The 48,670-nt window shown below is 39.5% G+C and carries 46 protein-coding genes (1 of these 46 running past the window's edge); 35 read left to right on the forward strand and 11 right to left on the reverse strand.

All coding sequences use genetic code 11. The features are described from left to right. Together MWU84_RS15765 and MWU84_RS15770 are read left to right on the forward strand one after the other, a co-directional pair. Positions 1 to 353, forward strand: partial view of a helix-turn-helix domain-containing protein gene (locus MWU84_RS15765; RefSeq protein WP_142189033.1) — the 3' portion only. It extends 142 nt beyond the left edge of the window; 353 of the gene's 495 nt are visible here — the last part of the coding sequence; the start codon falls outside the window, past its left edge; it ends in the stop codon at positions 351 to 353. Continuing rightward, positions 334 to 579: a YgjV family protein gene (locus MWU84_RS15770; RefSeq protein WP_246903243.1), complete on the forward strand. Its 246-nt coding sequence runs from the start codon at positions 334 to 336 to the stop codon at positions 577 to 579. The genes MWU84_RS15765 and MWU84_RS15770 overlap by 20 nt, the downstream gene beginning before the upstream one ends. A gap of 55 nt (positions 580 to 634) precedes the next feature. Here the strand turns inward: MWU84_RS15770 and kbl are convergent, their stop codons facing one another. Further along, positions 635 to 1,822 (reverse strand): glycine C-acetyltransferase, encoded by a 1,188-nt coding sequence (gene kbl / locus MWU84_RS15775; RefSeq protein WP_246903246.1) that lies wholly within the window; start codon positions 1,820 to 1,822, stop codon positions 635 to 637. Between the two features lie 71 nt (positions 1,823 to 1,893). After that, positions 1,894 to 2,844 carry an NAD-dependent epimerase/dehydratase family protein gene (locus MWU84_RS15780; RefSeq protein ID WP_246903249.1) on the reverse strand — a complete coding sequence of 317 codons (951 nt, stop codon included), beginning with the start codon at positions 2,842 to 2,844 and terminating at the stop codon, positions 1,894 to 1,896. A gap of 181 nt (positions 2,845 to 3,025) precedes the next feature. Here MWU84_RS15780 and MWU84_RS15785 point away from each other — a divergent pair, with 181 nt between their 5' ends. Beyond that, positions 3,026 to 3,487: an Lrp/AsnC family transcriptional regulator gene (locus tag MWU84_RS15785; RefSeq protein ID WP_246903253.1), complete on the forward strand. Its 462-nt coding sequence runs from the start codon at positions 3,026 to 3,028 to the stop codon at positions 3,485 to 3,487. A 95-nt stretch (positions 3,488 to 3,582) separates the two neighbouring features. Next, positions 3,583 to 4,587, forward strand: a complete 1,005-nt coding sequence (locus tag MWU84_RS15790) for an NAD(P)-dependent oxidoreductase (RefSeq protein WP_246903265.1) — start codon at positions 3,583 to 3,585, stop codon at positions 4,585 to 4,587. An 80-nt stretch (positions 4,588 to 4,667) separates the two neighbouring features. On the opposite strand, the gene MWU84_RS15795 is transcribed toward MWU84_RS15790, so the two are convergent. The 3 genes from MWU84_RS15795 to MWU84_RS15805 are packed head-to-tail and all read right to left on the reverse strand — an operon-like array spanning position 4,668 to position 8,826. Beyond that, positions 4,668 to 4,961, reverse strand: a complete 294-nt coding sequence (locus MWU84_RS15795; RefSeq protein WP_246903267.1) for a Dabb family protein — start codon at positions 4,959 to 4,961, stop codon at positions 4,668 to 4,670. A gap of 40 nt (positions 4,962 to 5,001) precedes the next feature. After that, positions 5,002 to 6,612: a hypothetical protein gene (locus MWU84_RS15800; protein ID WP_246903270.1), complete on the reverse strand. Its 1,611-nt coding sequence runs from the start codon at positions 6,610 to 6,612 to the stop codon at positions 5,002 to 5,004. Positions 6,613 to 6,642: 30 nt separating this feature from the next. Continuing rightward, positions 6,643 to 8,826, reverse strand: a complete 2,184-nt coding sequence (locus MWU84_RS15805; protein WP_246903272.1) for an acetylxylan esterase — start codon at positions 8,824 to 8,826, stop codon at positions 6,643 to 6,645. Between the two features lie 214 nt (positions 8,827 to 9,040). Between MWU84_RS15805 and MWU84_RS15810 the strand changes: the two genes are divergently transcribed. From MWU84_RS15810 to MWU84_RS15830, 5 genes are all read left to right on the forward strand, one after another. After that, positions 9,041 to 9,967, forward strand: coding sequence for a hypothetical protein (locus MWU84_RS15810; protein WP_246903274.1), 927 nt, complete (start codon positions 9,041 to 9,043; stop codon positions 9,965 to 9,967). A gap of 4 nt (positions 9,968 to 9,971) precedes the next feature. Further along, positions 9,972 to 12,023 carry an alginate lyase family protein gene (locus tag MWU84_RS15815; RefSeq protein WP_246903278.1) on the forward strand — a complete coding sequence of 684 codons (2,052 nt, stop codon included), beginning with the start codon at positions 9,972 to 9,974 and terminating at the stop codon, positions 12,021 to 12,023. Positions 12,024 to 12,161: 138 nt separating this feature from the next. Next, positions 12,162 to 13,133: an acyl-CoA thioester hydrolase/BAAT C-terminal domain-containing protein gene (locus MWU84_RS15820; protein WP_246903282.1), complete on the forward strand. Its 972-nt coding sequence runs from the start codon at positions 12,162 to 12,164 to the stop codon at positions 13,131 to 13,133. Between the two features lie 198 nt (positions 13,134 to 13,331). Further along, positions 13,332 to 13,772, forward strand: a complete 441-nt coding sequence (locus tag MWU84_RS15825) for a cbb3-type cytochrome c oxidase subunit I (RefSeq protein ID WP_246903293.1) — start codon at positions 13,332 to 13,334, stop codon at positions 13,770 to 13,772. Positions 13,773 to 13,986: 214 nt separating this feature from the next. Further along, positions 13,987 to 15,420 carry an amidohydrolase family protein gene (locus MWU84_RS15830; RefSeq protein WP_246903295.1) on the forward strand — a complete coding sequence of 478 codons (1,434 nt, stop codon included), beginning with the start codon at positions 13,987 to 13,989 and terminating at the stop codon, positions 15,418 to 15,420. A 330-nt stretch (positions 15,421 to 15,750) separates the two neighbouring features. On the opposite strand, the gene MWU84_RS15835 is transcribed toward MWU84_RS15830, so the two are convergent. Both MWU84_RS15835 and MWU84_RS15840 read right to left on the reverse strand, forming a co-directional pair. Beyond that, positions 15,751 to 16,020: a hypothetical protein gene (locus MWU84_RS15835; RefSeq protein ID WP_246903297.1), complete on the reverse strand. Its 270-nt coding sequence runs from the start codon at positions 16,018 to 16,020 to the stop codon at positions 15,751 to 15,753. A gap of 9 nt (positions 16,021 to 16,029) precedes the next feature. Further along, the gene (locus MWU84_RS15840; protein ID WP_246903299.1) at positions 16,030 to 16,497 is read right to left on the reverse strand and encodes a hypothetical protein; all 468 of its coding nucleotides are present in this window, start codon (positions 16,495 to 16,497) and stop codon (positions 16,030 to 16,032) included. 547 nt (positions 16,498 to 17,044) lie between these two features. Here MWU84_RS15840 and yiaK point away from each other — a divergent pair. From yiaK to MWU84_RS15885, 9 genes are all read left to right on the forward strand, one after another. Continuing rightward, positions 17,045 to 18,052, forward strand: coding sequence for a 3-dehydro-L-gulonate 2-dehydrogenase (yiaK, locus tag MWU84_RS15845; RefSeq protein WP_246903302.1), 1,008 nt, complete (start codon positions 17,045 to 17,047; stop codon positions 18,050 to 18,052). A gap of 29 nt (positions 18,053 to 18,081) precedes the next feature. Next, a complete protein-coding gene (locus MWU84_RS15850; protein ID WP_246903304.1) occupies positions 18,082 to 18,789 on the forward strand; it encodes a class I SAM-dependent methyltransferase in 708 nt (235 codons plus the stop codon). A gap of 158 nt (positions 18,790 to 18,947) precedes the next feature. Further along, positions 18,948 to 20,000, forward strand: a complete 1,053-nt coding sequence (locus MWU84_RS15855) for a hypothetical protein (protein WP_246903307.1) — start codon at positions 18,948 to 18,950, stop codon at positions 19,998 to 20,000. Between the two features lie 527 nt (positions 20,001 to 20,527). Next, entirely contained in the window at positions 20,528 to 20,989 is a 462-nt protein-coding gene (locus MWU84_RS15860) for a (2Fe-2S)-binding protein (protein WP_246903403.1), read from the forward strand. Between the two features lies 1 nt (position 20,990). Continuing rightward, the gene (locus tag MWU84_RS15865; RefSeq protein ID WP_246903310.1) at positions 20,991 to 23,252 is read left to right on the forward strand and encodes a molybdopterin cofactor-binding domain-containing protein; all 2,262 of its coding nucleotides are present in this window, start codon (positions 20,991 to 20,993) and stop codon (positions 23,250 to 23,252) included. A gap of 306 nt (positions 23,253 to 23,558) precedes the next feature. Then, positions 23,559 to 25,187, forward strand: a complete 1,629-nt coding sequence (locus MWU84_RS15870) for a long-chain fatty acid--CoA ligase (RefSeq protein ID WP_246903311.1) — start codon at positions 23,559 to 23,561, stop codon at positions 25,185 to 25,187. Positions 25,188 to 25,436: 249 nt separating this feature from the next. Beyond that, the gene (locus MWU84_RS15875; RefSeq protein WP_246903314.1) at positions 25,437 to 25,928 is read left to right on the forward strand and encodes an RNA polymerase sigma factor; all 492 of its coding nucleotides are present in this window, start codon (positions 25,437 to 25,439) and stop codon (positions 25,926 to 25,928) included. Further along, complete coding sequence (locus tag MWU84_RS15880) at positions 25,912 to 26,568, forward strand: hypothetical protein (protein WP_246903316.1); 657 nt, start codon at positions 25,912 to 25,914, stop codon at positions 26,566 to 26,568. The genes MWU84_RS15875 and MWU84_RS15880 overlap by 17 nt, the downstream gene beginning before the upstream one ends. 109 nt (positions 26,569 to 26,677) lie before the next feature. Beyond that, positions 26,678 to 27,130: a hypothetical protein gene (locus tag MWU84_RS15885; protein WP_246903319.1), complete on the forward strand. Its 453-nt coding sequence runs from the start codon at positions 26,678 to 26,680 to the stop codon at positions 27,128 to 27,130. Between the two features lie 305 nt (positions 27,131 to 27,435). On the opposite strand, the gene MWU84_RS15890 is transcribed toward MWU84_RS15885, so the two are convergent. Next, positions 27,436 to 27,813, reverse strand: a complete 378-nt coding sequence (locus MWU84_RS15890; RefSeq protein WP_246903322.1) for a cupin domain-containing protein — start codon at positions 27,811 to 27,813, stop codon at positions 27,436 to 27,438. 311 nt (positions 27,814 to 28,124) lie between these two features. Between MWU84_RS15890 and MWU84_RS15895 the strand changes: the two genes are divergently transcribed. From MWU84_RS15895 to MWU84_RS15950, 12 genes are all read left to right on the forward strand, one after another. Then, positions 28,125 to 28,490 (forward strand): DUF2200 domain-containing protein, encoded by a 366-nt coding sequence (locus MWU84_RS15895; RefSeq protein ID WP_246903337.1) that lies wholly within the window; start codon positions 28,125 to 28,127, stop codon positions 28,488 to 28,490. Positions 28,491 to 28,677: 187 nt separating this feature from the next. Then, positions 28,678 to 29,757, forward strand: coding sequence for a nucleoside hydrolase-like domain-containing protein (locus MWU84_RS15900; protein WP_246903339.1), 1,080 nt, complete (start codon positions 28,678 to 28,680; stop codon positions 29,755 to 29,757). Between the two features lie 341 nt (positions 29,758 to 30,098). Beyond that, positions 30,099 to 30,500, forward strand: coding sequence for a nuclear transport factor 2 family protein (locus tag MWU84_RS15905; RefSeq protein WP_246903341.1), 402 nt, complete (start codon positions 30,099 to 30,101; stop codon positions 30,498 to 30,500). 148 nt (positions 30,501 to 30,648) lie between these two features. Continuing rightward, on the forward strand, positions 30,649 to 31,056 hold the full coding sequence (locus MWU84_RS15910; RefSeq protein WP_246903343.1) for a nuclear transport factor 2 family protein: 408 nt from the start codon (positions 30,649 to 30,651) through the stop codon (positions 31,054 to 31,056). A 161-nt stretch (positions 31,057 to 31,217) separates the two neighbouring features. Continuing rightward, positions 31,218 to 32,249 carry a serine hydrolase domain-containing protein gene (locus tag MWU84_RS15915; protein ID WP_246903345.1) on the forward strand — a complete coding sequence of 344 codons (1,032 nt, stop codon included), beginning with the start codon at positions 31,218 to 31,220 and terminating at the stop codon, positions 32,247 to 32,249. A 442-nt stretch (positions 32,250 to 32,691) separates the two neighbouring features. Then, positions 32,692 to 33,351 (forward strand): SDR family NAD(P)-dependent oxidoreductase, encoded by a 660-nt coding sequence (locus MWU84_RS15920; protein ID WP_246903351.1) that lies wholly within the window; start codon positions 32,692 to 32,694, stop codon positions 33,349 to 33,351. Positions 33,352 to 33,435: 84 nt separating this feature from the next. Next, positions 33,436 to 34,683 carry a VCBS repeat-containing protein gene (locus MWU84_RS15925; protein WP_246903353.1) on the forward strand — a complete coding sequence of 416 codons (1,248 nt, stop codon included), beginning with the start codon at positions 33,436 to 33,438 and terminating at the stop codon, positions 34,681 to 34,683. A 53-nt stretch (positions 34,684 to 34,736) separates the two neighbouring features. Beyond that, the gene (locus MWU84_RS15930; RefSeq protein WP_246903355.1) at positions 34,737 to 35,567 is read left to right on the forward strand and encodes a hypothetical protein; all 831 of its coding nucleotides are present in this window, start codon (positions 34,737 to 34,739) and stop codon (positions 35,565 to 35,567) included. A 94-nt stretch (positions 35,568 to 35,661) separates the two neighbouring features. Further along, a complete protein-coding gene (locus tag MWU84_RS15935; RefSeq protein WP_246903357.1) occupies positions 35,662 to 37,149 on the forward strand; it encodes a serine hydrolase domain-containing protein in 1,488 nt (495 codons plus the stop codon). 104 nt (positions 37,150 to 37,253) lie between these two features. Continuing rightward, the gene (locus MWU84_RS15940) at positions 37,254 to 37,718 is read left to right on the forward strand and encodes a DUF4019 domain-containing protein (RefSeq protein WP_246903359.1); all 465 of its coding nucleotides are present in this window, start codon (positions 37,254 to 37,256) and stop codon (positions 37,716 to 37,718) included. Between the two features lie 291 nt (positions 37,719 to 38,009). Then, complete coding sequence (locus tag MWU84_RS15945; protein WP_246903361.1) at positions 38,010 to 38,339, forward strand: hypothetical protein; 330 nt, start codon at positions 38,010 to 38,012, stop codon at positions 38,337 to 38,339. Then, positions 38,336 to 39,940, forward strand: a complete 1,605-nt coding sequence (locus tag MWU84_RS15950) for a sulfatase (protein ID WP_246903363.1) — start codon at positions 38,336 to 38,338, stop codon at positions 39,938 to 39,940. The genes MWU84_RS15945 and MWU84_RS15950 overlap by 4 nt, the downstream gene beginning before the upstream one ends. A 287-nt stretch (positions 39,941 to 40,227) precedes the next feature. On the opposite strand, the gene MWU84_RS15955 is transcribed toward MWU84_RS15950, so the two are convergent. From MWU84_RS15955 to MWU84_RS15965, 3 genes are all read right to left on the reverse strand, one after another. Continuing rightward, positions 40,228 to 41,040 carry a nickel-binding protein gene (locus MWU84_RS15955; RefSeq protein ID WP_246903366.1) on the reverse strand — a complete coding sequence of 271 codons (813 nt, stop codon included), beginning with the start codon at positions 41,038 to 41,040 and terminating at the stop codon, positions 40,228 to 40,230. A 498-nt stretch (positions 41,041 to 41,538) separates the two neighbouring features. Next, positions 41,539 to 42,420 (reverse strand): lipid A-modifier LpxR family protein, encoded by an 882-nt coding sequence (locus MWU84_RS15960; RefSeq protein WP_246903369.1) that lies wholly within the window; start codon positions 42,418 to 42,420, stop codon positions 41,539 to 41,541. A gap of 365 nt (positions 42,421 to 42,785) precedes the next feature. Continuing rightward, positions 42,786 to 44,300, reverse strand: a complete 1,515-nt coding sequence (locus MWU84_RS15965) for a Gfo/Idh/MocA family oxidoreductase (RefSeq protein WP_246903372.1) — start codon at positions 44,298 to 44,300, stop codon at positions 42,786 to 42,788. Between the two features lie 157 nt (positions 44,301 to 44,457). On the opposite strand from MWU84_RS15965, the gene MWU84_RS15970 reads away from it, so the two are divergent. From MWU84_RS15970 to MWU84_RS15990, 5 genes are all read left to right on the forward strand, one after another. Next, the gene (locus MWU84_RS15970; protein ID WP_246903375.1) at positions 44,458 to 44,808 is read left to right on the forward strand and encodes a ribose-5-phosphate isomerase; all 351 of its coding nucleotides are present in this window, start codon (positions 44,458 to 44,460) and stop codon (positions 44,806 to 44,808) included. 54 nt (positions 44,809 to 44,862) lie between these two features. After that, positions 44,863 to 45,651 carry a polysaccharide deacetylase family protein gene (locus MWU84_RS15975; protein WP_246903378.1) on the forward strand — a complete coding sequence of 263 codons (789 nt, stop codon included), beginning with the start codon at positions 44,863 to 44,865 and terminating at the stop codon, positions 45,649 to 45,651. A gap of 270 nt (positions 45,652 to 45,921) precedes the next feature. Beyond that, on the forward strand, positions 45,922 to 46,746 hold the full coding sequence (locus MWU84_RS15980) for a mechanosensitive ion channel domain-containing protein (protein WP_246903395.1): 825 nt from the start codon (positions 45,922 to 45,924) through the stop codon (positions 46,744 to 46,746). Between the two features lie 350 nt (positions 46,747 to 47,096). Beyond that, on the forward strand, positions 47,097 to 47,783 hold the full coding sequence (locus MWU84_RS15985) for a hypothetical protein (protein ID WP_246903398.1): 687 nt from the start codon (positions 47,097 to 47,099) through the stop codon (positions 47,781 to 47,783). Positions 47,784 to 48,232: 449 nt separating this feature from the next. Further along, on the forward strand, positions 48,233 to 48,397 hold the full coding sequence (locus tag MWU84_RS15990; protein WP_246903401.1) for a hypothetical protein: 165 nt from the start codon (positions 48,233 to 48,235) through the stop codon (positions 48,395 to 48,397). Positions 48,398 to 48,670: the final 273 nt, after the last annotated feature.

The raw sequence follows: 48,670 nt of genomic DNA on the forward strand, positions 1-48,670 counted from the left end.
TTCTCTTACAGGAAAATGAGGCTATGACTATTACCGAAATATCGGAAAAATTACAATTCTCACATCCTGCCGTTGTAAAAATCATAAACAAGATGAAAAAAAATGGGCATGTGGAGACCAAGACCGATGACCAGGACAAAAGAAGACAAATTTTAACCTTGACAGAAAAGGCCCATAGGCAATTACCCCTTTTCGAAAAATATTGGACCGCAGGAAGACAGACCGTAATGGACCTACTGGAAGACAGTCCAAACTTTTTGGAGGAATTCTTAAAAATTGAAGAAAAAGTGAATCAAAGCGATTACAAGGAAAGAACCTTAAAAAATTTAAAAAATGACAAACTTAGCAATTGAGAGCATTGGCTATATCGCCATCCTTACCGGTTTCTTTGCCATCACCAAAAAGGATATGGGCAAATTCCGCCTTTGGCATTTAATTTCCAGTTTCTTTTACATTATTTATGGCGCTGTGTTAAATTCCGTACCCCTTGTCATTGCCGGAATTGTTTTCTGTGTTATACATGTTTATCATTTACTTAAAATTTACGATTCCAACAAGGGGCCAAAACTTAAGACCTAATGGCATTGGTATACAGAATTTCCATAGGGTTCCAATGCCATTTCCTAAGACGGTCTTAAATTACTTTTAGCGCCTTCCCTACTTTGGTAAAGGCCTCCACTGCCTTTTCCAGATGATGCTGTTCATGTGCTGCGGACAACTGCACCCTAATTCGGGCCTTTCCTTTCGGAACAACCGGATAGAAAAAACCGATCACATAAATGCCCTCTTCCAACAATTTGGCGGCAAACTCTTGGGCCAAGGGAGCTTCATAGAGCATTACGGGAACAATAGGGTGATCTCCCGCAACAATATCGAAACCGGCTGCGGTCATGGCAGACCGGAAATATTTAGTATTAGCCTCCAGTTTATCCCTAAGCGCTGTTGAGGAAGAAAGCAGGTCCAATACTTTTATGGAAGCCCCAACAATTGATGGTGCTAAGGTGTTGGAAAACAAATACGGCCTGGAACGTTGTCTTAGCATATCCACAATTTCCTTTCTAGCTGCAGTAAATCCACCAGAGGCTCCACCAAGGGCCTTGCCATAGGTTCCGGTAATGATATCGATTCTACCCATTACATTTCTATATTCATGGGAACCACGGCCGGTAGCTCCTAAAAAACCAGTGGAGTGACATTCGTCTATCATGACCATGGCCTCATATTTATCCGCCAAATCGCAGATTTTATCCAATTGTGCAATGGTTCCGTCCATTGAAAAGGAACCGTCGGTCACGATCAATATTCTTCTGGAGCCCTTGGCCGCTTTCAATTGCTCCTCCAAGTCATTCATGGAATTATGCTCATACCTAAAACGTTTCGCCTTGCACAGCCTTATCCCATCTATAATGGAAGCATGATTGAGCGCATCGGAAATAATGGCGTCTTCCGCCCCAAGAATAGGCTCAAATAACCCACCATTAGCATCAAATGCGGCGGCGTAAAGGATACAGTCCTCCATTCCCAAAAACTCAGCGGTCTTGCGTTCCAATTCTTTATGGATGTCCTGTGTACCGCAAATAAAACGAACGGACGACAGTCCGTAGCCGTGCGTATCAATAGCCTCCTTACCAGCCTTGATCACCTCTGGATGTGCCGAAAGTCCCAAGTAGTTGTTGGCACAAAAATTCAGCACCTCTTTGGTGTTGGTGGTTTGTATCTCCGCCCCTTGGGGTGTCGTAATTATTCTTTCCTCCTTATAAAGTCCCTCGACCTTAATAGCTTCCAGCTCTTGCTGCAATTCTTTTTTTACTGTTGTATACATGTTTATTATTTCTTTTTAAGTGCCTATTTCAGGTATAGGCCTTGAGTTTTGTTCAAATAGCCGTGAAGGGTCTATTCATGTGGTATGTACTGTGCTTTAAGCTTTTCTATCATGGTTCGCGCAGTCATTTCCAGGTCGTACTTGGGTTGCCAGCCCCAATCAACCTTAGCCTCAACATCATTAATTGATTTAGGCCATCGGGCCGCAATATCCTGTCTGAAATCCGGTTCATATTTTACCTTAAATTCTGGATAGTACTTATAGATTTCCTTCACAATATCCTCTGGGGAAAAACTACTTCCGGCAAGATTATAAGCCGTTCTAATTCTAATATCTTTTTTGGGTGCCTCCATCAGTTCCAAGGTAGCTCTAATTACATCATCCATAAAAATCATTGGGAGGGTGGTATCTGCATTTAGGAAACAAACAAACTCCTCTTCCAATACTGCCTTATGGAAAATATCCACCGCGTAATCCGTTGTACCACCTCCGGGCAAAGATTGGTAACCTATTATCCCGGGATAGCGAATGGATCTTACGTCCAAGCCATATCTTAAAAAGTAATATTGTGCCCAGTTTTCACCCGCAGCCTTGCTCATCCCGTAAACGGTTGCAGGATTTAGATAAGCATTGTTTGGTGTATTGACCCATGGGGCATCTTCCCCAAAAACGGCAATGGAACTCGGAAAAAACACCTTATCCAACCCATTGATTCTGGATACTTCCAAAACATTGAACAACATATTCATATTAAGCTCCCAGGTTCCCAACGGATTTGCTTCCCCCTTAGCGGATAAAATAGCAGCCAAATGGTAAATCTGCGTTATACCGTGACTGGAAACCACATCTTGGATTTTATTCATATTAGTGGCATCCAATAACTCAAATACCCCATTAAAGCTATTTACCTTTTGAATGTCGGAAGCAATCACGTTCTCATCCCCATACCTATGTTGTAGCGCCTTTACAAGTACAGACCCCAATTGTCCATTGGCTCCGATCACTAGAACTTTTGCATTCATAATTTTTCTTTTTAATCTAATCAATAAAAGCGTTAATTACTGTCTAAATTACAAATAACAAGTCAATAATGTAAATGGATACAATATTTAAGTAATTATCGCTTATATTTACTTTATTTAAAGTAATATTTATTTTTTAACACTTAAATAAATCGATTTTAAAGTAATTTTTTAGTCCCATATGGAGCAACTTGATCAAACAGATATAACCATTCTCAGAATTTTACAAAAAGATTCGAAAAAAACAGCCAAGGAAATTGCGGCCATCCTTAACCTAACCCCCTCCCCTGTTTATGAAAGAGTCCGTAGGTTGGAAAAACAAGGTGTCATTAAAAAGTATGTGGCCATTCTGGATAAAAAACAAATAGATAGATCCATTACAGTCATTTGTCAAGTTTCCATGCGATATCATAATGAAGCCTTTATTGAAAAATTTGAGGCACAGGTACAACAATTGGATGAGGTGCAGGAATGTTACCATTTGGCGGGACAGGTGGATTTTATCTTAAAAATCCATACCAAAAGTCTTGAAGAATACCACGACTTTGTAAAGACCAAACTCTCCAAGATTGAAAATATTGGAGTATTGAACAGTACGTTCGTCCTGAAAGAAATAAAACAATCCTCGGAATACTATATTTAAATGCTCTGTTCTTTTCTGCTATATTTGTTTTATAAGATGCCTTATCATTATTAGGTATCCATTAAAATAACCAACTATTGCCGATTATTTGAAATATGAAAATAGTAAGAACCGATATGGAGCTAGAAACTCCAATTGTAGACAAAACACTTCGGGAAAAAGGACATGACCTGGTTTTACTCCCAGACGGGGTATCAGAAGAAGTATTAATAAAAGAATTAGAGGATTGCGATATCCTATTAATGTGCTATACCCCCATTACCAAGCCAATTATAGCATCGGCAAAGAAGCTCAAGGCAATTGTAAAATATGGAGTTGGAATAGACGCCATTGATATTCCGGCCGCTAACCAGCAGGGTATCGTAGTGGTCAATATTCCAGAATATGCCGAGGAGACCGTGGCGGAAGGTGCTTTTGCCATGCTGATATCTTTGGCCAAAAAGTTGCCTGCACTACAAAAACAAATGAAAAGCAATGCTTGGGTATGGCCAAGTAGGGAGTGGCTGGGACTGGATTTTGCCGAAAAAACCCTGGGAATTATCGGTTGCGGTAAAATAGGAAGTAGCATGGCTAGGATGGCGGGACTTGGGTTTAGGGCAAAAGTTATTGGTTACGACCCCAGCAAGACCAAAGAGGACTTGGCAAAAAGGGGAATTCAGAAATATGATGACCTTACAGAAATGCTCAAGGAGTGCGATTTTATTTCAATACATGCCGTTTTGAACAAAGAAACCAAACACCTTATAGGCGCCAAGGAATTTGCGGTGATGAAAGAGAACGCAATAATTATTAATTCTGCTAGAGGTGCCTTAATAGATGAAATGGCGCTTTTGGATGCCTTGGAGAAAAAGCAAATTGCCGGTGCCGGCCTTGATGTCTATAGTTTGGAGCCACTAAACAATACGGACCATCCATTAAAGAATCTTTATGAAATGGACAATGTGATCCTTATGCCCCACTTAACATTCTACACCGAAGAAGCCATGCATAGGCTTGAAGCGGAGACCTTGGAGAGAATTACAGAGGTAATGGAAAATAGGCCTGTCACAATTAAATCCAAGGACCCGCGACTTCAAAATCAGCCCCAGGTAAAGCTATAAATTAATATGCCTGTGTGGAACCATTTTGGATACTGGCATATTCCATACAACTGTGCTGTAGTTTTCAATAAATGGTAACATCAGACAATTGGTTCATAGTCTATTTCCAGAAATTTTTCAACGCTCTTTGCCCAATAGGTTTTCACGAACCTGGTGTGGTCCGGATGTACATTATAAACCTCATAAGCCGCCATGTTGTTAAATTCCATTGACAAACCATAATCAAAATCGTTCTTCTTCCCTATTTGTCTCAAGGATTGAAAATTGTGGACTCCAGGTATAGATTTCAATTTAGCCGCTGCGGAAAGAAACTCTTTTTCTTCAGGCGAGCCTTTGGGGTATTTTAACTTGAGTACTACTGTATGCTGGATCATAAACTGGTATTTGGATTTATACATTGCTCAATACAAGCAACTAATATACTACCATCCTTTTATTGTCCTCTATTTCAATATCAATGCCATCTATCAGCTGGTTGCCTGGATATTTAGTAAGTTCGTATTGGTCATAATCCTGCAATGTATATTCCCTATCCTTATCTGCCGTAAACCACTCAGGAAATTGGTTGATCCTGGCCCAATCCATAGGCAATTTCATATTCGTCTTATGTCTAGGCTTATCAAAATAAAGTTTTCCTTTCCAGGGCTTTTCTGATTTTATGGAGATCAATAAAGAATCCCCTTTTTGCTCCGCTCCAAGTAATAGGTCATCTCTCCAAGGCTTTACATACAAACCCTTACTTTTCCATAAATTATACATAATGGTGGTCCGGGCAAAGTTGCCATCGCCATGCCAGCCCTCTATTATGCCACTTTCCTGTTGCATTGCCCACATCACATTTATTTCACTGTCCATCCATTTGGCAACGGTGGGATCTGGAATCCGATTGTACATATTAAGGGCGCCTTCAATGGCATCCGCGTACCCATCGGCACTCCCCTTTTCCCAATCAAAATTGGTGTATTTGTTTAAATTGGAATATATCTTCAATATGGCTTCCTTGTATTTGGGATCCTTATCCAACATATAAACAGCGTAAAATCCGTTGAGGGTATAGCCCCAATTATCGGCAGGGCGTTCCTGTACAATTTCTCCTGTTTGAGGATTTATGGCGTCATAGAATAATCCGTCTCCATTTCTACCAACTTCCAAAATCCTGTCCATCATCTCATGTAATGGCTTTTTGTAGGCTGTCCTTTTAAGTGGCCTGGCAAAGTTTGTGGAAACATACAATTCACATAAGCCCGATATTAACTCACAACCATGATCCCGCAACCTAAGGTATTCCAAATTCTTTGTTGGATGGTGATCACCCAATAGATAATAATCCCCAATCGTTATAGCCCAGTCCAAGAACTTTTCATCACCGGTCATCCAGTAAATTCGGGAAAGGATCTGTAACAATTCACCATTCACTTCTTCCCGCGTAGCATTGGAACCATCCTTAGATATCCCATCGGCAACATTTACCTCCTTCTTCAAATCGTAAAGCATCTCCAACATTCTATCCGACCAAGAACTTTGCCCCAACCATTCTGTAAGGGGCAGCAAGCCATCCTTGATATATTCCGAAGTCCCAAAAATAATTTCAGCCATATTCAATTTTTCATTTTGAAAATCCTTTTTAGAAAAGGAATAGGTATCGGGAAGGGTGTTAACTCTAGAAGTGAGTTTTTTTTCAGCATGTAACATATCCAACATTGTCCCATCAAATAAATCCTGATCTGTGAAAAAAGAAGTGAGTACCATAAAAGGATAATTATCTGCAGCGGCATCTTTTGCGTTCCATATGTCCGTGTCAGCTTCAAGATTTCTAGGAATTAATCCAGATTCGGGATCAGCCATCTCCAACCAGCCATGAACAAATTTCCCACTCCTAATAAATCCCTCATTGGCTAAAATGGCATTTTCATGTGCTTTGTCCAATAGAAGGCTATCCGCTTCAGACATCATTTTGGCCGGATGTGCATCTTTACAGCCTACTATACTTAAAATTCCCGTTACAAGAAATAAATAGATTCTCATGATACTATTGATTAATTTATGGGTATACCGCTAGAGGTTGGATATGAATTTATCCAAGGAATCCATTGCTCCCGCCCCAGAATCATTTTTTTCAATAGAAAAGTTGTTGGCCTTGTTCATGGAACTATAATGTTCCCTTACAAAATCATACGACTGCAAGTACCCAGACCCCATAGCTTCTTCCTCCGACTCTTGTACCAACATTAATGCCCCTGGCGCAAAGGCTGCAGACAGATCCGGAAGATCGTAATGTGGCAAGGCACCGGCCACGGTAAAAGGTATCAAGACAGGGTCATAGTCCTTCTTGAAAACGATGGATTCAAATGATGGCAAAGGATCCAAAAACAGCATGCCTTTAAAGTCTACCCCTAAGGCCGAAGCGTGCAACAAACTGGAATTAAAGCCCCCTTTGGATATGCCAATAATTTCATTGTTATTCAATTCCATTTCTTCCTTGCAAAATAGAAGGAGAGTTTCTATAGCCTCCACATGTAGGGATACGGTACTTTTTCCGTTCAAAATACCTGCAAACCATTGATTGTAAGAGGTATTTTCAAAATAGGCATCCCCTTTTAAATAGCCTGGGCCCAATTCCCCGAATCCCGGCAAATCCGGTACAATTACGGTTACCCCTTTTTTAACGAGGTGGATTGGAACGGTATAGGCTTCATCCGATTTCTTATCCGCTATATTATCCAGATAAAGGGCGGATAGCTTGGTGGTTTGTTTGGGCACAAAGGCCACAAACGGAATAATGTTATCCCCAGGCTGTTCTATCACATACTTATTAAGGTAATAGGCTTCAAATTCCGTCTGTCCGGAAAAAATCAATTTACCTTTCTTGGCACCTTGGGTATAACCCGATATTTGATACACTTTTTGTTTTAGGTCCACTAAATGGTGGTCCAACTTTGTTCTTTCCCTGTTCAGTTCCTCCATATTCCTATCCGTCAAAGCCTTGTTTGCATCGAACAAAAATTTGCTACCGACCGATGTTGCAAGCTGACCCGTTTCCGTAACATATAATTCTTCCACCGGAAAAATAGTTACCTCCCCATCCTTGGAGTTTCCCGGATTATCCAAGTGCTTTTGAAAAAAAGCATACATGGCTTCCCTATTCTTTATGGTGGATTGATGTCCGGCATTGTCCTCTACCATCAAAAGATTTTCCAACTTATCGAAGGCCTTGTAGGCCAATTTAGCTTCCTCATAGGTGTCCCTCGCCCCTTGAATACTAAAAATATCGCGTGTTGTAGTGATCATCAAAGTTGGTTTGGGTGCCCTCACTTCCAAAAGATCGGCATGGTCCAAACCAAGTTGAATACCTTTTGGAAAGTTCTGCTCCGCATCCTGAGGCCCTCCTGATTTTAATTGATATTCCAAGGTGGTGATATAGCATTCCGGGGCAGCGGCTTTGATTCTATCATCAAAGGCGGCGATGTGGGAAGATTGGGTCCCCCCACCAGATCTGCCCGTAATCCCAATACGCTCTGGATCCACTTCCTTACGTGTAAGCAAATAATCCACTGCCCTTATGCCGTCCCATATCATATATTTGGCAGTGGAGGCTCCATTTATAAAAAGCTGGGCCCCCGGATAGGAATGTTCGCGTGTAGGACTAAAACGCGATTTCCCTTCCTTTTCATCAAAATATTGCAATCTTTCCCCTTGCCCATAGGGGTCAAATGCAAAAACGGCAAAGCCTTTTTTTACCAGGTTCAAAATCACATGTTGATAGACATCACTTCTAAATCCCAAATCGCTGTGGCCACTGCAATAAATAATAGTGGGCAGGTCCCTTTTTTTTCCTTGTGGAATAAAAAACGCGGCCGTAACCTTTAGACCGGGCAAGGATTCAAAATATAGCTTTTCAACACTATAACCTTCCTTTTTAATTCGTTTGGTGACAACCGGATTTAAATTGGTCTTTGGAGGAAAAGGCCCTATGGACTCCAGTAGTTTGTCCTTTACCAATTTCTGCCGTTCGGTCCAATCTGCCTGGGTATGCAGCATTGATATGGATTCCTTTCTTTTTTCGATACTTTCAAAAGAAAGTTCAGCTTGCTGTTTGTAAAGTAAATTTTCGGCATCGGAATAATACTTCCAAAAATCCAAGACGGAATAATTGGTTTGGGACCAACCAAGGCAGGGAGATAATAAAAACATTAGAATTATTCCAAGGTTAAGGACTTGATGTCTAAATCTTTTGAACATAATTGGCTTTTTGAATAAAAAATTAAAAAAATCAGCTCCAAGATAGATATTTAATCGTTTAAACTATAAAAAATGCCCATATTTACAATTCAAAGCAGCAGGGTAATAGCCACTTCTGTTGAAAAAAAATATGCATATCTTGGTTTTAGTTTTGCTTATGGTGATTGTAAACTGTACTAGCCAAAAAGTTTATAATAATTAAATTGATTTTGCCTTGGGAACACCGCATGTATTTTTAAGGATTTTTTTAATGGCCCAGCTGCTGATGCATCCTGTGCTTAGCTTGGGTCAGCAAGTTGAAAATGTACCCCTAGCTTTTGACGCCCTAGGTTCAGAGCCCGAAGTGATTTTAATCAACAATAAAATTAAAGTCCCACACCGCCATGGGCATTTTCAGGGGGTGCAACTCATCAATAAAAACGGGACCGAAAAACTTCTTGTTTCCGGGAGTTCCAGATCCAAGGCCTACGTTTTACAGATAGACCTGACAACCCTCAATTCAGAAACCCTAATAACCTTAATGAAAGATCCGTACCGCCATGCCGGAGGAATTCAGGTTAGCGAACCTTATTTGATTGTTGGTATGGAAGATAACATTATAAAAACTACTTCCACAGTAGGTCTATACAATTATCAAAAAAATTCGTTGGCCGATGCCCAGCCTGGCATCACCATAAACCGGGAAGGTGAGGCCAAGCGTTTTACTGCTGGAGCAACGGGCTTGTTGGCCATGGAAGAAGGGTTTTTAGCTGTAGTGGCCAATTGGGACTCTCGTAATTGGGACTTCTACCATGTGGAACCGGAAAATGGGAAACAGGAATTACTTTTTAGTTTTAAGGCTCCCCAAGGTTGGGGGAGTTATCAATCCATCAATCTTATCAAGGATTCATCCGCCATATATGCCATTGGGTTTTATAAAAAAGATATGGTTGCGACTGCCGATCTGATACTTGTTAGCAAGCTAGGGTCTTTTGATCCTATTATGGAAAAAATCAGTTCCAAAACCTTTAACTGTAAGAATGGGGTCGATTTTAATTCGGCCGTGGGCCTGCAAGTAGACCAAAAAGGAAAGCTTCACATTTGGGGAACCCAAGCCGATCCCGCCAAAGTAATTGCCATAAACAAATTTAGTCAGCCATAAGCCCATGTTTAAAATTATCAATACCCTTTTGCTATTTGCCTTTGTATTATGCATCCATAAAAATGCAACTGCGCAGCAGGATTGGCAGGATATAAATACCGTTGAAGAGGTATGCACCAATTACACCGAGACCATTGAAAACATGCTGGATCAATTTAATTTAGACTATCCCGGATTGGAGAAAGTGAAAGGGGAATATATAAACGGCAATTTGGTAAATGCCTGTCATGAGCTATTGGAGTATTACAAAAACGGTAATACAGCATCGGACTTACGTAAAACGCTACCAAAAAAAACGGACCAAACCAAATCAGAGACAGATACCATTTTAAACAATGTTTTTGTGATACAGAATGTTAGGGGAAAAGTCCCCTACCTTACCAATGGCCATCGCGACTGGTATTATAAAGGTCCCAATAATGACAAGGAGTGGGCTTGGCTATCCAATAGGCATAGTCAGTTAAATAGGGTGTTCAATACCTATTTGGAAACCGGAAACCCAAAATATGCCCAATACATAGACCTATTTTTAAAAGATTTTATAATCATGGGTAACCCCTATCCTGCGATAAAAAGTAGCACTTCTGTATGGCGAGGGTTGGAGGTTGCGGCCCGAGCCAAGATATGGTCCAAAATATTTTATGGCTTATTGGAGAGCGAATATATTTCTCCGGCCAGCCAACTATTGTTACTTAGTAGCCTGCCCGACCATGCCCATTATAACCGCAATTTTCACAGCAGCAATAATTGGCTCACTATGGAAATTTCTGCTTTGGCCACCGTGGCCGCCTATTTTCCTGAATACAAGAATTCTGAAGAATGGTTGGACTATGCCATAGAAACCATGACCCAAAGTATGAAGGATCAGGTGTATTCAGACGGGGTACAAACCGAGCTAAGTTCTCATTACCATAACGTCTCCTTGCACAATTTTGAACTTTTCCAGGAAATCTGTGATAGGGCCAACAGGAAGTTGCCCGATTTTTACAACCGAACTATTGAGGCAATGTACGGCTACATTGCCCATATGGTGAGACCTAGTGGTTTTAGGGTGATGAACAATGACGGGGACAGGGGAAGTGACCAAAACCTTATATTGAAGGGAGCCAAAAAATTTGGTCATGAGGATTGGAAATACATTGTCACCAACGGACAAACAGGTAGACGGCCCGAAGACGGCCCCTCCTATTTTTATCCTTGGGCAGGGCATTTTGTTTCCCGAAGCGACTTCGATAGGGATGCCCATTGGTCTTTTTTTGATATGGGACCCTGGGGAAGTGGCCACCAACATAATGATAAGCTACACCTTTCCGTTTCCGCTTATGGCCAGGATTTCCTGGTAGACTCAGGAAGATTTGCCTATACGGGGGAGGTTGCGGAGAAATTCCGCCCCTATGCCAAAAGCAGTGCCGCCCACAACCTTCTACTCATCGACGGAAAGGGGCAGCAAAATGGACCAAGACTGGCGGACAAACCATTGGGCGAAGACCATTTTAAAATAGCCACAAATTTTGATTATGCCTCCAGTTCCTTTGACCAGTATATAGATGTGGAAGGAACTGCAAAACATACCCGGGTGGTTTTCTATGTACGCGGGCAATTTTGGGTGGTTGTGGACAATATAGAAACGGACAAGCCACGGAGAATTGATGCCCTCTGGCATTGGCACCCGGAAAACAAAGTGGTAAAGGACAGATACAAGGTGAAAACCCTTAATGAAAGGGGGAATTTGACGCTTGTTCCGGTTAGCCGTCAAAACTTCGATATCCAACTTATCAAAGGGCAGGAAACCCCAGAAATACAAGCTTGGTATAGTCCAGAGTACAATTTGTACGAACCCAATACCACCAGCTCCTATAGCTGTGAAATAAAAGGGAATACCACTTTGGTATGGTTGCTAATGCCATCGGAAAAGGAAAACCCCAGTATAAAAGCAAAGATAAAATCGAAAAACAAAGAGGGGATTACGCTTAGTGTATCGGCCAAAGAGAAGAAATGGCTGCTGAACATTCCTTTTTACGGAAGTGCCAATGCCGCAATGGAAAAATCACAGTAGTTTGGTTTGGTAAAAATCCGGGCCCAAGGCCCATCAATTTTCATAAGAGGCTAAGCTCAGAAGGATTTTAAAGATTTGTTATATTGTCGTTTAAAGAGATATACAATCTAATATTGTTGTTAAGAACATACCCGAAAAATGGGCATAAGCAGAAAATATATTATTGGGATTGTAATTACGATACTCTTAGTCATCGGATATTTTATAGCGGACAGTATACTATTCAGTGGTGTAAAGGCGAGAACTATAAATGAAAATGGTATTCAGGCAAATTATTTTGTAAAAACCAATACCAAGAGAAGCACATCAATAGTTTTGATAGGTGGAGGGCAATGGGGAGATTACTGGGGGCAACAGTTTGCGAACAGAGGATATAGTGGTTTATCATTACCGTATACCCAAAGGGAAGGGTTACCCAAATTACCTGAGGAAATTAACTTAGAATACTTTGAAAAAGCTTTGGCATGGTTAAAAAAACAGCCAGAAGTTGATCCAAATAAAATAGTTGTGATGGGAGCATCAAGAAATGCGGAATTGGCATTATTACTTGCTTCCGTATTCCCAAGATCTATTAGCGGAGTTGTTGCCTACGCACCCAGCGCTGTCTCTTGGTCCAATACAGTTTTACCATACAATTCCAAGGAATTGAAATCGAGCTGGAAATACAAAGGGCTTGATATTCCATACGTGCCCATGGACAAAATCTCTGGAAACCAATTGAATGGCATTAACATGCTGGAATATTGGAATAAGGGTTTGCAAAAAGCAGATTTCATAGGGCAAGCGGCTATTAAAGTAGAAAAGATCAATGGACCTATTCTACTTTTTTCCGGAAAAGATGATCAGGTTTGGCCATCATCAATAATGGCCGATATGATAGAAAAAAGATTGGAAACCAATACGTTTGAACACTCTTTTCAAAATATAAAATATGATAACGCTGGACACTTAATTTCTAGCAACCCCGATGATAATACGAGTTACAGGACTGGAACAATTAATATTAGTGGAAAAGATTATGAATATGAATATGGCGGAAATAATGATGGGGATTTTAAAGCTAAACGAGACGCCAAATTGAAATTGATGGAATTTTTAGAAAAAATATAAATAAGGCGCAAATACGAGCAAAATAGCTTCAACATATTGGATAATGGCCTTCCGGAAGCTTCCTTGATATTTGCTTCTAACGACAAATTTACTCCATAACCAGGTATAATTGCAAGTTTACCTCTTAGTGTTGTCTTATAAAAAACCCTGGCACCTAATCGCACAATATTCTAAAAGAAATCGCTAACCTAAAATAAAATGAACTCCATAATTGATAAACCTCATTTGATTTTTTTACCTACCATTCCAATCATCTTGCTTATTGGATTTTTGAGCGGGGATTCAATATTGGATTTTAATATTGCGGACACCTATTACGTAATTGCAAGCAATGATTTATCTATATTTCTTGCTATGCTTTTTGCAATAATGGGCTTGGGTTATTGGATTATAAAAAGAGTTAATGGAACCTTATCAGTAAGGCTTAATTGGTTTCATATAGGATTAACTTTTGGTGGAACTATAATTGCGCTTATTTTATCCCAATTTTACAGGGAAAATATAATGGAATTTGAATTTAATAATGGTCTTACTTTGATCATTTCATTAGTAATCCTGATTACCATTTTAGGTCAGATAATTTTCCCGATCAATATTATCTGCGGTATACTAAATAAGAAAAATAAATCCACTAAATAGCATTGACAATAACTAAGTCCTGCCCTTTTTAAAGGATAAAATTCATTACTTTTAATATGGCCCGATTTCGATGATGTAAAGACGCACGATGCCCAAAAACATAGTAAGCCGGATTTTCTGCGTTCCGGTAGTAAGTTTTAGCCTGTATTTGCTAAATTAGTTACCCAAACATCGAAACTAATCTAAAACCATCACATTTGAGACCATTGGATAAATGAAACTATTAAAACGCTTTTTTAAAATTGTCCTAGGGATTGTTGCAATGGTGGCTATCGCGGTCATCATCGTATTGGTAATGGATACATTGGGCACCAATTATTTGAAAGACGGGAATGGGGCGGTTTCCAATAATTCCACATACCTTATCACCAATGCAAATATTATCCCTTTGCATCGAGATACTGTCCTGGTGAATAAAATGGTGTATATCCAGAATGGTATAATTAAAAAAATCTCCGAAAACCTCGATATCAAAAATATAGAGGTTGTTGATGCAAAAGGTAAATATCTACTGCCTGGACTTATAGATATGCATGTACATGTATGGGACAGATACGAGCTTGGACTGTACCTTTCCAATGGCGTTACTGCAGTCAGAAACGTGTGGGGCACGCCAATGCATTTAAGAATCAAGTCAGAGGTAAATAGTGATAAAATTATTTCGCCCCATTTTTTTACGACAGGGCCAAAACTCACAGGCCCAGAGTTTATAGGTGATGATAATTTAAATCTAACACAGCCCAAGGAAGCTGCAGAAAAGGTGGTTTCATATCAGCATAGAGGTTATGATTTTATTAAAACCTATTATGGCTTGGACAAAGAATTATTTGATGCCGTTATTGAGCAGGCGGCAATTTCCAAAATCGATATCGTTGCACATCCTTCACAAAAAGTACCCTTTTCGTATCACTTAAATCCACAGATAAAATCTATTGAACATGCTGAAGAAATTGTGCAGCAACCTTTACAATTCAATTTGGACACCGTTCAACTACGACCTATAATCGATTCAATTTCGAATTCCAAGCACAGCAGTTTTTGCCCCACCATCACCGTATTCAATAATATCTATCAGATGTTGTTGAACGATTCTATTTTGGATTCTGAATCCTTGTTCTATATGAACCCGCTTATCAAAAAAGTGGACAGCAAAAATCAATTTGACCGCTGGCACAATGCCAAGCAGGAAGATTTGAGCGTAGTGGACAGAATAAAAAATCAACATGATTTTCATTTAAAGATCATTGCCCAACTCCACAAGGCCGGTGTGCCGATTATCTGTGGAACAGATGCCGGAATAGGAGTTACCATACCTGGCTTCTCAATTCATAAGGAACTGGCATTTTATAAGGAGGCTGGACTTTCCAATTACGAGGTTTTGAAAACAGCTACGGTAAATGCTGCCCAAACACATTCCATTATGAACCAACTGGGAAGCATTGAAACGGGGAAGGTTGCTAATTTGTTGCTCTTGGATAGTAACCCTTTATTGGAACTATCAACGTTGGAAAATCCTTCATCTGTTTTTGTAAAGGGAAGGAAAATAAATAGAAATACACTCCAAAAGTTTAAAGAAATGGCTAGGAAAAGGAAGAACTTAATGGCCTCAGGGCTTAGATACTTGGAATACTTACTCATTGAAAAATAGGCCAAAGCTAATAATACACATGAAATAAAAGTAGCACACGGGATGTTATCCCTACTATAATCAACCTCAAAACAAATGATAAATACCATACAAATTACCTCCCAACACATGCAGGGTGTACTCTAGAAACTGTTCTTAAAATATAAGTTCACCCAGGAAAAGGCCCAATTGCTGGCCCAAACCTATACCGAGAGTACCTTAATGCAATTTACTTAGGCTTGAAGTATTAATCCTGACCCAGGTAACCTCAATGCAACAAATTTGAATTATTGTTTATATTGCATCCCATTCTAAGTAATGTATAATACCTAACCTTGATTTCAAAGGGTTTTAATGGAATTTAATCGGTTCTGTTGATGTAATTTTCTTTTCATTTTTCAAACTCTTATTACCCTTTACAGTAATCTTTAAAGAGCCAAATTCAATATTAATATATAAGAATAGTGTATAAATGAACAATGCTATTCCAAACATTTCCATAGCCTCTTCTATGGTCATCAATATTATATATGCCCAATTTTCCTCGCCTCCAATAAAAGCAATCTTGGCAGTTATCATTTCTACACCAACACTACCCATTATAAAAATGGCTCCTGCCAATATCATATACTACCTCACCCTAGACTGAAGTGCCATTACAAACCTAAAATAAGTAGTACCTAGTAACAAAATCAGAATACCATAAGGAATTACCCAACCAAAATATAAAAATCCGGTAGTTTTGAACGATTTTTGAACCATTCCGGATAAATGTTCATGTATTACGCAAATTTCGTCAATACTTAGAAACATAAATACTAGGCCAAGACCAAACCAGGATAAATATTTTTCCTGAAGATCCTTCTTTTTCAAGGCAATTAAAATTAGTATTAAACCTGAAAGCGATAGGGCACATGCAGAATAAAAAGTAGGAACGGCCATTTCATTATCCAAATAAAATAGCTTAACAAAAAAGTCAACAAATTTATTATCCACATTAAGTTGGAGTCCTTTACCAAGGGTACTTAATACAATTAAGGTTGCTATGATAATACTCAAAAATCTTAGAACATATTTGGGGGATAACTTCTTCTTCATAAGTTTTTATTATAATTCACTAATAATTTAATCGTAAATTTAGCGGTCTTCATGACTGCTTTGACAAACTTTATGGAAGCCTTTAAACCCATAGGTATTTCAAAATTTCTCCCAACTTCCTCTTCAGTTTAAGTCTATTGCAGATTGAAAAAGCATGCTACAAAACTCAAATGTAAATCAAATGTTAATCAAATGTTAATCAAATGTTAATCAAATGTTAATCAAATGTAAACATTGTACAAAAAAATATGTAATAGTTCGGATTAAGGGTTTGTTTTTTGGTTGAAATTAATGGATCAGGTGCCCAATCAATGCATTCAACTTATAACATGCCCTTTATAAATTTGTTAAATTGAACTTTTATTTAAAAGGAGTGGTTTATTGAATGAAGTTAATATGGGCATTGACCATCTCAATGGTATGCGATAACCATACTTAAAAGAATATGTACATTTATTAAGGAATTGTACCAAGATGAATTAGATTCGTATTAATCTCGATAACAAAAGCGAAGAAACTAGTAATCACCCTTTAATTGAAAAAAACCATGCAAATTACCTCACAACAAATGCAGGATGTACTCTACAAACTGTTCTTAAAATATAAGTTCACCCAGGAAAAGGCCCAATTATTGGCCCAAACCTATACCGAGAGTACCTTGGCCGGGGTAAATTCCCATGGCATAAACCGTGTGCCCCTATTTTTGGAATATGTGGAAAACGGTAGCGTTAAAATTAATGCAGAAGCAGAAAAAGTAGAATCCTTTGGCAGTATAGAACGTTGGGACGGGAATTATGGTCCGGGCATCATCAATGCTACCAAGTGCGCCAAGCGCGCCGTAGAACTGGCCAAAACACACGGAATGGGCCTAGTTGCATTGCGCAACACCAATCACTGGATGCGCGGCGGCACCTACGGACAACTGGCTGCGGATGCCGGTTGCATTTCCATTCTATTTACCAACACTCAACCCAATATGCCACCTTGGGGCGGTAAGGACAGTCGAATTGGCAACAACCCGTTCATTGTATCCATACCAAGGAAAGGAGGAAATGTAGTATTGGATATGGCCATTTCCCAGTTCGCTTTTGGGAAGATCAACGACTATAAACTTAGGGGCAAAAAACTTCCCTTTCCAGGGGGCTGGGATGCCAATGACGAACTTTCCAACGATCCAGAGAAAATTACGGTAAAGGAACGTGGTCTCCCCATTGGGTATTGGAAAGGTTCCGCCCTGTCCATAATTTTGGATATGTTGGCCACCCTTTTGTCCGCGGGCAATTCTACCTATAAGGTAGGACAGAAAGATTTTGAAACCGGGATTTCCCAGATATACCTCTGCATTTACCAAGAAGTATTTCACGACAAGGCACTGCAGGAAAAACTGTTAAACGAAATTATCGACTATACCCATGACGTGGAACCCATGCAGGCCGGAAATAAGATATATTTTCCCGGGGAAAGGAGTGCCCTTACCAGGGAAAAAAATTTAAAGAACGGGATGCCCGTTAGCGAAAGTGTTTGGGAGAAGATAATGACCCTGTCCGAATCATAACAAATTAAGAAAAAATATACTTTACACGAATGAAAAAATCCAGCGTAGCGGAAATCAGGGAACGGTTCGACAAGGATGTGGAGCGCTTCTCCAATTTGGATACTGGGCAACTTACTACTATAGACGCCAAAATTTCCTTGGAATTGATTACCGAAGCGGCCAGAAGAATTGTACCAAAGGCAGACCAGTTGCTGGATATTGGATGTGGTGCGGGAAACTATTCCTTAAAAATGCTCTCCAAGCTCCCCAACCTGGAATGTACCTTGGTAGACCTTAGCGGTCCTATGTTGGATAAGGCCAACGAAAGGGTGTCCGAACAGACTAATAAAAATGTACATTTGGTAAAAGGGGATATTAGGGAGGTACCCTTAAAACAAAACCATTTCGATATCATTTTGGCAGGGGCTGTACTACATCATTTAAGGGATGATCATGATTGGGAATCAACTTTTAAAAAAATATATGAAATATTAAAGCCAGGAGGTTGCTTTATGATTTCCGACCTGATTACACAGGACACCGAAATACTCAATTCCTATACCTGGGAAAGATATGGGGACTATTTAGAGGAATTGGGAGGAAAGGACTATAGAACAAAGGTGTTGGACTATGTGGACAAAGAGGATTCCCCCAGATCTATGAACTATCAACTGGACCTAATGAAAAAGATAGGTTTCAGTAAGGTGGAGATATTGCACAAGAATATGTGTTTTGGAGCTTTTGGGGGTATAAAATAGTGGAGCAAAAACGATGATCATTTTTTGGATCATCCTATACTCCCATTCTACTTAAGCTCTGAATTTTTTTTAGAAAATTGAAAATTAATTTTAAAGAATTGGTGGGGATGACAACAAATCTAAAATACTGTTTTAAGTGCTTTTTATTTTTTTGGTCGATGGGACTAATTTCCTGTGGCTCAACTACTACAAAAACCGTTGAAATTAGGGGTGTTTATGGAAATCCTAAACCTCTATGGGACAAAGGGTATAAACTCAACGACCTTGGAGTAAATGCCATATTTGTTCACAGTGGATCCATTAATGCGGATATGATCATTCGTGCAAGGGCCGAAGGAGCCCGGGTTTATGCCGAATTCGCCACTTTGAACGGAAAAGGTTATGTGGATACCCATCCAGAAGCCTGGGCCATAAATGAAAAAGGAGAAAGAGTTGAGGCCGCCACTTGGTTTATGGGGGTTTGCCCTACCGAACCCGGTTTTAGAAAATATCGTTTTGACCAGCTGCGCGACTTACTTCTGGAATATAATCTAGATGGGGTCTGGATGGACTATGTGCACTGGCACGCCCAATTTGAGGATCCAGAGCCTATTTTGCCAGAAACTTGCTTTTGCAGGCATTGTCTAAATAGCTTTTCAAAAGATTGCAACATCCGTTTGCCGGATGCCACCACTCCTGAAAAGGCAGAATATATCCTTAACAACCACGATTCAGCCTGGCGAAAATGGCGTTGCGGAGTTATTTATGATTGGACTGCCAATATGAAGAGTATTATGGCCGAAATTAAACCCAATGCTCTACTTGGCCTTTATCATTGTCCGTGGAACGACGAAGAATTTAATGGCGCCAGGGAACGTATACTGGGATTGGATTATGATCTTTTAAAGAAAACCGTAGATGTATTTTCTCCCATGGTATACCACCAAAGAATGGGAAGAGCCCCCAATTGGGTACGGGAGAACATAGAATGGTTTAGCAAAAAGATTGGAGCTGAAGAAAATGTCTATCCTAAAATATGGCCCATCGTTCAGGCGTATAATGAGCCGGGTATTGTTACCAAGGAAGCATTTGAAAATGTATTGCGTGGAGGACTAGCCGGGAAATCTACCGGAGTAATGATGTTTACCACCAATGCCATAGCAGAGGATGAAGATAAAACAGAGGTGATGAAAAAGGTGTATAATGAAGTCCAGGGAAAAACTCCTGAATAAACAATGCATTAGGCAAACACTGCCCCTTTACTGGCACGAGTAAGATGCCCGTCTGCCGATAGGCAGGTTCAATCTCTGGTTATGACTTTAAACATTGGAAACCTTGAACCCAATCCGCCCACTGCAAACTGCCACTACCAACTCAATAAAAACCTTGAACTTTTAATTACCAATCACGTGTTGTCTTCTCGAGAAAAGTCGAGAGGTATAGGACAATAATAACTTCTATTTTGGTCTCGACTGCTCGACCGGACAACCTTATTCAGTCAAGGTCAAATTGTCTATGCCTGAATTTAGAACCTCTAACTTTCACCCCTTGTGTACCATAATAGGCCAACGAGAGCAAGATGACTGTGTACCGAATAAATTATGCATTAAGGTCTGAGCAATTGATTTATTTATTAACTTAATGCTCAATATGGGGCAGGACTATTCTTAATCAAAAATTTAGTACAACACAAAAGCCTTATTAGGCCTATCCAATTACATGTCGCCATATGGTTATTAATCAAATAATGATATTGCCCATGGAAAAATTCACCTTAAACATCAATGACCAGAAGCTCTCTATTGAATGCGCTCCCGACACTCCTTTGTTATGGGCGCTACGTGATCAATTGGGCCTGACCGGGACCAAATACGGTTGCGGAATAGCCGTATGTGGATCCTGTACAGTACATCTGGACGGTACGGCTGTGAGGTCCTGCAGCTTGCCAATTTCCGCCATCAACGAAAGAGCTATTACCACTATTGAAGGTGTCGGCAAAGATGAACTCCACCCCGTACAAAAAGCGTGGATCGCCGAGAACGTTCCCCAATGTGGTTTTTGCCAAAGTGGGCAAATCATGTCTGCTATAGCTCTATTGGAGCAAAACCAAAATCCGTCCGACGCGGACATCGACCAAGCCATGTCTGGCAATATTTGCCGCTGTGGCACCTACGTCCGAATTAGAAGTGCTATTAAGAATGCTGCTAAAAACAACGTGTAATATGAAACCGAACACTTCCAATAATAAACTGTTTAAAGTAAGTAGAAGAGATTTCGTGAAAATCGGGGCCATGGGTAGCACTGGTTTGATCCTTGGCATTCCTTTGGCGTGCAAGCAAAACAAAAATACCTTTTTAACCGGACGGGAAGATGCAGTTTTTGCCCCTAACGTATATATTTCGATTTTAGGAACCGGGGAAGTACAACTTATAGCCCACCGCTCGGAAATGGGTACGGGTATTAGAACCAGCCTACCTCTGGTCATGGCTGATGAAATGGAGGCTGATTGGACCAAAGTGAGCATAATACAAGCCATTGGGGATGCAAAATATGGCGACCAAAATACAGATGGTTCCTATAGCGTTCGAATGTTCTATCATCCGTTAAGGGTAGCCGGTGCTACGGTAAAATTAATGCTGATGCAAGCAGCGGCCCAAGAATGGCAGGTGGATATTTCAGAATGCAAGGCGTTTAATCATGAAATAGTTCATAGTTCAGGTAAGAGTTTTGGCTATGGCTATCTGACCGAAAAAGCAGCAGCCCTGCCCATTCCTGAGGAAAGTGAAGTTACCTTAAAAGACTCAAAAGATTTTAAATTTATTTCCAAGGAAACGGTCATCTATGACTTGGAGGACATCGTGACCGGGAAAGCCGTCTATGGACTGGATAAGCAGATCCCGGATCTCAAGGTAGCCGTCATAAAAAGGAATCCTGAGGCCGGGGCGGGATTAAAATCGTTTAATAGCGATAATGCCACTGAAATTGATGGTGTCTCCAAGGTTTACAAAATGGAGGCCACTGCCTTTCCAATGGGTTTTAATGCGCCCTTGGGCGGAATTGTAGTGGTTGCCAACAACACATGGACCGCATTAAAGGCAAGGGATGCAGTGGAAGTGGTTTGGAAAAAGGGCATCAATGCCGGCTATGACTCCAACGTCTTTATGGAACAGATGCAACGCTCCGTTCAGAAAAAAGGGCATGTTAAAAGACAAGAGGGTTCGGCAACCAAAGCTTTAAGAGAGGCTGCGAAGGTCATAGAATCGGATTTTATGGTCCCGCATTTGGCGCATTCCCCAATGGAGACCCCATGCGCGGTGGCTCGCTACAATGCTGATGGCACTTGCGAAATATGGGCTCCGGTACAATCGCCGCAATGGGTACAACAGGCAGTTGCAGCGGCCTTGGGCATCGAGGAACCCAAAGTAATCGTAAACGTTACCCTATTGGGCAGCGCCTTTGGCCGTAAATCCAAACCCGATTTTGTTGTGGAAGCAGCCTTGATCTCCAAAGAAATTAACGCTCCCATAAAATTGTTATGGACTAGGGAAGATGACATACAGCACGATTTTTTCCATTCCAATTGTGCACAACATATAAAAGTGGGAATCGACAAAAACAATAAGGTCACTTCCTGGGTACACCGTTCAGCCTTTCCATCCATTTCCGGTACGGCCAGTCCAGATGCTAAAGGACCTTCTTCGGACGAGTTGTGCATGGGTGTTTTGGATATGCCTTTCGAAATTGAAAATGTATCCTGCGAAGCCCTGGATGCAAACGCACAGATCAGGATCGGGTGGCTGCGATCTGTTCACAATATCAACCATGCCTTTGCCATTGGTTCTATAGTAGACCAAGTGGCCCAGGCCAGACAGATGGACCCCATAGACAATATGCTGGACCTATTGGGGAGCGATCGTAAAATAAATTTTGCCGCCCTGGTGGAAGGGTTCAACAACTATAATGTAAAGTTGGAAGACTACCCATGTGACACCCAACGTTTTAAAAAGGTGGTACAATTGGTAAAAGAAAAATCCGGATGGGGCAAAAGCCTGCCAGAAGGTCAAGGAATGGGTTTTGCTGCACATAGGAGCTTTCTCACCTATGTTGCCTGTGTGGTAGAAGTGGAAGTAGATGACAACAATATCAAAATACCCATGGTCCATTATGCGATCGATTGCGGAGTTCCGGTGAATCCAGACAGGATCCGGGCCCAATTCGAGGGAGGTGCTGCCTTTGGAGCCAGTTTGGCCTTAAAAAGTGAGATCAATGTTAAAAAAGGGGCCGTTGTAGAAGACAATTTCAGTAACTATCACGTAGCCCGTATGGCGGACGCGCCGATAAACACAGCAGTACATTTTGTGGAAAATGAAGAAAAACCAACAGGTGTTGGGGAACCCCCGGTTCCCCCGTTTATCCCGGCCCTTTGCAATGCCATATTTATGGCTACCGGGAAAAGGATTACTAGATTGCCAATAAAGCTTTAGGTCTGTTGGGCGGTATTCAGGGTTAGCGAACTACATAAGACCGGCCAGCCAGCTAATGGAATCAAGAACGTTGCGTTGTAAGAGCCATTAAACTTGACTATTTTTTTGGCCACAATCTCTATACCAATTGCTTTTGGCTATTAGCTCTGGGTACCTTATCTATCATGATTGTCCAGACCCCGGTTTATTAGATAAATTCAGTAAACCTATTGACAAACGCCGAATAATAAAAGAATCGAAATTTCAATTTCAATAATTTGAAACGAGGGTCTAAGACTTATAAAAAAACCAAAATCAAATTTTACTATGGAAGGTCTAATGATGAATTATCCCCTTACAACAAATACCATTCTGGAATATGGCAATAGGGTCTTTCACCATAAAAAAATAATAACTTACCTCCCCGATGGTACAAGGCATGAGTATACTTTTGGTGCTATGTACCATCGGTGCAAGAAGTTGGCCAATGCACTGACCAATAAGCTAGATATTAATAAAGGGGATATGGTAGGTACATTTGCTTGGAACCATGGCCCCCATGTAGAATTGTACTATGGAGTACCTGGTATTGGGGCTATTTGCCACACCATTAACATTCGCCTTTCAAGTCATCAGACAGAATATATCATTAACCATTCAGAGGACAAAGTTATTTTTGTAGATGCTACATTGGTACCCCTTTTGGAGAAAATTGCCCCATTGCTTGAGACTGTGGAACATTATGTTCTTATTAATTCCCCTGCCAATTTTAAAACCACTTTACCCAATACCCTTAATTATGAAGATTTATTGGCTGAGCAATCTGAAAATTTTGAATGGCCTTTATTGGATGAAAATGATGCTAGTGGAATGTGCTATACCAGTGGTACCACTGGCCTTCCCAAAGGGGCATTGTACTCCCACAGGGCCACTTATTTACATGCGGCCACCATTATTTCCCCAAATGCAGCTAATTTCTGCAGTCAGGATACGGCCTTGTTAATTGTACCCCAATTTCATGTGATGGCTTGGGGATTTCCATATTTGTGCCTTATGTCAGGAACAAATATGGTAATGCCATCTTCCAATTTGCAACCTGAGGCCCTCATCAAAATCCTCGAAAAAGAAAAAATCAACAAAGCTAATGGGGTACCTTCTATTTGGATGGGAATCTACCAAGCTATGAAAAAGAACCCGCCCACTGAGAAACTGACCCTTCAAGAATATCTCGTTGGCGGCTCTGCCCTGCCAGCAAGTCTTATTGAGGCATTTGAAAAAGATTTTGGAATAAAAGGGATCCACGCTTGGGGAATGACGGAGACTTCACCTTTGGGTACAGCCTGCCGATTGCAATCAAAACATGAGCAATTATCCTATTCCGAAAAACTTAAAATCAGAGCTAAACAGGGCATAAGTTTCCCAGGATTGGAGTTAAGGGTGATCAAAGAGGATGGCTCTCTGGCTGCACGGGATGGAAAATCTATGGGAGAATTACATATTAAAGGGGCCTGGGTTATAAGCTCTTATTTTAAAACGAACAATCAAGAGAATTTTACAGATGATGGTTGGTTTAAAACTGGCGATGTGTGTACCATTGATCAAGATGGCTATATGGAAATTACAGACAGAACCAAAGATCTCATAAAAAGTGGTGGCGAATGGATATCCAGTGTAGCCTTGGAATCTGCCTTAATGTCCCATCCAAAAATAAGGGAAGCGGCCGTAATTGCGGTACCTAACAAAAAATGGGCGGAAAGACCTTTGGCTGCTATTGTTGTGGCGGATAATCAAGATAAACCTTCCGTTGATAATTTGATTGAATTTTTATCGAAAGACTTTGCCAAATACCAGGTTCCAACGAACTATGTCTTTATTTCCGAAGTGCCAAAAACCAGTGTTGGGAAATTCGACAAAAAAGTGCTTAGAAAACAATTTGCCGAAGGAAAACTGAAGTAACATAAATTGGAATCAAAAGAGCTAGTGAGCAAAGTAGCCCAACATGCAGTGCTCCCCAACCTCAAAGTAGTAACATTTATTTTGGCATTTCTGTCATGTCCGCAAATCATGGTTAGATCTCACAACTTTAAACCTTGAACCAATAGCTGAACATTGTTTCCCACTGCGCCATTAGAAAATATTCCATAATTATTTTACATAAAGTGTAATAATTCCAATAAACCGCCACTAACATAAATAAAAACCATATTGAGCAGCGATTTTTACAAAACCTCTATTTTACCTTTTTCAGGTATAATCATAAAATTATGCCGGGCATATACCAATTCTCAGGAAGATTTTGAAGATTATTACCAAGAAGTATGTTTACAGATATGGAGAAGTAAAGAAAACTTTCGTAAAGAGTCCGAATGGAGTACCTGGGTTTACAGAGTTTCGCTAAATGTTTGTTTGACGTTACTTAAGAAAAAGAAAAATAATATACAGCATTTTGTATCAGATGCCATGCCGGCTGCAGAAACTGAAAATAATTACGCCTTTTCGGATGAGTCGTTAAATCTACTTTATGATGCTATTCGACAACTATCCGAAATTGATAGAGCCATTATCATGCTCTACCTGGAAGAAAAACCATATCAGGAAATCGCCGATATACTAGGTACCAACCCAAATAATATTGGTGTACGCATAAAAAGAATTAAAACAAGACTAAAAAAAATATTGGATGGAAAAATCTATTGAAAATATATGGAAAGAAGGTTTTCTTAAAAGTGATGCATTGGTAGCTCCTAAAGTTATTAACCTTTACAATCAAAAATCAATTCATATCATTGATAAATTTAAACGAATGTTTAAAATAAACTTGATTGCTCTTGTTGCCTTTTCGTTTGTCTTTCTAATTGTATCGTATTTTGTTGGAATACCCATAATGGGTGCTATCTTTTTTGTGACACTCATTGTAGTTGTTATTATCAACAGGCGTTTGCTTAATGATTTGGAAAAAATCGACAAGGGAGTTAGTAGCTATCAATACCTGAAGGCTTTCAATCAATGGATACAAAAGCAAATATCTGTCAATAAGAAAATTTCAACCTTTTTGTACCCAATTATACTTATGTCGATCATTTTAGGTTTTTGGTATAAGGATGCTGCGGGTATACCTTTAGGGAAAAGGCTTGTGGATGAGCTTATAATCAATTTCCCAAATATCTATCTTGTTCAAGGGATACCGTTAATAGCCATTATAATTATCATTTTCACTCTAGGTGTATTGGCATATTTTGGTGGTAGAATTTACCAATGGGATTTAAACTTGGTATATGGCAGGGTGTTCAGAAAATTGGAGGAACTAATGTCGGAAATGGAAGAATTGAAAAAATAACATTTCTTAATGCCCCTTGTTTAAAAGCTTTTCAAATTTTACCTAAAAAAACAAGTTTACCTGTAATAAATTTTGTTTAGAGCCACTAACCAAGAAAGCATCAAAAATTATGACACTAAAAAATGCACTTCAGGTATTTGAAAGTTTAGTATCAAAGACGAATAAAAAATCTGAAATTAAGGTTTACCAAGAGTTTATTCAAATTATAAATAGTTTGGAGCAAAGAAATTTATCTGCAGCAGAAATTGCCGCTATACAAGCGAAGCTTACTGCCTTTAATTTGGAATCTGATCCTAAGAACAGAATAAAATTCTTTAAGAAAGCACTTGGACAGTTCAAGAAATACTTAAAGGACTATTTATCATTAACTTCCAAAGGTTACTATAGCAGTTTGGGCATTGGTTTGGGAATGAATTTAGGAATTCTTTTTGGAATCGTGATATTGTCGGGATTAGAGCGGTCTTTAGGTATTTCGTTGGGAATTTCTTTGGGGATGATATTTGGCTTAATTATTGGCCAATCCATGGACGCCAAGGCTACAAGGGAGGACAAGGTGTTGTAGCCGAAACAAGCATGTATAGCTGCTACAAAAATTGACCTATAAGGGACATCAGTTTGCCTATACTTCCATATTAGAAGATGAAAGTCAATTACCTCAGGGCAGGCCTACCTGCCGGTAGGCAGGCAAGCGTCGGAGAATTTTAATCTCGTTTATCGAGTAAAATCTAATGACTAAGACAATGTATGCCTGCCCCAGGAAAAACCGGTCCAAGCATTTTTCAAAGGCTCATATAAAATTAATTACATAAGGGTTGCGCTTAATTGCAAGGAACTTTGCGCAACTATTGTTCACGGGTTAAATGTATTTTATCCGCCCATTTCAGCCATTTTCATTCCCACATGACTAATTACTTCATTGAACTCTTTTGATGGGTTAAAATCGATCATTTTTACATCTTCCTGAACGATCGCAGTATGACCCGATGGCATGTAAAAAACATCGCCTTTTTCCAATAATTCTTTTTTCCCATCATCGTAGATGACCATCATGGATCCCTCTAGGATATAACCCCAATGAGGACAATGACAGCTATCATTGTTTAATCCCTGTAAGAGCGGTGTAAAATCTGTGCCTTTTGGCAATTCATTGAAACAAACGGTCATTCCCCCAAAATCGGGCAGGGCCCTCATGGTAGTATCCGGTGCTTGCATGGTTGTTGGAATACTTTCCTTTCTAATTTTCATAATAGTAAATGTTTAGTGTACAGTAAGTTACAAAAAATATATTACGCTGAACAATGATCAAAATTATCTTCCACAATCCATTCAAGCGGCCTGCCTAGGCTTTAATCCCTCATATTTATTAACTTAGAGTGCGGTTACATAAACCCATGTATCAGCGCAGAAAGGGTCTATAACATATGGCCAAGCCCTTGGGTCCAAATGTGGCTGGATCGCACAATTAGTACAGTGTGGATAGAAGTGCTATTGGGTTAAGGATTTAAAAAAGTAATCACTTACTAAGAAAATGGATAATTGGAACTAAAACTTTTATAATGAAAACAACACCAGAACACGATGAGCGGATAGCGAAAATGACCTTCAGTTCAGTGTACCCGCACTATATCACCAAAGTAGAAAAAAAAGGTAGGACGAAAGACGAATTGCATCAAGTAATAGAATGGCTAACAGGTTTTGATGAAAAGCAGCTAAAAGTACTTATAGCTGAAAAGGTCACTTTTACCACCTTCTTTGACAAAGCAACATTACATCCCAATGCCCCTCTCATTAAGGGTGTTATCTGCGGTTATAGGATCGAAGAAATTGAAACCCCCTTAACGCAACAAGTACGCTATTTGGACAAGTTGGTGGATGAATTGGCCAAGGGAAGAAAGATGGAGAAGATATTACGAACTGTGTAGACAGACTGTACTTTAGGATATTAGCCATAATACAAAGATTCTCTACTTACTGCCTTTTCATTGCTGCTATTTATAGATAGTGCAAAAAGCCCTGGCCCATAGACCAGACGGAAACGTAGCAGCCGTTTATAGCATAGCCCTTTGTACAGCATACATAAAGAGAATCAGCAAACCCTTAAAAATTATTATGCAAATTACACGAAATGGAAATTTTAAGCTTTATATGCCGATTTTTTTTATTACCGCATTATTTGGGTGTAATGATAAATCGAACATAAAGCAAACCTTTGATGTCATAATTGATACAGACCTTGGGGGTGATCCGGATGATATACAATCATTGTTTAGGGCAGTTCATTACAGTGATGTAATCAAAATAAAAGGTATTGTTTCCACACCTAATACCGATAAACACCATCATATATGGGATACCATCAAAAATACCGTACTTATAGATAACTGGATTCAACGAATTGATGTTGAACATTTGCGGCAAAACGGATATGGGGAATTAATGCGCGAAAAAGAATTGATCACCACTATAAAAGCTGGCGCAGACAAACCGGGCGGTCCTGCGGCTAACAATAGCACAGAGGGTTCAGAATGGATACTCCGAACAGCCAGAAAATACTCCAAAGAAAATCCAATTTGGATATTGGTCTGGGGAAGTTTAACAACAACAGCCCAAGCATTATACGATGCTCCTGATATTGCCGATAAAATCAGGATTTATTCTATAGGTTCTTCAAACACATTGCACGATACTGCCAGCAGGGATTTCGTATATAATTTCTTAAAAAACGATTACCCTAAACTATGGTGGATCGAGAATGGCATCCTTCCCAAAGGCAGTCACGAAACTTTTCGAGGTGTTTATCAATCAGGAATTCAAGATGGAGAATGGTCATTCACTAAATTTACAGATTTCAATATTCGGAACCACGGATCAAATCACAATGGTTTATTTAAAGAGAAAAGTGGAGATGTATTTCCCTTGGCAAATTATCCAAAAAACAGTTTGAAAGAAGGCGATAGCCCTTCACTTTTATATTTAATTTCACCAGTAATTGGGGACGTGGGCAATGTTGATGATCCAACTCAGGAAAGCTGGGGTGGTCAGTTTATGCAATTTGATAGTATAAACTACCCAAACTATTATATTGATCTTAACAAATCGCCTGAAGAGTGTCAAATGACCATTGGAAAATGGCGATACGATATATTACGCGATTGGAAAATTCGCTGGGACAGGTATGAAATAAAATGATTGAAGGCACCAACCGGGCAAATACAATAAATGTATATTAACATTCAACTAAAAGCGGTCAATGCTATATAGGCATGGACAATTTTTGAACCTTGAACTTTTAAACTTACCCAAGAATGCAATTAAGCAAATTCAATACCTATTTTTTTCTATCTTAGAGGAGTTATTATGAGTAATAGTGTAATACTCCCCCCTCTTTACACCGTCAAATAATTTTTCAGCATGTTATAATATGTTAGGTCCCGAATTATCTGCACTTATAAACAGTGTTAGATAAGAATATAGTTTACAATAACTTTATCCTTTATGGCAACAAACGAAAAAGCAAGAACTTATAGAAGATGAAGCTGAACATCAAACCAGATTGCGGTAACTCGCCAAAAAAGGCTTTGGTAAAAAATCTTACTATCCTCTTTTCTTCATATGATATTGAAAAAGCAATGGATTTCCTAGATGATAATGTAAAATGGACCTTAGTAGGTGACGAATCTATTATTGGCAAGAAGCAATTTAGAACTGCTTTAGAAGAAATGAGCCAAAATAAAGCCCTCGAATTGACTATCCATAGCATCATAACCCATGGAAAAGAAGCAGCCGTTAATGGAGAAATGGTCATGGAGGACGGGAACATTTTCGCATTTTCGGACTTCTATGAGTTTTCAAGTGCCAAGGGAGACAGCGTCAAATCAATTGTTTCTTATGTAATTCAAAAAAATAAAAAGCCCGTTGTTGATACAACCTAAAAGGCAATAGCACAGACAAAAAACCTAGATTTTGGGCTTTATTAAAAGAAAAGATAATGTATAAATGTTGGGGGACCATAAAAAAGTCACTCCAATTTTCGAAAAACTTAAATAAAAAATATTTCATAAATCAACTAAAACTACAATCATGGAAAACAACCAAAACATTCAAGTCATTGACCATCTTTACAAAGCTTTCGCAACTGGAGATATCCCTACAGTTCTCGGATCCATGTCGCCTGATATTACATGGAACGAAGCCGAGGGCAATTCTCTGGCAGATGGCAATCCTTACATTGGTCCGGATGCCATTCTAAACGGTGTTTTTGCGCGTCTAGGTGACAAGCACGAGTATTTTAATTTGGTAGACATTGAACTTCACAATATGAGCGACAATAAGGTTTTGGCAACCCTACGTTATGACGGAAAAGTTAAATCTACGGGCAAGGCCTATAATGCCCAGGTAGCACATTTATGGACCATGAATGGCGAAGGAAAAATTAAGGCATTTCAGCAATATGTTGACACCAAGAAGTTGGCAGATTCTGGAGCGTAATTTAATCAAGAAAACTATTATTAATATTTCACGGATTAGGAAGGAGCTAGCAATTTACGGAAGCATAACATTGCGCAAAAATATTTGCACCAGTTTTGGGCTTAAACAAATGCAGCATGGGGCTATCCGACAAGTGCAACGTCCTGATTTAATTTGAAAACATGACGAAAGAACGAATAAAAAACATACTCAGAATTCTATTTATAATGGCAAGTATAGGTTCGTTGTACTTTGTGCCATGGATTTTGGTTAAGGCTTGGATATTACCCTTGCCAGATACGGTGCAAGAACAAGTAGATGAGGCCATTAGCCATGGGTTTGATGGTATGATCGTTTATGTTGATGAAGACGGCAAACCACCGGCGTTTTATACCGCTGGCTGGAAAGACCGCGAAAATAAAATCCCGGCCGACCCCAATGCCCTATTCAAGATTGCCAGTATTAGCAAGTTGTATACTGCTGTAGCGGCTACTAAATTGGTCAAAGAAAAGCGTTTGTCTTTTGATAAAACACTCGTTGATTATCTTCCAGAACTTAAAGGTAGAATTGAAAATGTTGAAGAAATTACCTTGAGGATGATGATTCAACACCGTTCTGGTATTCCAAATTTCACAGATAATCCAGCTTATTGGGAAAACGAACAGGAACATGGTAAAAACCCCCTAGATTTTGCCCTTGACCTACCAGCCAGTTTTAAACCTAATGAAGGATATGAATATTCAAACACGAATTATTTATTGCTACGTAGGATTATGGATGATGTTTTAGGGTATAGCCACAATCAGTATATCAAAGAGAAAATATTGATTCCCCTAGAGCTGAAAAACACTTTTTTTTCGATTACTGAAGTCGATTTAGACGATGTTATGAGTGGATATTATGTGGGGTATGAGGAAGACTTTAAAGCTCGTGAATATGGAATGTTGGCTACAGCAGAGGATATAGGTATATTCTTGCGAGCCTTAAACGATAGTTCTATATTTGACGAGGGTGAACAGGAAATCTATCCTTATGAATATAATCATGGAGGTTTGGTTGTTGGCTATCAAAGCCTTGCAGAATATCACAAGGATATAGACGCGGTGGTGGTTCAATTTATAAATACCACCGATTTTGAAGGCTACGAATGGAACTTGTCGGAGATCGTAATAAACAGGATCGTAAAAATTCTAAGGCGCAACAAAAGCTCGTAATATGAAACATTCCGTATTCTAGCTGCGCAAAGACTCCCACCTTTGAGCACTCCCCTACTTCGATTTCTACACCACATAATCTTCGATGAGACTTTGAGTTTGAACATATTATTATCTCCGGTCAAGACTTTGAACATAATAATCTTGAACTTTGAACCTTGAATCTGAAATACCATTCATCGTATAAAATCGTATTTCATCGATTAAGGAAAACCAAATACTTATATTGGCTATCTTAGAAGATGGAAAGCATTCCCTTGGCTGTAGTATTTCCCCCCGCTTTACATCCACAAAAATTTTATGATAGTATTAGGATTTATAATACTCTTTTATGTGCTGTATAACCCATAGCTCCACATCTTTATAGGTGGGCATAAATTAGAAGCATAGTAACAAGTTACTTTATCCGTATGTTGCAGCATATGATAAAAACGTGCCTAAAATGAAAACTGGAATAGTAACTGGGTGTAGTAGAGGAATTGGATTGGCAACAGTTAATCTACTAACTGAAAATGATAATATAAAAATTATTGGAACTTCCACTTCAGGAAATTCCCCAATTTCAAAATCAAACTTTGAATGTTATAGATTAAATCTTGCTGAAAGTAAATCGATAAAGAACTTCATTAATATTATTGGCAGTAAAAAAATTGATTTTCTTATTAATAATGCTGGAATTTTATTAGAAAAATGGAATGAATCAGCAATAAACTTCGAACATTTAAAACAGACATTTAATGTAAATCTATTCGGAACAATTGAGTTAACTGAAAAACTGATTTCGAATTTTAATAAAAACGGACACATAATTAATGTTACTTCAGATTGGGGTTCGTTCAGTGAAAAGAATTTTGATGAATTTCAACCACAATATAAAATGTCAAAATCTGCCTTGAATATGTATACAAAGCTACTGGCAAAAAGACTTGAAAAACATAATATTATTGTTTCGTCTATTGATCCTGGATGGACTCAAACCGATATGGGTGGAAGTGAAGCCTCAAGAAAACCCACTGAAGTTGCTAATGACATTAAAAATTTATTGGATAAAATGCCTAAAAGTGGAAACTTTTGGCATCGAGGAAAAATAAGAGAATGGTAAAATACGCAACACAATAATGGCTATAGGTAACCAGCCCGACAAGCTGGTCTGGCGGATTGCCACTACTCACCTACTTTGAAAAATATGGGCAAATTTTTTCTTTTCTTGTTTTTAACAACTTTTATGGCTTTGTCCCTACAGGCACAAAACAACATTTGGAATAGGCATGTGATTGATTCTACATTAAGTGGAGCTGACGGAGTAAGGTTAGCTGACGTAAATAATGACAACCTGATGGATATTACTACTGGCTGGGAAGAAGGCGGTTATACTAAGGTCTATGTTCATCCAGGCTACAATTTGACAACGCAAAAATGGCCATCGGTCATAGTAGGCAAGACTCCTGATGTTGAAGATGCCGTTTTTGTTGACATTGATAATGATGGAAGGATTGATGTGGTCAGTAGCACGGAAGGGAAAAATAGAAAAATATATTTCAACTGGGCTCCTACAGATCCCCTTGACTATCTGGATTCCTCAAAATGGAATACGCAGACGCTCCCTGCCTCTGATGGTCCCGTGCAATGGATGTTTGCATTCCCTGCTCAAATAGATGGAAAAAATGGAAATGATTTAGTCGTCGGTTCTAAAAACAAAGAAGCAAAGATCGGTTGGTTTCAGGCACCAACAAATACTCGAAATCTTTCTGACTGGAAATGGTATCCCATTGGTTCAGCAACATGGATTATGTCCATTATTATCAGAGATATGGATAATGACGGGGACATGGATATAGTTACCTCCGATCGCAAACCAGGTGCAACCAATGGGGTTCGATGGTTGGAGAATCCTGGTAAAATCGAAAATCAAAAACAAGAGTGGGATAATCATTTAATTGGCTGTGAGGGTTTAGAGGTTATGTTCATGGACATGGCCGATATGGATGGTGATGGACTTGAAGATGCCATTGTTACGGAATATACCAACCAAAAAATTGTTTATATGAAGCGGTTAAATAAAAATGGTTTGGAATGGAAGAGTTATAATATTCATATTCCAAAAATCACTGGAAGAGCAAAGGCCGTTAAAATTGGAGATATTGATGGGGATGGAAATCCCGATATTGTACACTCCACAAATACATTGAACGATCCTAATAAATCTGGAATATATTGGTTATCGTACAGAAATAATCCAAGTGATCCCATGTGGGATTGGCATGAACTCAGTGGGCCAAAAGGTATTAAGTTTGATAGGATAGAGCTACTGGATTTAGATGGCGATGGTGACTTGGATGTTCTCACTTGTGAGGAAAACTATGGAGCGAATAGTCAAGGTTTAGGTGTAATTTGGTACGAAAACCCATTTAATAAAGCAGTAAACAATAGATAATATACATTAAAGCGAATTTTATCTGGAATACTGTAAATACTTCAAAATCAAATATGGCAAGAATTAGATTTGGTGTAAGAAATATGAGGTCAAAAGTGTACCCTATTGGTTATTTTTCAATTAGGAATGAAGAGGTAGAAAGTTATTCGTTAGAATATGATAAACTCGATCTATGGAATTGGAACAAATCCTTAAATGTTACAGTACCTCAAATTGAAAAAAGGGTCAATTATTTTCATATTATGTTTATCCCTATTTTTTCAACTTCGGTTGATTGGACAACTCGAAAGGCGGATGGGAAAATTTATTATAGCAATAAAAAATGTAAGGACAGAATAATTACTAAAATTGGAAAAAAGCGATTTGGTCATTGGTATTTTAATCTAATACCTTTTACAGCCCTATTGGCTTTTATTTTTTTTCTATCAGAATCATTATTAGTCCCAACAATCAAAAAATCCTATAATCGCTATGAAAAGAAAGCTGAATTAGAAGAATATTTAGAAAATTTAGAAGTATCAATTGGAGAAAAGTATTATAGAAATACAGAAACCCTTAAAACGTTAGACCCTGGTCATTTTATCGAGTTTCAATATTTAGGTATTTATGGAAATAATAAAGAAGCTTTACTTCCTTACTCTATTTATGCAAGAGTTAACTCAATAAATAAGGATAGAATAAAACTTGATTTTTTGCCCGACCAGATTGACCAAATGAATTTGCCCTATAATAGTTTGCTAAGATTATTTAAAAAAGAAAACATTGAACAAAAACATTCAAGTATTGATTCAATTTCGATGCTAATACCTAAAAATATTGAAGAAGTCCAGAAATTGAGGAAAAATCACACTAAAAACATTGTTAACAATATACAAGCAAATTAATAAATCCTGGTATTAAAAGCCCCCCACTGGCGTAAGCATCACGCCTGGCTGACGGCGAGGCAGGCTTGTGCCCAGACAGACATAATGCGGGCCCATGCCAAAACAACACAGAACAACACATTATAACAATATGAAATACACCTATTTAACAATAATCCTTTTAATTCTAATTGGTGGGTGTAAACCTTCCGAAAAACTGGTAGAAAAGCAGGGGACCGACCAAGATGTCATAAATTTTCTGTTCCAAGATTATATGGGTGAAAAGCCCAGCGCTAGTTTCATTGTTATAAAAGATGGTGAAATAAAAGATTGTCAAAGTTTTGGATATGCCGATTTAGAAAATAAAATCCCTGCCACTTGTGAGACAAATTATAGATTGGCATCGGTTACAAAACAGTTTACCGCCATGGGGATTTTGGTTTTAATACAGCAAGGCAAACTAAATTATAAAACCAAACTGAATGAAGTGATTGCTGAATTTCCAGATTACGGGAAAGAAATTACTGTACAACATTTAATGACACATAGGTCAGGTTTGCAAGACTATTCCAAACTATATCCAAATGATGCAGAAAAACAGCTCGTTGACAAGGATGTTCTGAACCTGCTCATGGCCCAAGACAGCCTTTTGTTTCCTGCTAATTCCAAATATGAATACAGTAATTCCGGCTATGCTGTTTTGGCAATGATTATAGAACGGGTTTCGGGCAAAACTTTTAAAGAATTTATGAAAGATGAGATTTTTGAAAAAATAGGTATGACCAATAGCACTGTTTACCAAAAAGGGCTACCCATTAAAAATCGTGCTTATGGTTATAAATCCAATGACAGCATTTATGAAAATATAGACCAAAATACTTGGTCGGCCATTCTGGGAGATGGCGGTGTTTACTCCTCGGTCAATGATTATTTACACTGGGATAGAAGTTTATACAATGAATCATTGGTAAGTACAGCCTTGTTAAACGATGCTTTTACAACTTGGGAAGAACATGGAAAAACCGAGGACAATGGCTATGGTTTTGGATGGCGAATCGACATAAAAAATAACAGGAAATATTTAATGCATGCCGGTAGTACCACAGGTTTTCTAAATTTTTCCGTACGGATTCCTTCCGAGAAAATTGCAGTAGTCATATATACCAATACCGTGGATTATGGAGGCTTGGGACGCAAAGCGTATTTTTTAGCAAGTTATTATTCCGAAGGTAAAATTCCTACCCCGGCCGATGTATGGCTTGAGAAGGACATTGAAGAAAATGGATTGGAAAATTTGACCACCAAATTCAAGGAACTTAAAGGCAACCCTACCAAATATGATATTGTAGAAAAAGATTTGGTGAGTTTAGGATTTAGCTATTTGAAAAAAGAACCCTCAAAATCATTGAAAATATTGGAATTGGTCCAAACAGAATTCCCAAATTATTTTGGAGGGTATTTTGGATTGGCCCAATACTATAGAACGAATGGTAACCATGAAAAAGCGGTTGAATATTTCAAAAAAGTTCCTGAATTGGCAACCAGCGAAGAGCAAAACTTAATAGACTATTCTGAAAAAATGATCAAGGAATTGAGCAATTAAAACGATACCTTGTAAAATATAACTGACAATGACTTTTAGAAAGGTTTGTGTTTATTTGTAAAGCTTGTCAAAACCGTAGATAACCATTAATTAATAAAACCACTATGAAAAAATCATTTTACACATACCTACTGTTTATAGTACTTGTAGGACAAGTTTCCTGTAAATCCAACCAGAAAAATGAAAAAGTTGAAAGTGCTCAATCAATACCAAATGTATCCACGGAAGCCAAAGCTGAAGTAGTTAATGATGCCAAAGAATGGCTGGGATTGATTTATGATAATAATTACTCCCAAAGCTGGGATAATGCCGCTTCCCTATTTCAAAAAGCGGTTACAAAAGAACAATGGACGCAACAGTTAAGTGGTATTGTGCCTCCTTTAGGTAAAGTAATTAGTAGGGAGGTAATTTCGGCGGAATACCATACGGAACTTCCTGGTGCACCTGATGGGGAGTATATAGTTATCCAATTTAAAACATCGTTTGAGAATAAAAACGAGAGTATAGAGACCGTTACCCAAATGAAGGATGGCGACCAATGGAAGGTTTCCGGGTATTTTATTAAGTAGGGTGAGTTTGATTGATTTTTAATTGTTCATGAGTTGTTTAGGGTAAGGTTGTCCGGTCGAGCAGTCGAGACCTCAATTAAAACTAAATTGCCGAAAACCTCGCGACTGCGCTCGAGGGGACAGAAACTGTAGCTTTAATTAATTGATCTATAATTATTTGTATTTAATTTTAAATTGATTCACATTAAAAAAGGAACTGTAGGATCGTATTGCTGCCTGAAAAATTAGGCTATTTACATTATCAACCCTATTAACCAAATACAACTTTATAAATTAAATTCCAGCAAGAACATGAACGAAACAATTACTTTAAGAAATAGCCCAAAACTGGATATTAGCCTTCAAAAAGATATGTTCGAATTAGTGGACCAACTGACTCCCAAGAACAATGGAAGCTATGACTATGGCAGTTTAAAGTCGGTCCGATTAAACAAAGGCTGGCTGCTATCTCTTCTAAGTTACATTCCTTTTTTCTGGACAGTACCCTTTGAACCGGGATTTAGAAACAGAACGCATTTAAATATTAAACTGGCAGGGAAGACCCTAAAAATATGGTTAGCGGGATCTGATATGGACAAAGCCGCCAGTATAAAGCAAACATTGAACGGTAAAAAAGCATGATTTCAAGATTATTAATTTCTTTCACGGTATTGTTAATAACTGCCTTAGGCTTTAACGCTTATGCCCAAGACCGCCCCAATATCCTTTTTGCCATAAGTGATGATCAGTCATTTTTCCATACCGGCTTTGAAGGTTCAAAGTTTGTAAAAACACCTGCCTTTGACAGGATTGCCCGTGAGGGGGTTTATTTCTCCAACTGTTATGCAGGGTCTCCGGGTTGCGCACTTTCTAGAAGTGCCATTATAACCGGGAGACATCATTGGCAAAATGAACAGGCCGGGCAACACGCTTCGGCCTGGTTAAAGAAGTATGTGCCCTTTGTTGATCTGCTCCAAGAAAATGGGTATTCCACAGGAAGAACGGGAAAAGGAGTTGGCCCTTTCCAATATGCCCGTACGCAAGCAGATTCGCTTTGGCGGAAAAATGATGCCGCTGGAGTTTCGCATAGCGAAATTAGATATGAAGAGCAAAACGATGAACGATTTGCACAAGGCATCAACACCACCAATTACTTTGGGAATTTTAAATATTTCGTTGAAAACATTAAAAAAGACAAACCCTTTTTTTTCTGGTATGGCGGTTATGAGCCCCATAGAAGTTATGAAAAAGGGTCCTGGAAAAATATGTCCAAAAAATTGGAGGAAGTGAAGGTGCCGGATTTTCTTCCCGATAATGACGAGATAAGGGGAGATTTATTGGATTATGCGGTTGAAATTGAGTGGTTTGACCTTCATCTTCAAAGAATGCTGGAATATTTGGAAGAAATTGGAGAATTGGAAAACACTATTGTTATTGTAACGGCCGATAATGGCATGCCTTTTCCAAGGGCCAAGGCCAATAGTTATGAATACGGAGTACATGTTCCTTTAGCCATAAGATATCCAAGGCAATTTCCAGGAAATAGAGTGGTTGAGGACCCAATAGGTTTTATTGATCTGGCACCAACAATTCTTGAAATGACCAATACCTCATCCCAAGGCATGCTCCCTATTACCGGAAAAAGTATATTGGAGCTGTTGCAATCAAAGGAAAACGGTGTATTGTCCAAAACGGAAAGAACGGCATATTCCGGGAGGGAACGCCACTCCTCGTCCAGGTATTTAAATTGGGGCTACCCTCAAAGGTCTATTCGAAAAAGAGATTATCTCTTTATTTGGAACATGAAACCCGACAGATGGCCGGCTGGTGCCCCACAAAAATTTGCAGAAAATGATTCCCAGCAATTGCTTCCCTTGTATGGGCTGGATGAGAACAATACCTATATGAATAACAGTGGCTTTACCGATATTGATGATTGCCCAACAAAAACCTACCTTATAGAAAATCATGGAGATAGCGCCATTTCACCCTTTTTCGATTTAGCCGTTGATAAACGTCCCGAGTATGAACTTTACAATGTACAGCAAGATCCTTCTTGTTTAAAAAACTTATCGGGAACACCCTCATTCAAAAAGGTTGAAAAGGCCTTGAAAACCGAACTATTGGGGGAACTCAAAAAATCCAATGACCCACGTATCTCAGGTCCCGATCCCGAAGTATTTGATAGTTACAAGCGATATTCTCCAATGAGAAAGTTCCCTAAACCCGGTTCCGTAAATTAATTGCAAATTAAAGAAGAGATAAACTCATTAGAAACTGGACTATTTTCTATTTTTGATCTAGTCTCTAGCTTCTAAACTCTTGGTTCGTTACTGACTAGTGTCCACCAAAAAGTGTTCACTGAAAACCCTTCTCGATACAATTTTGCTCCACTTCGTTATGCAAAATCACTCGAAGTGACGACTTTCAACTTTTAGACATTGAACATAAGTATTGTTTATTCCTAATTGTTAATTGTTTCAGCTGCTGCCTACTGATTACTCTACACTGAATACTGTTCAACAGCATCTCACCATTCTATAAGTTCCAGATCTATAGGTTCATCAAAGCCCTTTAGCATCTGAGGACCCAGGGAGGTAAAGGAGACACCCTTACCAATACAAAGATCCTTGACCACCTTGGCTGTAATAATTTGACCCGAATCGCCATAACTGCAGATACGGGCTACTAGGTTCACTGTTGAGCCAAATAGCGCATCACCATCCTGCACCGGCTCTCCTGCACCAATCCCGATCCTGGCCTGTAGCAAAATGCCATCTTCTCGGGATTCATTGTATTTGGATAATTGGCGCTGGATTTCTACCGCACAGACCGAAGCCGTATAGGCAGACCTAAAACTTGTGAGGAATCCGTTTCCCGCCCTATCCACTTCGCGCCCTCCGTAATCTACAAGTGCCTTACGGACGACGTCCCTGTAGGTATGTACCAGGTCCAGGGCCCTGGTATCGCCCAAGGCTTTGGTAATGTCCGTGGAACTCACCATATCAATGAACATAATGGCTCTAAACGGACTCTCGGTCATGGGTTTACCGTCCTCTTTCTCGGGATCGATAACCCTGCCAAGAAATTGGGCTACGGCCGAACTGTCCACTTCAATGATCTGGTTGGGTATAAGACCGTGAGCTTCTTGATGCATCCCTCGAACGGCAGCAGCCGATGGTGCTTCAATAAGACAAAAAGCCACGCCTTTTTCCTCATCATGCCAATAGGTCAGTGCTTTGCAATGATGCCTTGATTGGATTTTCATATCTTCATGATGAGCTTTGGCCACCTCTTCAGGACTGGCTCCTTCGATATAATGTCGATCCATAAATAGTGGCATAATTTCTTTGTTTTAGAATGGGGGAAGATAAGGTAATGCCGGGTCAAGAGTACAAATCCAACCAACTTCAAAAGGTCATAACAGCATGACCACCGGCCTAATAAAGATACCAATTTATTATTTACAATGATTCGAAAAGGAGGAAATCATTCTCATTGGCCCTTAAATTTGCAGTCCAGAACAGCCGTAATTGGGGTAGCAACTAGACCGATGTGCGAATATATAACCTGGACCGATAGGTTATTGGAATCTAGAAACTGGACTGTTTTTGTCTAGTCTCTAGCTTCTAGGCTCTTGGCTCGTTACTGACTAGTGTCCACCGAAAACTGTTCACTGAAAACCCTTGTCGATACAATTTTGCTCCACTTCGTTATGCAAAATTACTCGAAGTGACGACTTTCAACTTTTAGACATTGAACATAAGTATTGTTTATTGTTAATTGTTTCACTGCTGCCCACTGACCATGAATACTGAATACTGATTACTGATTACTGACATTAAAACCCTCTGGTATATGAAAGTATAACATACTGATGGGGTTTGGCCTGCTCAAATTCCGGTGTATTATAACGTACCCCTACCCAATACTCATTTTTCCCGTAGCGAAATTGAAAATCGAAACCTGCATAGACTACAGTATTTTTTGAGGCCACCAATAAAACAGAATCGTCGCCCAAGGCATTGCCTTCCAAAAGTGCATTATAGCCCACAAAACGATATCCGCCACGCAATGCGAAGAATATTTCCTTATCCGTAGATCCTATTTGGTGGTGGGCTACACTGGAGGATAAATGATTTCGTCTCCCAAAGTAGGCCACCAATTCCTGATGTATATACATATCCCTGGTACCAAAGGCCAATTGGGGCTGTGCCGCTATATAAATGCTAAATGGGTTGGGAGCCAATTGCCATTCGTAAAGGTATCTGGTATACAGGTTGTAATGCACACTATTTTCCATCTCCCCTACCCAAGTCGGTGCTTCGGTTTTTATGACCGAATGGTGGTACCATCTTTGAAAACTACCTGCTCCTGAAGCCTTTCCTGCAAGGCCGAGGAGAAAATTAGCGCCAAACAAGCTGTTTTGACTGACTAGGGACCATCCCACCTTGAATGCCAAAAATCCAACATAGGCCCTATCCAATTTTTCAACTTCGTCGGTTATAAGATAGGAAGGGGTGATAATTTCTTGCCCTAAGGAAAACATCAACTGTTCATTTTCGGAATTAAAAAATCCCTTTTTCAAACGGTGCCTGTAAGTTAAAAATGATCCGGCAGTATAATACCTATCCGTAAGCAATATAAAATCATTGTCGTGCCGAAACCCAATTTGATGCTTAATAGTTTTTTCAGCCTGAGCTTCAGGTCTTTCTTGTGCCATGGAAATATGGGTCCCACCAAAAAAACATAAAAAAGGGACAAAATAAGAAATACCCTTTTTTAATCCTGTGGGCCACATTACGATTGTTTTTTGGACTAGATTCAACTTGGTCGTGTTGTTTTGGCCCGGAAAAAGTACAAATAAATAGCTAGAAAAATAAGGGGAAAGCCGTCGAAATTTTAGAATCTGGACCGAGGTGCAAATAGAGAAACAATACCGTTGAGTTGTTAGATTCTAGAAACAAGATTTTTTAAATCCAGGCTATTGGCTCCTGTCAACTCATTAGTCCACTGACCACTGTTTACTGACCACTGATGACTGTCCACTGTTTACACATTTCTAATTACTTCCCATTGATCCACTTCCTAAGCTGGCATATCCGGTAACTTCCAACCCTCTCTATAGGTATGTTTAATCAGTTCGTTCGCAAAGGAATTGGCGTCCACCGGGTCTGTCCACTCCTTTTCAAATTGTGGTCGACCATCCTTCATCACAAAATTATCCCTGATGACTGTTTTGATAGTTTCATTGTTGCCGATATTGGTAAAACGCATATTCTCACCATCCCAATTCAGTATTTTGTCCAAAGCTTGCAAGCGCACCGCCAAGACACCCATTACCACCATTTCGTTAAAAGGACCAGCCTCGGAAAAATCGGAGGTACAAGGCTTGCGGTTCTCGGCACTTTCTTTACAGGCCCTTACCCAGTCCATCTCATGTCCTCCCCTATTCCATGCTTTTCCAATCTCTTTTTCTACTCTACGCTCCGTCTCGGCCACTTTGGGAAGGTCCCTTCCTAAAATTTCGGGTTCCACTCCATAACAGCCTGCATGCAAAATACCTTTGGTACCATAAAAGAAAGTGCCACCACCAGATTTGTTGGGATTTTTTCCGCTTGGCCAATTCTTTGGCAGGTAGGGCTTAATTCCGCCATCGTACCAAGAGACATCCACCTCTGGCAATTTGATCTTGCCTTTCCTGCCCCTATCCGGAAAGGTCATTTGTACGGACTGTGCCGTCGGGGCACTGTCCTTTAAAAGCAGGGAAGAACTCCCCTGAACTTTGGTAGGATATCCCAATTTTAAAGCCTCGAATACGGGATGAAGTATATGGCATGCCATATCTCCCAAAGCCCCGGTACCGTAGTTCCACCAGCCTCTCCAATTCCATGGGTGGTACACCTGATTGTAGGGAATAAGTTCTGCCGGACCGGTAAACAGATCCCAGTCCAAGGTATCCGGTACCCATTGTCCCTGTATAGGTGGATTTAGTCCCTGTGGCCATATGGGCCTATTGGTAAAGGATTCCACCTTGGTTATTTCCCCTATGGCACCACTCCAAATTAATTCGCAGGTCTTGGCCACTCCCTCGCCAGAGGCTCCTTGATTTCCCATCTGTGTGGCCAAATTGTGCTTCTTGGCCAATTTGGTCAGTAATCTGGACTCATAAACCGAGTGCGTAAGCGGCTTTTGTACATAAACGTGTTTTCCACGCACCATGGCATCGGCAGCTACAATGGCATGGGTATGATCGGCGGTGGCAACCAAAACGGCATCAAAATCATTGCCCATCTCGTCATACATCACTCTATAATCTTTGTATTTCTTCGCCTTGGGAAAGTGATCAAAACAATTTTTTGCGTAGCTCCAATCCACATCACACAGCCCTACAATATTCTCGCTCTCCAAATTTCTTAGGTTGCCAAACCCCATGCTTCCCACTCCTACTCCAACAATATTCAATTTATCGCTGGGCGCTTTATGTCCCAAACCAGAGATTACGTTACTTGGGAGAATACTAACTCCGGCCGCGGCCACTCCCGTTTTACTAATAAAAGATCTTCGTGTAATGGGTGAGGGACTAATTGGTTCTTTTTTCATGGTATTGGACTATTTTATTTGTTCTACTTTCCTTGACCGGGTATTACCCGCTCCCTAAATTCGGAAAAAAAATGGTTTTATGGAGTGAATAACGCAAATTTGTCATTAAAATAATATGAATTTTGTTTAGTTTAAACCCAATTATTTCCGATTTCCTATGTCTAAAACCTTGTACCGAGTCTATGTGGTAGAATTATCCAAACGTGTTTTTACCGAGAATGCGAAGTTCAGGGCTGCCAATCCCCAATTTAATGGAGTGCTGGAATGCCTCTATGTAGGCATGACCTCCAAGACTCCCAAGGAGCGATTTGAACAGCACAAGACGGGCTATAGAAACAAGAAGGGCCATAAATTATCGTCCAACATCGTACAAAAATATGGACTATATCTAAGGCCCAGTCTTTACAACCATATAGACCCTGTTCTCACCAGGGCCGAGGCCTTGGAAATAGAGGAAGGGCTGGCCATGGAACTGAGAAGGGAGCGTTATGCGGTATGGTATAATTGAGTAGGTATAGTTACTGAACAAAATTTCCTAAATTTAACCAAGCCAGAATTCTAGATGAAAAATAACCTTGTTATCCTTATTACCATTTTCTGTTTTTTATACGGCCATTCCCAAATCCTAAAACAGAACATCCCGGATAAATTAGTGGTACTCACTTTTGATGACGCCCCGGCAAGTCAATTTGAAGTGGTGGCTCCTTTATTACAGGAATTCGGTTTTGTTGCTACCTTTTTTGTGTGCGAGTTTCCCCCAAATTACAGGGACAGTACCCTATATATGAACTGGCGCCAGATCAAAGCTCTGGACAAAATGGGTTTTGAAATCGCCAATCATACCCATACCCATGCCAATGTAAGTAAACTCTCCCAATCACAATTTAATGTAGAGTTGGAATACATAGAAAACAAATGCGATTCCCTTGGGATCTCTAAACCAAGTAACTTCGCCTATCCCGGCTATGGACTAAATGCAGCTGCCCTTGAATATTTACAAATCAAGAAATACCGTTTTGCACGTGCCGGTGGTGGTAGGGCCTATGACCCTTTAGCAGATCATCCCTATCTTATTCCCAGTTGGGCCACCAATGCCGATAACAAAAGTGAAATACTGGCAGCTCTGGACCAAGCCAAAAACCAAAAGATTGTGGTACTTACCCTGCATGGTGTGCCCGATGTGGAACACCCATGGGTAACCACTCCGCCCGAACTCTTTAGGGAGTATCTGCAATATTTATCAGATCACAATTTTAAGGTGGTTTCTATACGGGATTTAGAGGCTTATATTGATGTGAATGAAGCTTTAAAAACAATAGTTCCGGACTTCAACAAAAACCTTAAAAATTAATATTCCCAATTGCAATAATGGCTTTTGGGCATATTTTAAAGTTTTGATCTTTTCCAGAGGAATAAGGAAAAAAGTATGTATATCCCACCAGAACATATCCTCATAGCAGCTGTGGAATTGTTACCTCATACCTCCGTCAAAAACATAATTTTCCAAGGAAAGCTCAATGGATTTCACTATATTTCTATAGAAAAATACCAACTCCAATACCCTCCCCCTGCCCTGTCAGAATCTTATTGGCTTGGCACCCGGTGGCACTAATAATTTGAAATGGAAGCATTAAGCAAGTTTTTGGATTTTAACCTCATCAGCATTGGGGATTATAAAATAAAAGTGTACACCCTGGTGGTAATACTACTCATTTCCCTGACCACCAAGATAATCTTGAAGTTAATAAAAACGGCTCTCTATCGCCGTTACAAAGGGGTACACTTTGATACGGCAAATACCTATGCGCTCTATCAAATTATCAAATATGTCCTATGGGTAATTGCCCTTGGATTTATTTTGGAATCCGTAGGTATTAAGGTTACCCTCTTAATAGCAGGCTCTGCAGCCCTATTGGTGGGAGTGGGATTGGGCTTGCAACAAACTTTTAACGACATCATTTCTGGGATAATACTTCTTTCCGAGAAGTCGATCAGAATTAATGACATACTGGAAATAGATGGGGATGTGGTGGAAATTCAGGAAATTGGATTAAGAACTTCCAGGGGATTGAACAGAAACGACATTTCCATCATCATTCCTAATTCCTTGATCACCACCAATAAGGTAATCAATTGGAGCCACCAGAAAAAAAAGACCCGTTTCAAGATCGGTGTTGGCGTGGCTTATGGCAGTGATGTTGATCTGGTGGTCAAAATATTGGAGGAAAGTGTTTTGGAACATCCGGATTTTGACGATACCAAAATGATAGAGGGGCGATTCATAAATTTTGGAAACTCATCCTTGGATTTTGAGGTGCTGTTTTTTAGTGAAAATGTGTTTCGGATCGAAAAGGTGAAAAGTGATATCCGAAAGATCATCAACCGGAAATTCAATGAAAACAAGATTGTAATACCCTTTCCCCAAATGGACGTGCATTTTAAATAGGGTAATGATCGCCCATGTATACCCTAGCTGCTATAAGGTTATAAAAGCCAGTATTTGTGCTAAAAGAAATGTTGGTACAAAAGGATCTTTTTTTCACTATACCCTATCAATGTTACATATGTTATAAGTTTGGTTACATATGGAGCATAAACTTTGTCTATCCTTCTATAATTTAGATAAGGCACCAAATAGGTATGGATGCTAAAATATGATGGTCTAGACTTCTTAGTAGTTCATCATACCCCCTAAATAATATGACACAGGCCAAAGTTTTAGCATAAGGGTCCAAGGAATCCCACAAAAACGGACAATAGGTTATAGCAACGCTTCAATAACAAAACTCTGAGAAAATGAAAACAAGAACAATGAGTATGATACTTTTTTTTCTACTATTGGGCAGCCCTGTGGCCTTGGCCCAGATAGATCTAATGGATGCACTGAAACAGACGGCGGAAATGCATAACGAGGAAAATGCCCAAGGACAAGAGGGCAATGGAGCGGAATCGGCAGCCTCGAGCGAAGGGCAAAATGAATGGCAGGAGGAATGGGAGAATATGATGAATGAAAATGGTGATTTATTAAATTCATTGGACACAAAATATCTGAAGTGCTTGGCAATGATGGAAATGTATGTACATGGATACTTAAAGTTAGTTAACGAACATAAAATGGGTGACCTCAGTATGTCTGCATGTGATGCCTATGGCATGCAAACCTTGGCCTTAGCTAGTTCAACGATGATAATGTACTGTCCAGAAGGAATGAAAGACGGAGAGCTGAACGATAATCAAAGAGCCCATTTAGTACTCGAATATTTTAACACAATCTACAAAAAAGAGCCTTTGTGGAGTATACACAGGTATTTAGATGGACAGTACGGACAATGGATTAGATCCGCGGGTGGCGAGTTTACTGGTGACATCCTTGATTATCATAATTATATAGCTTATTTAATGGCATTTTTCAGACCAAACTATATTATCCCCCAAACATTGAAAATTGCCGAGGATATGGAAGCTCTTGGCTGTAGTGGTTAAGGTCTTGTCCAAGCCCCGGTTTTTACACAAAAAAACTACAGTATATAGTGTTATCTGTCACGAAATATGGCCCTACGGAAACCTCCGGCCACTAAGTTGAACCTTAACATTTTAAACCATGCTATTTTGGTCCTATGCCAATATTCATGAGATTGTGGAGAGCCTTGGTTTAGGTGACAAAATAATTACTTCAAAGCAGGCCCGCCTGAATGGAACGGACAAACGCCAGAGCATTCCTATCCCGTTTGGTAAGTGAAAATAGAATCATATTAAAAAAAACAAGCTCAAAATTCACTATTTTTGGCAAAGCCTATTTTCGTCAACAACAATGGTCAACAAAAAAATTATCCCCTTTGCATTTCTGTTTTCCTATGCTTTTCACAACTAGTAATTTGTCAATTCCCCATTGAATTGGGTTCCAGAGGGAATTATTTTTAGATTACCATTTATTGGACACTATTGTGGACCTGGAGTTACAACTGCATGCCCCACAGGAGAAAAAGAGCACTAATATCCCCAATGGCTACTATCTCACCATTTTTAAAGAGGATGGCCATTACAGAATATACAATAGGGATAATTTAAGTTTTTATCTTGGCGAAGGAATGGTTTAAGTTATACCACTGAAAAAATTATTGGCGATGAAATTTCCGGCAAGGTGATCTGGCAGAATTCATTGGACCTTGGCCCAATTAGGACTAAAATCATAAAACTGCGAGTAACCATGAAGGAAGCGGATCTATATTCTTTTAAATTCAATAATTAGGCTTGAATCATTTTATGACCAAATGGCGGATCATGCCTAATTTCTGGGTATTTGGATATTTATGCAAATAACTGAGTTAACCTAAACAGGAAGAATTCTGTATTTCTAACGCCTCTGAATT

The organism is Arenibacter sp. F20364, assembly GCF_023015905.1.
GTDB lineage: Bacteria > Bacteroidota > Bacteroidia > Flavobacteriales > Flavobacteriaceae > Arenibacter.

Bases quoted from the DNA above. Each gene is read 5' to 3' on its own strand.
- MWU84_RS15955 (WP_246903366.1), bottom strand. From the start codon at position 41,040: ATGCCACTATTTATGGATCGACATTATATCGAAGGAGCCAGTCCTGAA.
- MWU84_RS15800 (WP_246903270.1), bottom strand. From the start codon at position 6,612: ATGAGAATCTATTTATTTCTTGTAACGGGAATTTTAAGTATAGTAGGC.
- MWU84_RS15795 (WP_246903267.1), bottom strand. From the start codon at position 4,961: ATGATCCAGCATACAGTAGTACTCAAGTTAAAATACCCCAAAGGCTCG.
- MWU84_RS15785 (WP_246903253.1), top strand. From the start codon at position 3,026: ATGGAGCAACTTGATCAAACAGATATAACCATTCTCAGAATTTTACAA.
- MWU84_RS15970 (WP_246903375.1), top strand. From the start codon at position 44,458: ATGTCTAAAACCTTGTACCGAGTCTATGTGGTAGAATTATCCAAACGT.
- MWU84_RS15830 (WP_246903295.1), top strand. From the start codon at position 13,987: ATGAAACTATTAAAACGCTTTTTTAAAATTGTCCTAGGGATTGTTGCA.
- MWU84_RS15895 (WP_246903337.1), top strand. From the start codon at position 28,125: ATGAAAACAACACCAGAACACGATGAGCGGATAGCGAAAATGACCTTC.
- MWU84_RS15880 (WP_246903316.1), top strand. From the start codon at position 25,912: ATGGAAAAATCTATTGAAAATATATGGAAAGAAGGTTTTCTTAAAAGT.
- MWU84_RS15870 (WP_246903311.1), top strand. From the start codon at position 23,559: ATGGAAGGTCTAATGATGAATTATCCCCTTACAACAAATACCATTCTG.
- MWU84_RS15920 (WP_246903351.1), top strand. From the start codon at position 32,692: ATGAAAACTGGAATAGTAACTGGGTGTAGTAGAGGAATTGGATTGGCA.
- MWU84_RS15860 (WP_246903403.1), top strand. From the start codon at position 20,528: ATGGAAAAATTCACCTTAAACATCAATGACCAGAAGCTCTCTATTGAA.
- MWU84_RS15770 (WP_246903243.1), top strand. From the start codon at position 334: ATGACAAACTTAGCAATTGAGAGCATTGGCTATATCGCCATCCTTACC.
- MWU84_RS15965 (WP_246903372.1), bottom strand. From the start codon at position 44,300: ATGAAAAAAGAACCAATTAGTCCCTCACCCATTACACGAAGATCTTTT.
- MWU84_RS15890 (WP_246903322.1), bottom strand. From the start codon at position 27,813: ATGAAAATTAGAAAGGAAAGTATTCCAACAACCATGCAAGCACCGGAT.
- yiaK (WP_246903302.1), top strand. From the start codon at position 17,045: ATGCAAATTACCTCACAACAAATGCAGGATGTACTCTACAAACTGTTC.
- MWU84_RS15900 (WP_246903339.1), top strand. From the start codon at position 28,678: ATGCAAATTACACGAAATGGAAATTTTAAGCTTTATATGCCGATTTTT.
- MWU84_RS15960 (WP_246903369.1), bottom strand. From the start codon at position 42,420: ATGGCACAAGAAAGACCTGAAGCTCAGGCTGAAAAAACTATTAAGCAT.
- MWU84_RS15925 (WP_246903353.1), top strand. From the start codon at position 33,436: ATGGGCAAATTTTTTCTTTTCTTGTTTTTAACAACTTTTATGGCTTTG.
- MWU84_RS15825 (WP_246903293.1), top strand. From the start codon at position 13,332: ATGAACTCCATAATTGATAAACCTCATTTGATTTTTTTACCTACCATT.
- MWU84_RS15840 (WP_246903299.1), bottom strand. From the start codon at position 16,497: ATGAAGAAGAAGTTATCCCCCAAATATGTTCTAAGATTTTTGAGTATT.
- MWU84_RS15865 (WP_246903310.1), top strand. From the start codon at position 20,991: ATGAAACCGAACACTTCCAATAATAAACTGTTTAAAGTAAGTAGAAGA.
- MWU84_RS15930 (WP_246903355.1), top strand. From the start codon at position 34,737: ATGGCAAGAATTAGATTTGGTGTAAGAAATATGAGGTCAAAAGTGTAC.
- MWU84_RS15940 (WP_246903359.1), top strand. From the start codon at position 37,254: ATGAAAAAATCATTTTACACATACCTACTGTTTATAGTACTTGTAGGA.
- MWU84_RS15850 (WP_246903304.1), top strand. From the start codon at position 18,082: ATGAAAAAATCCAGCGTAGCGGAAATCAGGGAACGGTTCGACAAGGAT.
- MWU84_RS15780 (WP_246903249.1), bottom strand. From the start codon at position 2,844: ATGAATGCAAAAGTTCTAGTGATCGGAGCCAATGGACAATTGGGGTCT.
- MWU84_RS15985 (WP_246903398.1), top strand. From the start codon at position 47,097: ATGAAAACAAGAACAATGAGTATGATACTTTTTTTTCTACTATTGGGC.
- MWU84_RS15945 (WP_246903361.1), top strand. From the start codon at position 38,010: ATGAACGAAACAATTACTTTAAGAAATAGCCCAAAACTGGATATTAGC.
- MWU84_RS15885 (WP_246903319.1), top strand. From the start codon at position 26,678: ATGACACTAAAAAATGCACTTCAGGTATTTGAAAGTTTAGTATCAAAG.
- MWU84_RS15805 (WP_246903272.1), bottom strand. From the start codon at position 8,826: ATGTTCAAAAGATTTAGACATCAAGTCCTTAACCTTGGAATAATTCTA.
- MWU84_RS15815 (WP_246903278.1), top strand. From the start codon at position 9,972: ATGTTTAAAATTATCAATACCCTTTTGCTATTTGCCTTTGTATTATGC.
- MWU84_RS15915 (WP_246903345.1), top strand. From the start codon at position 31,218: ATGACGAAAGAACGAATAAAAAACATACTCAGAATTCTATTTATAATG.
- MWU84_RS15910 (WP_246903343.1), top strand. From the start codon at position 30,649: ATGGAAAACAACCAAAACATTCAAGTCATTGACCATCTTTACAAAGCT.
- MWU84_RS15950 (WP_246903363.1), top strand. From the start codon at position 38,336: ATGATTTCAAGATTATTAATTTCTTTCACGGTATTGTTAATAACTGCC.
- MWU84_RS15855 (WP_246903307.1), top strand. From the start codon at position 18,948: ATGGGACTAATTTCCTGTGGCTCAACTACTACAAAAACCGTTGAAATT.
- MWU84_RS15975 (WP_246903378.1), top strand. From the start codon at position 44,863: ATGAAAAATAACCTTGTTATCCTTATTACCATTTTCTGTTTTTTATAC.
- MWU84_RS15820 (WP_246903282.1), top strand. From the start codon at position 12,162: ATGGGCATAAGCAGAAAATATATTATTGGGATTGTAATTACGATACTC.
- kbl (WP_246903246.1), bottom strand. From the start codon at position 1,822: ATGTATACAACAGTAAAAAAAGAATTGCAGCAAGAGCTGGAAGCTATT.
- MWU84_RS15790 (WP_246903265.1), top strand. From the start codon at position 3,583: ATGAAAATAGTAAGAACCGATATGGAGCTAGAAACTCCAATTGTAGAC.
- MWU84_RS15935 (WP_246903357.1), top strand. From the start codon at position 35,662: ATGCCAAAACAACACAGAACAACACATTATAACAATATGAAATACACC.
- MWU84_RS15905 (WP_246903341.1), top strand. From the start codon at position 30,099: ATGAAGCTGAACATCAAACCAGATTGCGGTAACTCGCCAAAAAAGGCT.
- MWU84_RS15980 (WP_246903395.1), top strand. From the start codon at position 45,922: ATGGAAGCATTAAGCAAGTTTTTGGATTTTAACCTCATCAGCATTGGG.